The organism is uncultured Amphritea sp. (assembly GCF_937127095.1).
Taxonomy (GTDB): Bacteria; Pseudomonadota; Gammaproteobacteria; order Pseudomonadales; family Balneatricaceae; genus Amphritea.
On the sequence record NZ_CAKZLP010000060.1, the window covers coordinates 115,344 to 173,014 of the forward strand.

General features: G+C 50.8%; 50 protein-coding genes, 1 other RNA gene and 1 riboswitch (2 of these 52 cut by a window edge). Of the genes, 16 read left to right on the forward strand and 35 right to left on the reverse strand.

The window, feature by feature from the left end:
- The 6 genes from Q0499_RS15230 to Q0499_RS15255 form a co-directional block, all read right to left on the reverse strand.
- Window positions 1-89, reverse strand: the 5' end (the start) of a protein-coding gene (locus Q0499_RS15230) for a nitrogenase-stabilizing/protective protein NifW (RefSeq protein ID WP_299200729.1). The gene continues 238 nt to the left of window position 1, outside the view; only the first 89 of its 327 coding nucleotides appear in the window; the start codon lies at window positions 87-89; the stop codon falls past the left edge of the window.
- Between the two features lie 9 nt (window positions 90-98).
- Window positions 99-623 (reverse strand): hypothetical protein, encoded by a 525-nt coding sequence (locus tag Q0499_RS15235; protein WP_299200730.1) that lies wholly within the window; start codon window positions 621-623, stop codon window positions 99-101.
- 2 nt (window positions 624-625) lie between these two features.
- Entirely contained in the window at window positions 626-1,429 is an 804-nt protein-coding gene (cysE, locus tag Q0499_RS15240) for a serine O-acetyltransferase (RefSeq protein WP_363317810.1), read from the reverse strand.
- A gap of 69 nt (window positions 1,430-1,498) precedes the next feature.
- Window positions 1,499-2,665, reverse strand: coding sequence for a homocitrate synthase (gene nifV, locus Q0499_RS15245; RefSeq protein WP_299200732.1), 1,167 nt, complete (start codon window positions 2,663-2,665; stop codon window positions 1,499-1,501).
- 480 nt (window positions 2,666-3,145) lie between these two features.
- Window positions 3,146-4,462, reverse strand: coding sequence for a (Fe-S)-binding protein (locus Q0499_RS15250; protein WP_299200734.1), 1,317 nt, complete (start codon window positions 4,460-4,462; stop codon window positions 3,146-3,148).
- A 201-nt stretch (window positions 4,463-4,663) separates the two neighbouring features.
- On the reverse strand, window positions 4,664-5,593 hold the full coding sequence (locus tag Q0499_RS15255; protein ID WP_299200736.1) for an ADP-ribosylglycohydrolase family protein: 930 nt from the start codon (window positions 5,591-5,593) through the stop codon (window positions 4,664-4,666).
- An 87-nt stretch (window positions 5,594-5,680) separates the two neighbouring features.
- On the opposite strand from Q0499_RS15255, the gene Q0499_RS15260 reads away from it, so the two are divergent.
- A complete protein-coding gene (locus Q0499_RS15260; protein WP_299200738.1) occupies window positions 5,681-6,577 on the forward strand; it encodes an NAD(+)--dinitrogen-reductase ADP-D-ribosyltransferase in 897 nt (298 codons plus the stop codon).
- Window positions 6,578-6,976: 399 nt separating this feature from the next.
- On the forward strand, window positions 6,977-8,536 hold the full coding sequence (locus Q0499_RS15265) for a methyl-accepting chemotaxis protein (protein ID WP_299200739.1): 1,560 nt from the start codon (window positions 6,977-6,979) through the stop codon (window positions 8,534-8,536).
- Window positions 8,537-8,613: 77 nt separating this feature from the next.
- Here Q0499_RS15265 and Q0499_RS15270 read toward each other — a convergent pair whose 3' ends face one another.
- Together Q0499_RS15270 and Q0499_RS15275 are read right to left on the reverse strand one after the other, a co-directional pair.
- Window positions 8,614-9,909: a M18 family aminopeptidase gene (locus Q0499_RS15270; protein ID WP_299200740.1), complete on the reverse strand. Its 1,296-nt coding sequence runs from the start codon at window positions 9,907-9,909 to the stop codon at window positions 8,614-8,616.
- Complete coding sequence (locus Q0499_RS15275) at window positions 9,909-10,424, reverse strand: FKBP-type peptidyl-prolyl cis-trans isomerase (RefSeq protein WP_299200742.1); 516 nt, start codon at window positions 10,422-10,424, stop codon at window positions 9,909-9,911. The genes Q0499_RS15270 and Q0499_RS15275 overlap by 1 nt, the downstream gene beginning before the upstream one ends.
- A gap of 176 nt (window positions 10,425-10,600) precedes the next feature.
- Here Q0499_RS15275 and Q0499_RS15280 point away from each other — a divergent pair, with 176 nt between their 5' ends.
- Both Q0499_RS15280 and Q0499_RS15285 read left to right on the forward strand, forming a co-directional pair.
- Window positions 10,601-12,685 carry a carboxy terminal-processing peptidase gene (locus Q0499_RS15280; RefSeq protein ID WP_299200744.1) on the forward strand — a complete coding sequence of 695 codons (2,085 nt, stop codon included), beginning with the start codon at window positions 10,601-10,603 and terminating at the stop codon, window positions 12,683-12,685.
- Window positions 12,686-12,702: 17 nt separating this feature from the next.
- Window positions 12,703-13,473, forward strand: a complete 771-nt coding sequence (locus Q0499_RS15285) for a hypothetical protein (protein ID WP_299200747.1) — start codon at window positions 12,703-12,705, stop codon at window positions 13,471-13,473.
- A 127-nt stretch (window positions 13,474-13,600) separates the two neighbouring features.
- On the opposite strand, the gene Q0499_RS15290 is transcribed toward Q0499_RS15285, so the two are convergent.
- The 6 genes from Q0499_RS15290 to dnaX form a co-directional block, all read right to left on the reverse strand.
- Window positions 13,601-14,041, reverse strand: a complete 441-nt coding sequence (locus Q0499_RS15290; RefSeq protein WP_299200749.1) for a YcgN family cysteine cluster protein — start codon at window positions 14,039-14,041, stop codon at window positions 13,601-13,603.
- Window positions 14,041-14,331 (reverse strand): YcgL domain-containing protein, encoded by a 291-nt coding sequence (locus Q0499_RS15295; protein WP_299200752.1) that lies wholly within the window; start codon window positions 14,329-14,331, stop codon window positions 14,041-14,043. Before Q0499_RS15295 ends, Q0499_RS15290 begins: the two co-directional genes overlap by 1 nt.
- A complete protein-coding gene (rnd, locus tag Q0499_RS15300) occupies window positions 14,328-15,506 on the reverse strand; it encodes a ribonuclease D (RefSeq protein ID WP_299200754.1) in 1,179 nt (392 codons plus the stop codon). Before rnd ends, Q0499_RS15295 begins: the two co-directional genes overlap by 4 nt.
- Before the next feature lie 7 nt (window positions 15,507-15,513).
- Window positions 15,514-16,113, reverse strand: a complete 600-nt coding sequence (gene recR, locus Q0499_RS15305; protein ID WP_299200756.1) for a recombination mediator RecR — start codon at window positions 16,111-16,113, stop codon at window positions 15,514-15,516.
- Window positions 16,114-16,126: 13 nt separating this feature from the next.
- Entirely contained in the window at window positions 16,127-16,453 is a 327-nt protein-coding gene (locus Q0499_RS15310; protein WP_299200758.1) for a YbaB/EbfC family nucleoid-associated protein, read from the reverse strand.
- A 72-nt stretch (window positions 16,454-16,525) separates the two neighbouring features.
- Window positions 16,526-18,655, reverse strand: a complete 2,130-nt coding sequence (gene dnaX, locus Q0499_RS15315) for a DNA polymerase III subunit gamma/tau (RefSeq protein WP_299200760.1) — start codon at window positions 18,653-18,655, stop codon at window positions 16,526-16,528.
- Between the two features lie 216 nt (window positions 18,656-18,871).
- Here dnaX and Q0499_RS15320 point away from each other — a divergent pair, with 216 nt between their 5' ends.
- Window positions 18,872-19,054: a hypothetical protein gene (locus tag Q0499_RS15320; protein WP_299200763.1), complete on the forward strand. Its 183-nt coding sequence runs from the start codon at window positions 18,872-18,874 to the stop codon at window positions 19,052-19,054.
- Window positions 19,055-19,150: 96 nt separating this feature from the next.
- Here Q0499_RS15320 and Q0499_RS15325 read toward each other — a convergent pair whose 3' ends face one another.
- The 4 genes from Q0499_RS15325 to Q0499_RS15340 all read right to left on the reverse strand — a co-directional run bounded on the left by Q0499_RS15325 (window position 19,151) and on the right by Q0499_RS15340 (window position 23,373).
- Window positions 19,151-20,626: an HDOD domain-containing protein gene (locus Q0499_RS15325; protein ID WP_299200947.1), complete on the reverse strand. Its 1,476-nt coding sequence runs from the start codon at window positions 20,624-20,626 to the stop codon at window positions 19,151-19,153.
- Window positions 20,627-20,890: 264 nt separating this feature from the next.
- Window positions 20,891-21,445, reverse strand: coding sequence for a porin family protein (locus Q0499_RS15330; protein WP_299200765.1), 555 nt, complete (start codon window positions 21,443-21,445; stop codon window positions 20,891-20,893).
- Window positions 21,446-21,866: 421 nt separating this feature from the next.
- Window positions 21,867-21,963, reverse strand: an RNA gene (ffs, locus tag Q0499_RS15335) — signal recognition particle sRNA small type.
- A 144-nt stretch (window positions 21,964-22,107) separates the two neighbouring features.
- Window positions 22,108-23,373, reverse strand: a complete 1,266-nt coding sequence (locus Q0499_RS15340; protein ID WP_299200768.1) for a DUF3422 domain-containing protein — start codon at window positions 23,371-23,373, stop codon at window positions 22,108-22,110.
- A 157-nt stretch (window positions 23,374-23,530) separates the two neighbouring features.
- Here Q0499_RS15340 and Q0499_RS15345 point away from each other — a divergent pair, with 157 nt between their 5' ends.
- From Q0499_RS15345 to Q0499_RS15355, 3 genes are all read left to right on the forward strand, one after another.
- Window positions 23,531-24,046 (forward strand): TIGR02281 family clan AA aspartic protease, encoded by a 516-nt coding sequence (locus tag Q0499_RS15345; RefSeq protein ID WP_299200769.1) that lies wholly within the window; start codon window positions 23,531-23,533, stop codon window positions 24,044-24,046.
- A gap of 72 nt (window positions 24,047-24,118) precedes the next feature.
- Window positions 24,119-24,245: riboswitch (SAM-I-IV-variant riboswitch) on the forward strand.
- Window positions 24,246-24,286: 41 nt separating this feature from the next.
- On the forward strand, window positions 24,287-24,616 hold the full coding sequence (locus tag Q0499_RS15350) for a hypothetical protein (protein WP_299200770.1): 330 nt from the start codon (window positions 24,287-24,289) through the stop codon (window positions 24,614-24,616).
- Window positions 24,617-24,836: 220 nt separating this feature from the next.
- A complete protein-coding gene (locus Q0499_RS15355; RefSeq protein WP_299200771.1) occupies window positions 24,837-25,865 on the forward strand; it encodes an ion transporter in 1,029 nt (342 codons plus the stop codon).
- Window positions 25,866-25,907: 42 nt separating this feature from the next.
- Here the strand turns inward: Q0499_RS15355 and Q0499_RS15360 are convergent, their stop codons facing one another.
- Entirely contained in the window at window positions 25,908-26,453 is a 546-nt protein-coding gene (locus Q0499_RS15360; protein ID WP_299200772.1) for a VOC family protein, read from the reverse strand.
- A 248-nt stretch (window positions 26,454-26,701) separates the two neighbouring features.
- Between Q0499_RS15360 and Q0499_RS15365 the strand changes: the two genes are divergently transcribed.
- The gene (locus Q0499_RS15365) at window positions 26,702-27,184 is read left to right on the forward strand and encodes a winged helix DNA-binding protein (protein WP_299200774.1); all 483 of its coding nucleotides are present in this window, start codon (window positions 26,702-26,704) and stop codon (window positions 27,182-27,184) included.
- A gap of 311 nt (window positions 27,185-27,495) precedes the next feature.
- On the opposite strand, the gene Q0499_RS15370 is transcribed toward Q0499_RS15365, so the two are convergent.
- From Q0499_RS15370 to Q0499_RS15380, 3 genes are all read right to left on the reverse strand, one after another.
- Complete coding sequence (locus Q0499_RS15370; RefSeq protein WP_299200776.1) at window positions 27,496-28,713, reverse strand: bifunctional alpha/beta hydrolase/OsmC family protein; 1,218 nt, start codon at window positions 28,711-28,713, stop codon at window positions 27,496-27,498.
- Window positions 28,714-29,100: 387 nt separating this feature from the next.
- The gene (locus tag Q0499_RS15375) at window positions 29,101-29,583 is read right to left on the reverse strand and encodes a peptidylprolyl isomerase (protein ID WP_299200778.1); all 483 of its coding nucleotides are present in this window, start codon (window positions 29,581-29,583) and stop codon (window positions 29,101-29,103) included.
- 69 nt (window positions 29,584-29,652) lie between these two features.
- Window positions 29,653-30,135, reverse strand: a complete 483-nt coding sequence (locus Q0499_RS15380) for a transcription elongation factor GreAB (protein WP_299200780.1) — start codon at window positions 30,133-30,135, stop codon at window positions 29,653-29,655.
- Between the two features lie 142 nt (window positions 30,136-30,277).
- On the opposite strand from Q0499_RS15380, the gene Q0499_RS15385 reads away from it, so the two are divergent.
- The 3 genes from Q0499_RS15385 to Q0499_RS15395 all read left to right on the forward strand — a co-directional run bounded on the left by Q0499_RS15385 (window position 30,278) and on the right by Q0499_RS15395 (window position 33,610).
- Window positions 30,278-31,873, forward strand: a complete 1,596-nt coding sequence (locus Q0499_RS15385) for an ABC-F family ATPase (RefSeq protein ID WP_299200782.1) — start codon at window positions 30,278-30,280, stop codon at window positions 31,871-31,873.
- A gap of 260 nt (window positions 31,874-32,133) precedes the next feature.
- Window positions 32,134-32,541 carry a PA2779 family protein gene (locus Q0499_RS15390; protein ID WP_299200784.1) on the forward strand — a complete coding sequence of 136 codons (408 nt, stop codon included), beginning with the start codon at window positions 32,134-32,136 and terminating at the stop codon, window positions 32,539-32,541.
- Between the two features lie 82 nt (window positions 32,542-32,623).
- Window positions 32,624-33,610 carry a PA2778 family cysteine peptidase gene (locus tag Q0499_RS15395; protein WP_299200786.1) on the forward strand — a complete coding sequence of 329 codons (987 nt, stop codon included), beginning with the start codon at window positions 32,624-32,626 and terminating at the stop codon, window positions 33,608-33,610.
- A 39-nt stretch (window positions 33,611-33,649) separates the two neighbouring features.
- On the opposite strand, the gene Q0499_RS15400 is transcribed toward Q0499_RS15395, so the two are convergent.
- The 11 genes from Q0499_RS15400 to rapA form a co-directional block, all read right to left on the reverse strand.
- Entirely contained in the window at window positions 33,650-34,165 is a 516-nt protein-coding gene (locus Q0499_RS15400; protein WP_299200789.1) for a nitrous oxide reductase accessory protein NosL, read from the reverse strand.
- Window positions 34,165-34,992, reverse strand: coding sequence for an ABC transporter permease subunit (locus tag Q0499_RS15405; protein WP_299200792.1), 828 nt, complete (start codon window positions 34,990-34,992; stop codon window positions 34,165-34,167). The genes Q0499_RS15400 and Q0499_RS15405 overlap by 1 nt, the downstream gene beginning before the upstream one ends.
- Window positions 34,992-35,927, reverse strand: coding sequence for an ABC transporter ATP-binding protein (locus Q0499_RS15410; RefSeq protein WP_299200797.1), 936 nt, complete (start codon window positions 35,925-35,927; stop codon window positions 34,992-34,994). The genes Q0499_RS15405 and Q0499_RS15410 overlap by 1 nt, the downstream gene beginning before the upstream one ends.
- A gap of 1 nt (window position 35,928) precedes the next feature.
- On the reverse strand, window positions 35,929-37,278 hold the full coding sequence (locus Q0499_RS15415) for a nitrous oxide reductase family maturation protein NosD (RefSeq protein ID WP_299200800.1): 1,350 nt from the start codon (window positions 37,276-37,278) through the stop codon (window positions 35,929-35,931).
- Window positions 37,279-37,456: 178 nt separating this feature from the next.
- Window positions 37,457-39,367, reverse strand: coding sequence for a TAT-dependent nitrous-oxide reductase (nosZ, locus tag Q0499_RS15420; protein WP_299200804.1), 1,911 nt, complete (start codon window positions 39,365-39,367; stop codon window positions 37,457-37,459).
- Window positions 39,368-39,421: 54 nt separating this feature from the next.
- A complete protein-coding gene (gene nosR / locus Q0499_RS15425; RefSeq protein ID WP_299200806.1) occupies window positions 39,422-41,599 on the reverse strand; it encodes a transcriptional regulator NosR in 2,178 nt (725 codons plus the stop codon).
- A gap of 45 nt (window positions 41,600-41,644) precedes the next feature.
- A complete protein-coding gene (locus Q0499_RS15430; RefSeq protein WP_299200809.1) occupies window positions 41,645-42,064 on the reverse strand; it encodes a copper-binding protein in 420 nt (139 codons plus the stop codon).
- Window positions 42,065-42,319: 255 nt separating this feature from the next.
- Window positions 42,320-45,421, reverse strand: coding sequence for an EAL domain-containing protein (locus tag Q0499_RS15435; RefSeq protein ID WP_299200812.1), 3,102 nt, complete (start codon window positions 45,419-45,421; stop codon window positions 42,320-42,322).
- Between the two features lie 292 nt (window positions 45,422-45,713).
- Window positions 45,714-46,019, reverse strand: a complete 306-nt coding sequence (locus Q0499_RS15440) for a c-type cytochrome (protein ID WP_299200815.1) — start codon at window positions 46,017-46,019, stop codon at window positions 45,714-45,716.
- Window positions 46,020-46,205: 186 nt separating this feature from the next.
- Window positions 46,206-47,537, reverse strand: coding sequence for a DEAD/DEAH box helicase (locus Q0499_RS15445; RefSeq protein WP_299200817.1), 1,332 nt, complete (start codon window positions 47,535-47,537; stop codon window positions 46,206-46,208).
- Between the two features lie 56 nt (window positions 47,538-47,593).
- Entirely contained in the window at window positions 47,594-50,467 is a 2,874-nt protein-coding gene (gene rapA, locus Q0499_RS15450; protein ID WP_299200819.1) for an RNA polymerase-associated protein RapA, read from the reverse strand.
- A gap of 265 nt (window positions 50,468-50,732) precedes the next feature.
- On the opposite strand from rapA, the gene Q0499_RS15455 reads away from it, so the two are divergent.
- Window positions 50,733-52,043: a DEAD/DEAH box helicase gene (locus tag Q0499_RS15455; RefSeq protein WP_299200822.1), complete on the forward strand. Its 1,311-nt coding sequence runs from the start codon at window positions 50,733-50,735 to the stop codon at window positions 52,041-52,043.
- A gap of 76 nt (window positions 52,044-52,119) precedes the next feature.
- On the opposite strand, the gene Q0499_RS15460 is transcribed toward Q0499_RS15455, so the two are convergent.
- Complete coding sequence (locus Q0499_RS15460) at window positions 52,120-53,751, reverse strand: MFS transporter (protein ID WP_299200825.1); 1,632 nt, start codon at window positions 53,749-53,751, stop codon at window positions 52,120-52,122.
- A gap of 222 nt (window positions 53,752-53,973) precedes the next feature.
- Window positions 53,974-55,632: a 2-isopropylmalate synthase gene (gene leuA, locus Q0499_RS15465; protein WP_299200829.1), complete on the reverse strand. Its 1,659-nt coding sequence runs from the start codon at window positions 55,630-55,632 to the stop codon at window positions 53,974-53,976.
- Window positions 55,633-56,008: 376 nt separating this feature from the next.
- Between leuA and Q0499_RS15470 the strand changes: the two genes are divergently transcribed.
- The 3 genes from Q0499_RS15470 to Q0499_RS15480 all read left to right on the forward strand — a co-directional run.
- Window positions 56,009-56,500: an Lrp/AsnC family transcriptional regulator gene (locus Q0499_RS15470; protein ID WP_299200832.1), complete on the forward strand. Its 492-nt coding sequence runs from the start codon at window positions 56,009-56,011 to the stop codon at window positions 56,498-56,500.
- Between the two features lie 141 nt (window positions 56,501-56,641).
- Window positions 56,642-57,100: a hypothetical protein gene (locus Q0499_RS15475; RefSeq protein WP_299200835.1), complete on the forward strand. Its 459-nt coding sequence runs from the start codon at window positions 56,642-56,644 to the stop codon at window positions 57,098-57,100.
- Window positions 57,101-57,260: 160 nt separating this feature from the next.
- Window positions 57,261-57,671: the 5' portion of a hypothetical protein gene (locus Q0499_RS15480; RefSeq protein ID WP_299200840.1), read on the forward strand. It continues 60 nt past the right edge of the window; 411 of the gene's 471 nt are visible here — the first part of the coding sequence; it begins with the start codon at window positions 57,261-57,263; the stop codon falls past the right edge of the window.

A 57,671-nucleotide genomic window follows, 5' to 3' on the forward strand; every position in this document is an offset into this window, starting at 1 on the left:
CTCTTATCGAACTCAATGTCGAAATACTCAAGAAAATCTTCAGCTGAACTGAGTTCTTCCAGGTCATCCATAAAAGTCATATCACTCATCGTCTCACCTCATGCACTCATTCGTTGATCTAGCGAATAGATCCCTTTCTGGTTGTAAGCCACTTCTAATAGCGACCGGGCGCCCAGGCGATCAGGGCTATCCAGTTCAACCACTTTTTCCAGCCGGTCGATACCCTCTTCAAGCTCTCCCAGGCGCAGACACAGATAACCGCTGCCTTTCAGCACCAACAGATAAAAACGCACCATGCCAAATGACTCAACCATGCCGTAGGACAGATGCTGCAATGTCATCCGCCGCCAGCCCAGGTCAAAGCCAAACATCCGCCCGGAAACATCCAGCGCTTCCTCAGCAATACCCAGCGCCTCGATATAACGATGCTGGTAGTAATAAAACCGGTACAACGCCACCAGCACCATCAGGTTATCAGGGGCCATAAAGCGCGCTTTCATCAGAAAAGATTCAGCCCCGCCATCGCCATACGCCTCTGCGGCCTGATTCAGTAATGCCATCACCTCTGGCGCTAAAGGCGCTTCAAAATAAAGATCACCGTCTTCAAAACTGTGCAGATCCATAATCATTCTCCATGCGCATGCGCATATTTCTTGCCGTCAGGGCACTCGTTGTCACATATATCGCTGTTGGGCTCACACTGACTGTAAAATTTAAACTGATAACCGACCTCCAGCGCGCCCTGCTTTTCCAGTTGCGCTTCAAGCTTATCGATCCTCTCCAGCATGCAGGCCATCGCCCGGCCGACAGGGTCGGGAATCATATGATGGTTAAGATTGATGCCGCCCGGCCCCGCATTGACTTTTTGGTCGGTGACCACCCGACCCGGAATACCGACGACGGTGCCACCCTCGGGTACATTGCCGACAACCACAGAGTTCGCGCCTACCCTTGCATCTGCACCAACGATGATCGGACCCAGAATTTTTGCGCCAGCACCGACCAGAACCCGATCTCCCAGGGTTGGATGCCGCTTACCTTTATTCCAGCTGGTACCTCCCAGAGTAACGCCGTGATACAACGTCACATCATCACCCAGTTCAGCAGTCTCACCGATAACAACACCCGCACCGTGATCAATAAACAGCCGGGCACCGACACGGGCACCGGGATGAATATCGACGTTGGTCAGCAAGCGCACCAGATAAGCCAGTAAGCGAGCACTGAAAAACCACTTAGCTTTCCATAGCTTATGTGCAAGCCGATGCATCAGAACCGCATGAACGCCGGGATAGGTCAGCAAAATCTCAAAGTAGTTTCGTGCCGCAGGATCACGGTCGAAGACGCAGTTCACATCCTCTTTCCAGGTCGCCCAAAGCCCCTTCGGACTGCTGGTCATCATTGGGATAGCCTCCATTTTCATATTCATCCGCGTCGCCCTGCACTATCCGCTGCAATCATTAATACAGCACACTGCATGCCAGATTTGAGCGCGTGTTCAAAGTGCCACAATAGATGGTTCATAGATCTCTCCCGCAACCGGTAAAAGTTCTTCACTGAGACGAATCAGCTCTATCGCGGAGAGACTTTGTTTATTCAGAGTGACCCGCTGACGGATTTCGGCCAGGAGGATCTCCGCCTGATCGCGGCTGAGTGAGATTCCCAATTCCTGATAGACATGTTTAACCGTGTTCGCTCCGGAATGCTTACCCAGCACCAACTGATGTGAGCGACCCAGCTTAAGCGGGTCAAGCCCCTGATAGTTGCGCTGATCTTTTAGTAAGCCATCGGTATGAATGCCGGACTCATGGGTAAAAACATGGCTGCCAACCACACTTTTCTGACAGTGAACCAGCCGCCCGGATGCCTGTTCAACCCGGGCTGAAAGGCTTGGAAGACTAGTGAAATCAACACCACAATCGATGCCGTAAAGCTGTGATAACCCGATAACAACCTCTTCCAGGGCGGCATTACCGGCCCGTTCGCCCAGACCATTCACGGTGGTGTTCACATGGGTGGCCCCGGCACAGACGGCAGCCATTGAGTTGGCGGTGGCCAGACCCAGATCATCATGGGCGTGCATCTCAATCTCCAGATCGGTCGATGCCCTCAGGTCGCTGATAACACTGAACAGAGAGAAGGGTTCCATCAACCCCAGAGTATCTGCATAGCGAACCCGTTTAGCACCGGCATTGGCTGCCACTTCAAACATGGTTTTCAGAAAATCAGGCTCCGCCCGCGAAGAGTCCTCACAGCCAACACTGACGCTAAAGCCCAGATCAACCACGGTTTTTACGTAGTAATCGATCTGCTGCAACACCCACTCTGGGGTTTTACCCAACTTATACCGGATCTGTTGTGCTGAAGCCGCGATGGAGAGATTGAGGGTATCCACACCGGTCGTTTTAGCCGCCGCAATATCGGTGTCACACATCCGACACCAGACCATCAACTGCGGACGCTGAGGCAGCGCAGCAATCGCACGGATCACCTCGCACTCAGCGCTTCCCATCGCCGGAATACCGATCTCCAGTTCAGGTACACCCGCCTGATGCAGTGCCTGTGCAATCGCGATCTTCTCATCCGCATTGAAAGCAACACCGGCAGTCTGCTCACCGTCACGGAGCGTAGTATCGTTGATTGTCACTATTCTGTTTGCAGACATCAGGAACCTCACTGGACCTTATCGTATGACTGAGCTTACTAACGAAAAATGTGTTAATTCGCGTTCATTGCATAGGGATACTGCAAACTACATTCCAAGTAATAATATCTTTATAAACAATCAGTTATAAAAAACTTACATTCGACAACACACAACAAAGCTGAGTCTTTGTCAGAAATGCTACATAAGCAGGAAGGTGTGCTCCCGGTGAGATGAGCGCTCAACAAACGGGTTTACCCGGGGATGTTGAGAAGAAGAAAAAATATCATGGCATAACAGCATCGATATCATCAGAAGGACTGACTTGAATCGCAGAAAAACAGCGGTGACGCCGGAGAGGAACGCGGTCTTAAACAAAGGCTTTCCAAAACAAAAACTGTGTTTAACATCAGCAACGTCTGGTCGTACGTGATGGCCCTGTTAACGGCCTGCCAGACGTGCGGATGAGGGTGATACAGGTCTCTGTTATAAAGTCCGCAGCTATAACGTCATCTGCAACAGTTCAGCCAGATGCAGCGTCTTGCGCTCGGCATAGTGCAAGATCTGCGAGCGGCAGGAGAAACCATTGGCGATCACCAGCGCGTCCGGCTCGGCTGCCAGCGCCGGTTGCAACGACAGATTAAACATCTTTTCAGAATCCTGCTGATGCTCTTTTTCATAGGCAAAACTACCGCCACCGCCGCAGCAACTGGTATCGATAAACTCAAACTCAAGCTCCGGTATCAGTTTCAAGACTTTGCGCACGGACTTCATCGCGCCAACCGCTTTCTGGTGACAATGACCATGCACCAACACCTTTTTCTCAATTGGTGTACGCTGTGGCAGGTTGAACCGTCCGGCGCTGATCTCCCGGGCGATAAACTCTTCAAACAGGTAAACATTTTTCGCCAGCGCAGTGGCGTTTTCATTCAGACCCAGCTGCAGGTATTCATCCCGCAGCATCAGTGCTGATGAAGGTTCCAGACCGATGATCGGCGTATTACTGGCAATATACGGGCTGAGTTCATCCAGCAACCGGGATGCTTGCTGGCGGGCCTGATCAATATTGCCCGATGAAAACCAGCTGCGTCCTTCAATCACACCACCCCGGGCACCTAGAAAGCGCACATCATAACCCGCCCGGGCCATCACTTCCTGAGCGGCGATAAAGATCTCGGGGGAAAAGCCTCGGGATAAACTGTCTGTCAGCATCAGGACAGTGTTCTCTTTTATACCAACCACGTTGCCCGGTGTTACCTCGGCCAACCGATGGCGACTGGGCAGGGGCAGCGCTACTTTGGCGCTGATACCGATAGCGCGTTCCAGCCAGCCACTAATGAGCGGACTGCGATTGCGTAAAGCAACGCCTGCGCGCAATAGATTGGGGAACCGGAGTAACAAAGGCAGGTTGGCAAATAACCGGTCCCGCAATTGATAGCCGCTACGATTGTCAGGTTGGGCCAGATATTCCGAGCGGATCGTCGCCAGATCCAGGCCACTTTCACACTCCCGTTTACACCCCTTACAGCCGACACAGGCACGCATCGCTTCATCTAACTGCTGCTTCTCTGCAGCGGTAATCTCATCATTCAGCAGCCGTTTTAGCAGCCGACTTCGGCCGCCCGGAGAGAAGGCAGCATCCTGCCGCACCCGAAAGCTGGGGCACATCACGCTTTTTGTCACAGGCCTGAGGCACACCAGGCTGTTGATACAAACGGACACAGCTTTCGCAAAGTTTCCGCCGGTTTTGGGTATATCCGCGTAGGCATCGCCCAGCCCCGCGCTTTCATAATCTGACCAGTCTAAATTCGGTTTCATAAATCGCTTTCTGTCAGGTGTTGATCATTGTCTGGTTGCAAAACATACGCCAGCAACAAAAACACAGCTAACTGATTGATCTGCATAACGTTGTCCGATGTGTAACAAAAATAGACCCCAGCCGGTACGTCAGAGGTTTGTCATGTTTATGACAATCACACTTAGCCCGGCTTCTCTTATCAGCGCTTAACGGCGCATCGCTTAACTGATCAGCGTCGAGCTGAGCTTTGCTTCGGTTGTTTGTAGATAGAGCTGATCCGCCAGCGACAGCAAAAATGTTTTCTGATGTAGCAGGTCAAGCCAGGAGGGTCTGATACCGTTGACACCGTAATAAGCCCCGGCGATCTGACCACATACTGCGGCGGTGGTGTCCGCATCATCCCCCAGATTAGCCGCCATCAATACCGCATCGTCAAAGCTATCTGTGTGAAAAAAGCACCACAACGCCGCCTCAAGACAATCGATCACATAGCCGCTGCCTCTGATCTCAGCAATCGGTTTTTGTAGAAACTCCTCGGTGGCGATCAGCCTGACTTTTTTGCTTTGCGGCAGATATCCCGCTGACGACATCAACATATTTTTATTGGCACCGCGAATGCAGCGGGCAATGATGGCCGCGAAATAACAGCAGGCATCAATGCACTCCGGCGCACCATGGGTCGTGCGGGAAGCATCACTGACATAGCCCATCAAATCCGGATGTTCGCTGTAATACAGCACCACCGGCGCCAGTCTCATCAGTGAACCATTACCGGCGGACATCGGATGGGTATCCCCACTGAAAGGCTCCGCCGATGACTCAAACAGATGCAGCGCATTCGCCACTGTTGCGCCAATATCAAAACAGCGCCCGGTACTGCTGTGCAGCCCCTCTTTCCACCAGCGAGCGTAGCGCTGCATCTGATCCCGGGCGTCAAAACCGTTGCACTCAATCAGTGATTCCGCCAGACAGATCGCCATCGAGGTATCGTCGGTCCACTGCCCCGGTTGCAGATAAAACGGGCCGCCACCGACCATATCGTCAATCGGCGTAAAACTGCCGGGAGGCTTAAACTCCAGCGTGGTACCGATCGCATCGCCTACCGCCAGCCCGAGCAAGCAGCCCTGATAACGCTCATTGAGTGAAACCATTTTCTCTCCTTATTGACGCAGATCACCCGGCAAGTGACCATCACCCATATAATAGTGCGAAACGTGTCGATGAAGATTTAGCAGCGCATGGCAGACTCACCCTTAGAACTGATCCAACATATAGCCCCTGGCGAACCGACACTGCCCGTTTACGCACGCCTGCCCGTTAACCATTGCAATTACCCTGCCATCATATTGGGCAGCCTGACATTTCAGCGCTATCCGGAGGCGATCTTTCTCGACAATATAGCGACGTTCCATCAACCGCTGTTTAACCATTTGGATAGCATAGAAGTGACTGCTGACAGAGCCACTGCGTTTGAGACCTATATGCAGGCGTCGTTTCTGCTTTCTACCCCTGAAGAAGCGGGCTATCAGGCAACTGAACGGGCGTCTGACGCGGTAACCACAGTTCAACAAAACAACAAAAAAGCACGCCACAAGGCTGATTACCGACGATTATTGCGCGGCTGGCTGTTCGACTCCGACAGCCGTGAAGCGGCGGTGATGAAAGGCTGGGTAGAGTCCCGCTTTGGCTTACTGGCCCGCAACCACAAAGGCCCGCTGCGGGATTTCGAATCAGAGATCTACTTCAACTATACCCAGGAACGCAGTGCCGGTCTGTACAACACCAACAGCCTGGAAAGCCAGCTGGATCTGCTGTACAGCTATTGCCAGTATGAACTACACCGACGTTTCCCTGAGCGCCGACACTACCAGCTCTATCGCGCCACCAATCGGTTGGATGAATACGACACCCTGTTTCAGGGGCCAAAAACCCGTTCAGCGGTGATTCTTAACAACCTGACATCCTTCAGCAGCAGCCTGGAACAGTGCGACAGTTTTGGCGACACCTTGCTGCAATGCCAGGTACCCTTCAGTAAAATCCTGTTTTTCCCCGACCTGCTTCCCGGCGCATTCAGATGTGAGAGTGAATATATCGTGCTCGGCGGGCTGTATCAGGTCAGCAAGGTCGCGATTTAAGTTATATCGGGTCTGATCTGACTTGAAAAAAACAAACCGGGAAGGGAGGAACGAGATCTAATCCGCCATGCAATAGATGCAATAAGTCATGAAAAAAGTGCTTAAATACTTTGCCAATGGCCAATTGAAAGGAGTTGCAGCCGCAGGCCCGCATTGAGCAATTTGTTATGTTTTATATATGCATTCCCACGCGGGAGCGTGGGAGCGAGACAAGGTTATATCTACCCAGACCCTGTTCAAAAGAAAGTGCCCCTTGATCAGGGAAGGTTCGCATTCCCGCGAGCTTTATACCCACACTGACAACTAGTTTAGATACTAAACGTTTACCAAACTAAACAGTTATGCTTATATTCATTCTTAAACCACAACAATAATAGAGGTTACCCTCGGGGAATGTATATGTCGAAGAGGCTTCTGACTGCTGCGGCAGCGGTGCTGTTTATCGGTGCATGGTGTTTTCTGGCTTATCGGATTAACGGTGCCACGTCAGACAATAAGGATATAGCAAGCGGGTTTCTGATCAGCTCGGTTGGGTGGGGGGTATCACTGCTGCTTTGCGCAGCGATCTGGTTCAGAGAGCGACACGGCCTTCGGGTCCAGCCTGCCGTGGCGGCTATGGTCGGGCGGCTGGTCAGAAGCGATCTGACACCAGATGCCGAACGCGAGGATCCGGTCGAAGATGAAACCGCGGCCGATCTGAGACAGGCTATCGACACGCTGAAGCATACCCTGACTCAGTTTTCCCATAACAGTGTTCTGCTGGCCCACTCCGCCCAGGGGCTTGACGCCAATCTGAACAATATTGACCGGGCCACGGATGAGATTGTCAATCAGCTGAACACTTCCGCTTCAGCCAGCGAGGAACTCTCGGCCGCGGCGGCCGAAGTGTCGATGAATTGCAAAAACGCAGAAGAAAACTCCTATGAAGCCAATGAAGTGGCGCTGCGGGGACAGACAATCATTCACCACACGATCGACACGATGCACAAAACCACCGAGATCGTTGTGGATTCGGCGGGGGTTATTCGTAGACTGGGCGAGCGTTCCGGCGAGATAGGCCAGATTGTCGATCTCATCAGTAACATCGCCTCCCAGACCAATCTTTTAGCCCTTAACGCCGCGATAGAAGCAGCCAGAGCCGGTGATCAGGGGCGAGGCTTCGCCGTGGTATCCAGTGAAGTCAGGGATTTAGCAGAGAAGACCTCTGAGGCGACCAACAAGATCCGCCTGACGGTTGAAACCATGCAGCAGGAGCTCAATGACGCCGTGACAATGATGGATCAGGGGGTGCTTATCACACAGAGCGGTACCGAGTCTGCGCAACAGTCCGAAACCGCCCTGAGCGATATATTGAGCCATATAGCCTCGCTGGTGAGTAAGATCGAACAGATCACCGAAGCGTCCAGGCAAACCACAGCAACAACGGCAGAGCTGTCCAGTAGCCTGCATCAGGTAGCCAGACTGATGGATGAAACCTCCAGCAACGTCAACCATAACGGCCAGATCGTAGCGAGGCTATCAGGGTCAGCCAAAGAGATGAAACACCTGATCGGTCAGTTTCGACTGGTGAGCAAGGCGGACGCCGAGGCGCTGGTGCATCGGGCTCACGATTACGCCCAGAAACATGGACGGGACAAGGCAATTACCGCCTTCAACGATCACGAAGATGATTTTGTGCAGGGCGAGCTCTACGTGCTGGTCCAGGATTTCAACGGCACTATGCTGGCCCATGGTGGCAATCCCGCGCTGGTCGGCAAGAATTTAGCCGAGGCCAGAGATGCCAGCGGTAAGCCGCTGTGTCCGCCATTGGTAGCGATTGCCCGGGAACAGGGCCAGGGCTGGTATAGCTACGCTTATCTGAATCCACACACCGGCAAAGATGAACCTAAGCACACTTTTGTCCGGCGATTCGGTAACGATTGTTATATCGCCTGTGGCATTTATCAGCCGGAAGCCTGACACTGAGTGGAGGCATATGACAGCGCATATCGCCTCCACATCAGTCATGCCTACTCAGCCAGCAGATATCGCAGGCTTTACACCTTCTCCTGACAATAGAAGCGACTGAGCACCTTCGCCAGACCGACCGGGTCATCGCTGCCTGCCAGTTCCCGAATCGAGTGCATCGCCAGTTGTGGCACCCCGATATCAACGGTTTTCACACCGAGATTGGCTGCGGTAATCGGGCCGATAGTGCTGCCACAGGCCATATCACTGCGCACCACAAAAGATTGCAGCGTCACATCTTCCTGTTGAGCAATATGACGGAACAGCGCAGCGGTTTCGCTATTGGAGGCGTAACGCTGGTTGGCATTAATCTTTATCACCGCACCGGCATTCATCCGCGGGCCATGATTACTATCATGCTTATCAGCGAAGTTTGGATGCACCGCATGAGCGTTATCCACCGATACCATCATTGAATTGGCGATCATCCGGTGACGGGACTCTGGATCAGGCAACAATCGTTCCAGCAGTTGCTTCAGCATCGGCCCCTGCGCTCCTGCAGCACTCATGCTGCCCACCTCTTCATGGTCATTACAGACCAGCAGCGTGTTCTGATCAGCGTTTGAATCGATCAATGCCTGCATGCCAATAAAACAGCTCAGTAGGTTATCCAGTCGGGCTGAGGCGAAAAACTCATTGTTCAGACCGATATAGGACGGTTTCTGCACATCATAGAAAAATAGCTCGTAATCGAGAATCTCAGCGACATCATCGATATGCTTCGCTAACAGCTCATTTTTCAGTATCTCACGCAGTTCCGCTTTGCCATCACCCTGCAGCTGCGCCATCACTGGCGGCATCTCGGTTTGTGGATTAACGTTGCGGCCCTGATTGACTTCGCGGTCCAGGTGAATCGCCAGACTCGGAATGATCGCAACCGGGCGCTCAAAGTTAACCAGTTCACTGCGCATAGCGCCATCGGTACTGACATAACTGACCCGCCCGGCCAGCGACAGATCCCGGTCAAACCAGGGGTTTAACAACGCCCCGCCATACACCTCTACACCGAGACGCAGACAACCCTGACTAACGCTTTCAGGATTCGGCTTAACCTTGAGACAGGGGCTGTCGGTGTGAGCTCCCACCATACGAAAACCGGTATTGGCAAGATTAGCGCTGGAGGCCAGTGTCCAGGCAATAATCGACGACTCATTGCGAACGATAAAGTAGCGCCCACCCGGCCAGACATTCCAGACATTCTGTTCTTCCAGTTCGATAAAACCGGCTTCCTGCAACCGTCCACGCATCTCATACACCGCATGAAACGGAGTCGGTGACGCCGCCAGAAAATCAAATAGTTGCTTATTAAACTCTTGTTTTTGCATTATTGATCAGCCTTTTCCTGAGGCAGGATTTCTAACAACTCAATTTCAAAAATCAGTGCTGAGTTTGCCGGTACCATACCGCCGGGACTTCTCGCACCATAGCCTAATTCGGAAGGCAGATAGATCTTCCAACGTGCCCCCGGAGACATTTGAAGCAGCGCCTCACGCCACCCTTTAATCACATCTCTGATGGGAAAAACGGGATTTTCCTCTGCACCAACAGAGCTTTCAAACTGCTCTCCGTTAACTGTCCAGCCAGTGTAACTTACCCGCACCCGGTTGAGTATACCCGGCTTAGGGCCATCTGCCGCCTGCAAAACCTCATACTGTAAACCAGAGTCGGTCACCTCTACGCCATCGCGTTTGGCATTGTCCTGCAGAAACTGAGCGCCTGCTTTTTTGGTATCATCATTCAGCGCTTTATCCAGCAACTCCTGATGAAACTGTTTCTCCTCCTCTGTTTCCCCACACCCACTGGTTATGGTGACTAACAGCGACAAAACCAAAATTCCCAAAACTCGTATAACCACAGTAGGTTTACCCGCTTCAATTAATAAATATGAGATAAGCCGTTGATTTTACATCAGCACGCGACAAGACTACACTCAGATTTTCTGAGTTACGGAACCAAGCTGGTCATTTGTCTGTCTCAGAGTCTATATGTAGTAGCAAAACAGGAACATACAGCTTGATGTATACACGTAACTTACGTCGATTGGTCGCCGCATCTTCTCTCGCATTAGGCCTGATGACCACACTGCCGGCAAGCGCACTGACACAGACTGTTTTGCAGCCGGATATGATTCACAGTCAGACAATCACCGATATTGTCACATCCCTCAATCAGGATCACTATAACAGTATCGTATTGAATGATGAGTTGTCAGGCAAAGTGCTCGATCAGTATCTGGAAAGCCTTGACCCCTCCAAAGCCTTTTTTTACCAGTCTGATATTGATGAGTTTCAGCAATACCGTTCGCAGATCGATGATGAGATCAGCCGCGGCGATCTCAGCGCTGCCTATGCTATCTTCAACCGCTACCAGCTGCGCACCCAGGAACGTCTGGAAAAGCTGATTGCAACCCTCGAAAGCCCGGACTTTAGCGTTAATTTTGATCGTGATGAAACCATCGAAACTGACCGCAAAGAGAGCGCATGGACCGGCAGTCAGGCGGAGATGGACGATTTCTGGCGCAAACGTCTGAAAAGCGCCCTACTGGGCCTGAAACTGGCTGATAAGCAGGTCGGTGATGCCAAAAAAACGCTCATAAAGCGCTATAAAAGCCAACTGAATCGGGCGTTGCAAACCAATAATGAAGATGTATTCCAGAGTTTTGCCAACGCGCTGACAATGCAGTTTGACCCCCATACGCAGTATTTTTCGCCCCGCCTGTCAGAAAACTTCAATATCAATATGAGCCTGTCGCTGGAAGGTATTGGCGCGGTGTTGCAGAGTGAAAATGACAATACCAAAGTGGTGCGTCTGGTGCCTGCCGGACCTGCAGATAAGGCTGGTCAGCTTAAACCCGCTGATCTGATAATCGGTGTAGGTCAGGGCGAAGATGGCGAGATTGAAGATGTGGTTGGCTGGCGTCTTGATGAAGTGGTTGCGCTGATTCGCGGCCCTAAAGACAGCATCGTCCGCCTTGATGTTGTACCCGCCGACGGCGATGGCACACAACATAAGATTATTAAGATAACCCGCAACAAGGTAAAACTTGAGGAGCAAGCGGCGCAAAGCAAGATCATTCAGGTTGAACACCTGGGCAAACCCTACAAACTGGGTGTGATCAGTATTCCTGCCTTTTATCTCGACTTTGCAGCACTGCAGCGCGGCGACAGCGATTATAAGAGCACCACCCGCGATACTGCAAAACTGATCGAGGGTCTCAAAGCGGAAGATGTCGACGGTCTGATTATCGACCTGCGCAACAACGGCGGCGGTTCACTGCGTGAAGCCAACGAACTGGTGGGCCTGTTTATCAGCCGCGGACCAACCGTTCAGATCAGAGACCCTCAGGGGCGGGTGAATATTCAGGGAGATGCTGACCCCCGGGTAGCCTATGACGGCCCGATGGCGGTGTTGGTTAACCGGCTCAGCGCTTCCGCATCCGAGATATTCGCCGGTGCGATTCAGGATTATCAGCGCGGTCTGATCGTGGGAAGCCAAACCTTCGGGAAAGGCACAGTGCAGACACTCTCACCCCTGCACCACGGCCAGATTAAGCTGACCCACGCTAAGTTCTACCGCATCTCCGGAGAAAGCACCCAACATAAAGGAGTCGTGCCGGATATCATGATGCCAACCCTGTATGACACCGAAGAGATCGGAGAGAGCTCTCTGAAAGGCGCACTCCCCTGGGATATGGTGCATGAGGTTCCGCATCAGCGCTATATCAACTTCAGCGCCATTCTACCGGAACTGAATAGCCGTCACATTGAGCGGACAAAATTCAACCCTGACTTTTTGTTTATGAATGCCCAGATTAAGCGGATGCATGAAAATAAGCAGGATAAAGAGCTGTCATTGAATGAAACCACGCTAAAGGCGGAGCGCGATAGTTCCGAGCAGTGGTTGCTGGATCAGGAGAATCAGCGCCGTACAGCCAAACAACAGCCAACGATTAAAGCATTGTCAGAACTGGAAGACCTGCTGGAAAAAGACGCTCAGGGTAAAATCATCAGCCCGGAACAGGAGGCTATCCTCACCGAAACGGGCAATGTGCTGCTTGATATGATCGAACTGACCCATAATTATATGGCTATCAAGAACTGAGTACAGGGATCGATTTAATGCAGTTAAGCAGACTGAAACTCGCGTTGCTGATTGGCGGGCCGTTATTGCTGATTATCTCCGCGGCGTCTGGTTATTTTATCTATACCACCATCAGCGAACAGCAGGCAGAAAATCGCAAAAAAGTTGAAAACTTTGGCGAACTGGTGATTCCACTAGATTCAACGGTGACAGATGCCGATATCCTGAATAACCTCGCGCCGACGATTGCCAAAGAGGATATGACGCCGACACAGCGGGTTATCACTACGCTGAAGGATGAACGGTTTAAACTGCTGAATGAAGCGGAGGTGATGCGTGAACAGATCACCACCCTGCAGGCACAAGTCACTGAACTGGAGCAGTATAAGCGCACCAACGAGCGCTATTCCCCGCATACCTTCGATGAGGAGGTCTCTACTATTCATACCCGAATGAGACAGCTGTTAGCCAGTCAGGAGGAGTCCAGGCGCTTTTCCAGTACTCAACTGAAAGGGATGGCAGCGGCCGCAACGCAAGAATACCGCCGCTATCTGACGATGCATAAACTGTTACTCGATCAGGATCAGATCGATAAAGTCGTGAACGTTCATCTGCCTGTGTATGCCTACTGTATAGGTGACGGCATGGATATCGCGGCGAATAATCGTACGGAAGAGCTGCTAGTGATTGAATATTTCAAAACCGAAAAAACGGAACTGATGGGCAGCCGGCTAAAGAGTGACCTCAAGGCAATTATTGAACCCTGCCAGGAATTGTTTGCCCAGCGCATGGAAGAGTTTAGCAAGTGATCCTGGTGAAATAAAAATCCTCACTGAAAAACGAAGTTTATATATCAAAGATAAAAAGGAGCGCCAGGCGCTCCTTTTTTGTCTTTATCGTTCTGATACATTAGCTCAGGCAATCGTTAACTGATGATTACTCGATCAGATAATCGAAATAGTCATCATCACTTTTGATCTTATCATCGGTGATCTCATACCAGTCCAACACCGAAGCACCCGCTTCTTTGACAGATTCCCGGCGACCACTGACTAGCGGATGCCATTCCAGCAGCTCTTTACCCTCGTGTATCAGGCGGTAGGCACAGCTGGGCGGCAACCAGTGAAACTCTTTGACATCTTCTGGCCGCAGTTTGACACACTGTGGCACCAGCGAGCAGCGCTCTTCATATTTGGTGCAATACAGCGTTTCCATATCCAGCAGATGACAGACGACACTGGTGTAATAAACCTCACCGGTATCTTCATCTTCCAGCTTGTGCAGACAGCAGAGCGAACAACCGTCACAAAGAGATTCCCATTCCGGTGGTGACATCTCCTGCAGCGACTTAGTGCGCCAGAAAACTTGGTCAGCCACTAGCGCACCCCGGTTTGTGGCCGGTCCTTAAACAGGTCAAGCAGATAATCATCTTTTGGCGGTGGCATCTGCAGGAAGTAGCCTTTTTCGCGGATATCTTCCAGCACCTTCGCCGCATCAACCCGGGATAGCTCTTTCTCCGGGGTCAGCAACATATCAAACACATGCACCGGCGCACCAAACATCTCTTTCAGCGCATCAGGCACCCGCTTCATTTTTTCCGTTTTATCGACGTAAAGGTACATCTCATCTTTCTTCGAACTGCGAAACACACTGCAAATCTTCTTCATAGACACTCTTGTACTTCCAGGCTCTGCAACTTTTCCAACAGCGCATCACCAATCACTGCTTTACGCCAGCCTGAGAGACTGGGCGGTAAGCTGAATTGCCCCTGATTTTCCGTTCTGATCAGGGCATCAAGATCTTTCTTACGTAACAATATCTCCGGCGCGATATTCAGCTCTTCAGCTTTTGTGCGCGCCATCGCTTTCAATACTTTGAGTGGTTTGTTCCACTTAAAACTCAACGGCCGGTGAATCGATGCAGGCGGCTTTGCTGCCGCAGACTGGGGTGCCGTTTTAAGGAAACCCAGTATCACCTCACCATCCTGCTTAACCTGCTGCATGCGGATATCTTCGACCCGGGACAACGCCTGCAGATCTTTTGGCCACTTATTAATGATGTCCAGCAACGCATGATTTCTCAGCACCCGGTTGCGGGGAACATCCCGTTGCCGACAGATCCGTTCGCGCCAGGCGGTCAGATCTCGCAGAGCGGCAATTTTTTCCGGAGACAATTTCCAGGCCTGGCTAAAACGCTGGTAATAGGTGACACCATCCGGATCGCTATCGGGGGTTATCGCCAGCAACAGAGCAGTCTCTTCCCGCGCCCATTCAGTCATGCCCCGCGCGTCAAGCTCGGCCATCTGTTGCTGACACAGCACCGGTAGATAAGCCACATCCAGAGCAGCATAGTGTTCCTGCGAGGGGGTTAGTGGACGCTGCAACCAGTCTGAGGTGGTTTCACCTTTATCCAGTTTAACCTCCAGCGCATGTTCTACCAGCCGCTGATAGCCCATCGAAAAACCCCAGCCGAGAAAACCCGCAGCCACCTGAGTATCAAAAAAGGGTACCGGCAGCTCGCCAAACATATAGAGGAACAGTTCCAGGTCTTCATTGCCCGCATGCAGTACTTTAAGCACCGAAGGGTTACGAAACAATTGCACCATGGGGGCATAGTTTTCGATCTTCAGGGGGTCGATCAGATAGCAACAGCGGTCATCCGCGACCTGAATTAAGCCGGGAACCGGGTAAAACGTATCCACCCGGATAAACTCGGTATCCAGCGCAATCAGCGGCAGTTCCTGCCACTCGCTGCAGTAACGGGCAAGCGTTTCGTCGTCAGTAATCCAGACCGGCTGTTCAGCAGCAGCTTCAAGCAACTGCCAGTTATACGCTTGTGTCATCTGTACCTCAGTTCATCGACCGGCGACCGGCCATTGCATGGGCGAGGGTTCCGCCATCGACATATTCAAGTTCGCCACCCACCGGCACACCGTGGGCAATGCGGGTCACCCGAATATCCAGGTGTTTAATCTGTTCGGCGATAAAGTGGGCAGTCGCCTCGCCTTCAACTGTCGGGTTGGTTGCCAGAATCATCTCTTTTACTGCGCCCGATTCCAGCCGTTTAAACAGTTGATCCAGCCCCAGGTCATCCGGGCCAACACCATCGATGGGCGACAGATGACCCATGAGGACAAAATAACCACCGTTAAACCCGCCGGTCTGCTCAATCGCGAGCATATCCACCGGCGACTCAAGCACACAGATCTGGCTGTCATCACGACTGCTATCAGCGCAGATCGAACAGAGTTCATTCTCTGACAGGGTTCGACAGCTGTTGCAGTGGCCGACCTTATCCGCCGCAACCGTCAGTGCTGCGGCCAGTGTGTTGGCGCCGCTACGATCTCTCTCAAGCATATGAAACGCCATCCGTTGAGCGGTTTTCGGCCCGACACCCGGCAGCACGCGAAACGCATCAATCAGATCCTGAATCAGGGGGCTAAATGACATAGTGTCAAACGCCTCAGAACGGCATATTAAAGCCCGGAGGCATAGCCATGCCGCCGGTTATTTTTGCCATTTTTTCCTGAGTGGTGCTTTCAACCTTACGCACCGCATCATTGATGGCGGCCGCGATCAGATCTTCGAGAATCTCTTTATCTTCCTGCATCAGACTGTCGTCGATAACCACACTGCGAACGTCGTGACGACCATTCATGACAATCTTCACCAGACCCGCACCGGACTCGCCATTAACCTCAGCTTTAGCGATCTCCTCCTGCGCTTTCTGCATATCGGCTTGCATCTTCTGGGCCTGTTTCATCAGGTTACCCATGCCACCTTTCATCATAATCTTTCTCGCCTCTGTTACATTACTGGCTTAGTTTTTTACTTAATACTCTGACGGACCAATCACACCACGCTAATCGATCGGCTGAACCGATTGCAGGTCAATGCTGGCGGAGAATCGCTCAATCACTGACTGCACAACCGGGTCATTCTGGATTGAACTGACAGCCTCGGCCAGACGCTCGGCCCGTTTCCGGTCGCGATACTGGCTGGGGGTCTCACGACCATAACTGCCTAAGGTGAATTCTACCTCAACCGGGGTATTAAAATAATGACCAATCGACTCACGAATACGGTCGATATGAATATCACTCAGCAGCGCTTTCTGCTCTTCGGTGTAATGAAAGCGCCAGCTATCCCCCACCGACTCCAACGAGGTGTTCGATGCGATACTGTAAGTCATACCGGTCAGGCCGATCAGCTCAACCAGCAACACCCACTGATCGGGGCTGAACTGAGCAATCGCGGTGCTGACCTCAGGCTCGGGTTCAACCACATCCGCGGGCTCTGATCCGGGCTGCACCGCCGCTGACACCGGGCTATTGAAAGCGACGGACGTTGCAGGGCTTTGGGGTGCAGAACTAACGATGCCCTCTGAGCTTTTTACTGGCTCAGGGCGGCTTATCGGCTCAGGGCTATATTCCCGCTCAGGGCTGTTTTCTCGCTCAGGGCTGTTTATCGGCTCAGGGCTGTACGCAGCAGCACCGCTCGGTTGGGCCGTGTGTTGTGGCTCAGGAGAGGGACTGTCTTCCCAGGGCAGATCAACGACGGGCCGGGCCGTATGGCTGGTTACAGCAGAGGGCCCCGCAGCGACCGACGGTACAGAATCAGTGTCAGACTTTTTTCCCGGCAGATCCTCATAACCACCCTGCAGATAGGATTCATCATAATCCGGTGGCGACTCCTGCGGTTCCATGTGAGGATCTGAATCGGAAGCCGACGGCATAACAGGCGCTTGTTCAGCGGCATCCTGTTGTATGGGAGTACTGGGAGTACTGGGAGTATCATCGGTACGGTTTGTGACAACCGCTTCAGCAGCACTGCTTGCTGCAACAGACACTGCGGGTGACGTCACGGCTGCGACAGCCGCCGGCTCACTTAATCCCCGCTGACTCATTGATACCGGCCGAAACGCCAGCATCCGCATCAGCGTCATCTCCAACCCTTCCCGGGCATCCGGGACAAAGGGCAGATCTTTACGCCCCATCAGGGCGGTCTGATAAAACAACTGCACATCTTCTGCGGTAAGCTTACCGGCCAGATCCAGCACCAGTTCCCGGTCACCCAGACCGTTATCCACAGCCTCCGGTACAATCTGCGCCAGCGCGATGCGGTGCATCAGGCTGATCAGATCACCGAGCACTGCATTGTAATCGGGTGAGTAGCGTGACAGTTCATCCACCGTTGTCAGCAAGCCTTTGGCATCATGGGCCGCAAGACTGTCCACCAACAGATAAACCAGGCGCTGATCAATCGTTCCCAGCATCGCCCGGACATCGGCCTCAACCACAGACCCGGCACCAAAGGCGATCGCCTGGTCAGTCAGACTCAGCGCATCACGCATCGAACCATCAGCCGAACGGGCTAACAGCCATAATGCAGGTTCTTCGTAAGGGATATTCTCCGCCGTCAGCACCCGACACAGATGCTCAACAATCCGCTCCGGAATCATATTCTTCAGATTAAACTGCAGACAGCGGGACAAAATTGTCACCGGCAGTTTCTGCGGATCAGTGGTCGCCAGCAGAAACTTAACGTGGGGTGGCGGCTCTTCCAGTGTTTTCAGCAGCGCATTGAAGGAGTGCGTAGACAGCATATGCACCTCGTCGATGAGGTACACTTTAAAACGACCATGGGTCGGCGCGTACTGGACATTTTCCATCAGCTCGCGGGTGTCTTCCACCTTGGTCCGGGACGCCGCATCCACTTCGATGAGATCGACAAACCGGCCTTCACTGATCTCCCGACATGCGGAACATTCACCACAGGGATTGGAAGACACGCCAACCTCACAGTTGAGTGACTTGGCAAACAATCGGGCTATAGAGGTTTTACCGACACCCCGGGTGCCGGTAAACAGGTAAGCATGGTGCAGCCGGTCATCATCCAGTGCATTTACCAGAGCCTTGAGCACATGCTCCTGCCCGACCATTTCCTGAAATTTTGCGGGACGCCATTTACGCGCCAGTACCTGATAACTCATCGCTGCAAATCTATATGAGAGGGGTGTTTATTCATGGCTTCCAATGCTAACGGTAACCGTCTGATATCGCCAGCTAAACCGGCTATTAAGTGGCAACTAAATTGCGATTTATCACGTGATTCAGGTTTTGCATGAAAACTGTTCTTTCGCTAACTCTCAATAAATAGTCTAACTTACATGAACAACAACAATCTTCTAACCTGCGAGGAAATGAAGATGCAAAAAGCAAACAGTGCAAACGAGTATGCGATACGACGCCACCGCTTAATCGAACAACAAGAGATTATCCGTTTTCAGGATCCCCACTGCCCGGTCAGCATTATTAGCGAGGAATATCTCTGCTGGATAGCCAGTGAAGAGGTAATTTCTCTCGAAGGTGGTGATTCCGCTTCCCATTAACGTTCGACTCAATCCATCACTTAAATACAAAACGCCGGGATAACTTCAACGTCATAACCCGGCGTTTTTTTTATCAGCAACACGCCTGCTGATATTTTATCGCTCAGTGTTTTTAAGAATCACCGATAAACAGATATTGGTCTGCTGAGCAAACAGGGTAAACGCCATAAAATCATCTTCACTCAGTTGCCGCGGGCAAGCATTACCAGCTGGGTCATTGCGATCGGCATAAAACAGTCCGACACAGTATTTTCCCCAGATAATCGGCGCAATAAAAAAGCCATCGCTGCTGACTAACTGCCGTAATGAGCTATCCAGATAGGCCCGCCACTTTGGCACATTCAGATTATCCACCCAGACCGGCTGGCGGCTATTGAGCACATGGGTAAAAATATTCGCAGAGCCGCCAAGACTAACGACAAACTCTCGCTTAACCTGATTAAAGTCGGGGGCTGATATAAATCGGGGCATCAGGCAGCCACGCTCCCGTGATTTAAGAAAAACGATAGTCCGACGCATCCGAATACCCCGGTGAATCCCCTCCAGAGCGGTCTGCACAATCAAATTAAAATCCGCATGTTCATCGGGCAGGAAAGCCATTTCACGCAGAATTCGCAGTTGCAGTGTCTGATCACTCATCTCCTCGGCCAGCGGATGTTCGGTATTCGCTGCCGGGCTGATCAGATCATGACTAATATAGCGGGTTAATACTCCGGCACCGTAGGAACGCAGCAACTCAACGGTTGCCTCAGAGCACTCTTCAAGGCCACTCAGCAGATCCCACGTATCCCGCTTAGTAATTTCAGCCGCCTCCGCCAGCTCCTTTTCCAGTTCATTACGACTATGCGTTGGGTTTGCCAGCGTTGCACTTAAACGGACGGCAAGATTCACCGAGCGCAGTTCCGGCGTGCGCAGCTCAGGCTCCTCCAGCGAGCTGATCAGCACATTGCCCATATTCCAGGAACTCGCCAGCCCCAGGCTCATATTTTCAAAGGTTGTCCCCAGCGCCTGCCTGACAATAAAATCGACCTCTTCAGCCCGAACCGCCTGCTTTTGCCTTAACTGCTTATCCAGCTCGACGGTGACCGGACCGCCCATACTCCAGAAAGCACTCTCGCCAAAACGATTCAACAAGGCAGCAATAAAAGTCTCTTCCTGCACATCTTCTTCATAATCCCGCATCATCATCTTTGCAATCATCCCCGCATGAAACGACTGCGCCATCAGTTTCAGCAAGCGCTCATACACGGCGGGCGTCAGCTTTCTGTTTTTCAGCAGACTGTTGAGCATTTTAGCGGTGATACAGATATTTTTTATGCGAGTCAGCCCCAGAACCACAGACGCCCGGCTGACGGTCGTAACGGGATTATGCAGCATATAACCAGCGCTGTTCGCTACTTTGAGAATCGCGGTAGTCAGCGCGTGATCATGCAAAACCGCCTGACCCAGCCGGGTCAGTGAGGAGGTATCATCTTTGGAGATCTTCTCGATCTCACGGATAGTCGAACACAAAGCGGGCAATTCATGCTCACTGATTCTTTCAATCCACGCGTGTGTTCCATGAGGCACCATAGTCACTAACCTCTTATCCTGCCTCTGATTTAACTCCACTTAGTTTAAAGCAAGAACGCTCAGAATGGGCTGAGAAGGTGTGATTTTGAGTAATGGGCAACGAGGTAGGTCCAGCAGTTTAAAGTAAATCCGTTAACATAACGCTAGAGTAACAGACCCAAAAAACATTCTATAAAGGCCCGGAAGGGAAAGAGTGACATAAACCATATTAGATTGTAGAAAGCACTCATCATCAGCAGATGAAGAGTGCTTTATTCAATAAACTCAGAAGTTTATCGACAGACCCGCAGAAATCATATCAACATCGGTACCGCCGATATCGAAGCGCTCCATCTCTGCGCGAATCGAAACGGTTTCCATGTTATAGGCAGCACCAATTCCGTAAGTAATATCAGTACCATCATCTCCGCTTGAATAGCCTACATTGGAAGAGAGGTCATTACTCCAATGAAACATACCGACTTTTGCAAACAGATCCACTTGTTCTGACACAGGAAAAAGGCCCACTGCAGATAAACCATAGCCATCGACGGCTGAATTTATGCCAATAGAACCATTCCATAGCTCCAGATCTCCAAGATCAGCATAGAAGGCTTCTACCGCAATGTTTTTGTTATAACGATATCCGCCAAAAACTTTAAAACCCTGATCACTATCATCTTCCACAGAGACACCAATACTACTCAGGTCTGCTCGTTCTGAACTTGATATATTAAATTCAGTGCGCCCAAATGAACCGCCAATATAACCGTCTGCAGCACTGGCAAGAGCAGGCGTCAGAGCTGCAATAATGCCTAAAGATAAAAGTGCTTTTTTCATGTGTCTATTCCCTATAGATGGTTTAAAAAATCCAGCCTACGATACAACGCTGCGACATCTTTGATATAAGAATTTTTCCTATTTTCCTTTTCTGTCAGTAATCACTAACTAATAGTTCTGCCAGGTAAAGCAAAAACAACGCAACACTAGATTATTAAGGTTTTCAGGCGTCAACAATCAACATGCTACACAGGCAAGGTTTAACGGAAACACGAAAGACAATCTGCGAATTGGCAGATAGATAAAATTGGTAAAGATGAGGTGGTATTGGGTGGTAGCCCCACCAGCCACATCCCGGCACACGAATCCACCGGCTTGTAGAGGTAAGTCTGCTCACTTCTGGGACAGAGATCGTTCAGCAAATAAAGACAACCGCCAAAAAATGTGCAGTTAAGTTTAAAATATGGGGATTGGGTGGTAGCTCCACCAGCCACATCCCGGCACACGAATCCACCGCTGTGGCTGCTCCCTTCCAGGCCTGACCAGGTTCACGGTTTATCGTTGCGGGAGGACCAATGGAGCCACCATAACGTGACCAATTAAGGTCGTCTCGAACGAGACAGGCGCGCAGTATAACAGCCTGCCCGGCAGATGCAAACAGGATTGCAGGCCAGACTGAAAACTCCCGCTACTGCCTGAAAAAAATGTATAAAAAACAAACATTAATCATCTGATTTAAACTCTTTGGTGATGCGCCGCACATACCACCAGACCAGCAGCACCACCACCGGCAGTGAGTAACTCAGCCAGTGGATCGCCATATCCTGAGGTTCACCGGAGGTCAGATGACGGATGGTGCGTTCCACCAGGTCAAAGACATAGTAGGTCACAACAATGATTGAGAAGGTTTCCAGTTTGGCCTGCAGGGTCAGCTGTCGCCTAGTACGTTTGTTCATGGAACTGAGCAGACCATGGATCTTCTGTTCAGTGGACAGGTCAACGCGGGAGCGCAGCAGATTACTGGCCCTGGCGATTCGCTGAGACAGCCGTTCGAGTCGCTGTGCTGCCGCACGCCAGGTGCGCATCGCCGGATCTACGCGACGTTCGATGAACTGTTCCAGGGTTTGCAACCCCTCGATACGCACCTCTTCCAGTTCAGAAATGCGCATCCGCACCAATGCGTAATAAGCATCCGATGCGGAAAAACGATTGACGGTATCTGCTGATATCTCTTCCGCCTGGGCTGACAATGCCATCAGGGCATCCAGCGTTTCCGACTCATCACCTTTATCAAGTTCGCTCAACTTAAAGGTGATTGCCGCGAGCTCCCGGTCCAGCTGAGAAACCTGTTTCATCGTTTGTCTGGCGGGCTCTAACGCCAACAACGCCACTGCCCTGTAGGTGTCGATCTCACAGAGTCGCTGTAGCAGTCGCCCACATTGATAACCATGCAGATGGATATTCTTCACCAGAATCCGGTCAAGAAAGAACTCCCCCTCTGCTCGAAAATCAGTCCACACGCGGGCGGCACCCCGCATAACACTTGAACCGATCACCTGATGATTGCGAAATATATCATCAACTGCCACCTCATCAGCCTGATCAGAGGATTGCTGCACCTGAATCTGAACCCCGGTCACCAGTTCACCAGGAAGCTGATCACTCCAGTTTTCCGGCAACCCCGGCAGGGTTTGATGCCAGCCACTATCAAGCTGGTTGTGGTATAGAGTGAGGGTATAAAACTCGGTATGCGCTTCCCAGCGCAGTGCCAGAGAATCAAGTTGCTGGTAACAGAAGCTGGCTTCCGGCTCCATCGCCTGACCGCCACACTGGAGGAAAAACTGTGAAATCTCTTCACGCACCCCGGCGATGCTTTTATCACCCAGCATCAATGCAAAGTGGAGTACTTTTACTGGCGCACTCAGCTGTTGAAACGGCCGGGCATGAACTTCATCAGCAATCATCTGGCGTTGGGAATGAAACTGCACCTATGTACTCTCCATTGTATAATTCTGACCTACCCATACTTGCAGCAATAAGCTACAAAGGGTATTTCTATGATGTCGATGATGCTGAGAGCTAAAAGCTGACAAAACAGCAAGCATAAGACTAAAGTCTATCTTATTTGTAATATACAGGAGCATTATGCAACAGGATAGCAGCCGGCGCTTTATTGCCCGACTCTTTACCCACCTCACCTGGATTATCATCCTGGGCCTGTTTTATCTGCTCTTCCAGGACCGACTGCTACAACAAAATGATCCTAACCACGATCTGAGGGTAACGCAAAACGGTCAATCGGTGGTGTTACAGCGCAATCGTCAGGGCCATTATATTGCCCCCGGTACCATTAACGGCCAGCCGGTGCGTTTTCTCCTCGATACCGGCGCGACTGATATCAGTATTCCTGGCGCACTAGCCAAAGCGCTGGGGCTGACACCTGGCAGAGCGTCTTATGCCAGCACCGCGAATGGCACGATCAAAGTCTATGATACCCGGCTGAACTCGGTGGCACTGGGGGGTTTGTCCCGGGCTGATGTATCGGCGCATATTAACCCTCATATGCAGGGAGACACCGTATTACTGGGCATGAGCTTTCTGCAACACCTGGAACTGATTCAACGAGGCGATACACTGACGCTGAATAGCGGTTCCCGTTAAAGACAGCCCCTAATCCCGTCGCTGGCGGTTGCGTCCCACCTCACGTTATCTTATTATTGCTCCCTGAAGAGTTTTTAACATCAAGAGAAGGGCTGACGTCCTCGCCAACCTGCCTGCCTGGGCAAGGTGGTTGTTTTGCAAACGCTGTAACAAAGGCGGCAAAACGATGTGGTCATTACCGACAAAAATCAGGTAACCCCCACGCACAACGTCAGCTCTCATGAAAATGGGAGCAGATCCATGTTTGAAGCACATATCTATGCAGAATCCAGCCATACTGAAACCGCTCAGGGCAACCGTTCTGTAAAACTCAATACTCCGGCCAGCTGCTGGCATACTCTCTACCAGTGTAATGTTCGTTACTGGGTTACCTCCGGTAAACGTCAGTCCCGGGACCAGCTGTTTCTCTATGTTGAGTTTCGCCACCGGGATAACAGCCACAATTACAAACTGATAGAGCTGCCGGGCACTCATATCAGCATAGATCAGGTTCAGGAGATTATTTGTCGCTCCCCATTAGGTTTGCAGCTCGACCCGTTGAAAACCGAACAGTGGTGTCAATCGTTCTAAGCTCTGTCTTAAACCAACCTTTCGAGCTCTGTCTCAGCATCAATACGACTGCCGTATTGAAACTGAAACAGGGCTATATTTTTCTCCCCCCTATCTAGCGAAAAACCGGCTTAAATCACTAAAAAGCACACAATCTTTTTATCTCGTGGATTAAACACTTTAAAATCAAACCCTTTTGCCGATATTATGGCTCATTAACCTTACAGTCATCAGGTTTTACATGATCTCCAGACGTAAACTGATTTACGAGATTCTCGATATCGGCAATAAGCAGCACAGCCTGGGAAAAGCGATAGATATCTTGCTGATAGTGCTGATATCGCTAAATGTACTGTTTGTGATGCTGGAAACACTGCCATCCATCAACGCCGAGCAACGTCGCTGGTTTTACGGCTTTGAGGTGTTCTCGGTGATCATCTTTACGATAGAGTATGTGGCGCGGGTATGGAGTTGCGTTGAGGACGGGGAAAGTAATCACAAGCACCCATTCTGGGGCAGGCTGCGTTATATGCTTACCCCACTGGCGCTGATCGACCTGATTGTCATTCTGCCATTTTATCTGAGTATGATGCTGGTTGTAGACCTTCGCTTTATGCGGGTTCTGCGACTGCTTCGGGTATTTAAACTAACCCGTTATTCCTCCTCAATGTCATTGTTGTTACAGGTGCTACAACGGGAAGCCCGGTCCATCGGTGCGGCACTTTTTGTACTGTTTATGCTCATCATCATGGCATCCAGTCTGATCTATTATGCTGAACATCGTGCCCAGCCTGAGTTTTTCGGCAGTATACCCGCCTCTATGTGGTGGGCCATAGTCACCATGACAACGGTTGGTTATGGCGATGTCATCCCGGTCACGGTGATGGGTAAGGTAATGGCTTCCATTATCAGCATCATGAGCCTGGGTATTGTCGCCCTGCCCGCCGGTTTACTCGCATCAGGGTTTAGTGAAGCGATCAGAGAGCGCCGCCATACCTATGAGAAGATGGTTAATATGGCTATCCAGGATGGAGAGCTCGATGCAATAGAACAAAAAGCGCTGAATCACATGCGTGAAGCGCTGGGCATTAGCAAAGAGGATGCCGCACATATTCTGCATGCGAATCTTGACCGGAAGATGGAACAGGAGGTCGAACAGGATCTGAGCCAGTTACGCCAGGAGATCGATGCGGTACTACATGACCGCTGCCCCCACTGCAATCACAACATTAAATGGCTCGAACGACGCAGTAACAGAGATGATGGATAACGGAGGCCACGCCTCCGTTTTTGCCAGCGGTTCGACTGACCATCAGTCCAGCCCGTTAAACTCCTCTTCATGCAGCCAGGCCGCATGTTTTGGCGCTTTTTTAGTCTGCGACCACTCTTCTAGCATCAGCGGAGCCACCCGCTTCAATTCGGCCATCTGTTCATCAGATCCTTTGGTGTAGGTCAGTTCAAGGCGGTGACCATTAGGATCAAAAAAGTAGATAGAACGGATAATGCCGTGCTCCGTAGGGCCAATCACGGCAACGCCTTTCGCTTCGATTTCGGCTTTCGCTGCCAGTAACGCCGCCTCATCCTTAACCCGGAATGCAATATGCTGCACCCATGCAGGGGTGTTCTGGTCTCTATCCATTTTTGGCTTAGTAGGTAATTCAAAGAACGCCAGAATATTGCCATTTCCCGCATCCAGAAACAGGTGCATATACGGGTCAGGTTCTTTTGTTGAGGGGACACGGTCTTCCGCAATAGCCACCAAAAAATCCATATTCAACACATCTTTATAAAACTCAACGGTTTCTTTGGCATCATTACAACGGTAAGCAACGTGATGGATCTGCTCAATCTGGATCATGGGTCAACCTCTGACTCTTATCTTTATTATGACGGTTTTAGTTATCTCCAAAGTAGCATCTCAATTATGATCAGGCTATACGGGTAACAGCCGTGACTATTATCCAACAGTTCATTTAATGAATTAAGTAACTGTTTTCATGATATAAATTAAAAAAAACCAGATTATTCGATAACTGGAAATTGTCTTTTTCTATAATAACCATATAGAATAAAGGTTATTTTTTGGCCCATCAGAGACTAACCTAAGTGAACGATAAACATGCCACTCAGGATAATGCAGAGCAACAACTGGAGCTTAGCCAATACTTTCCCTACCAGTTATCCACACTGGACACTGCCGTCAGCCGCTCGATGTCGCAACTGTATTCAGGCCGCTTTAATCTGAACCGACAGGAGTGGCGGGTGATGGCCGCCCTCGGGAATAACAAAGCGATGACGGCGAAAGAGATCGCTATCAATTGCAACCTGGAAAAGATGCAGGTCAGCCGCACGGTCTCCCGCCTTAAAGACTCAGACCTGATACTCCAGCAGGAAGATAATGATGACCGCCGCTATACCCGGCTTAGCCTGACGGAAAAGGGCAAAATGATATATCGGAAACTGGTGCCGCTAATTCTTGCACGGGAAGCGTTTATTCTCTCGGCACTATCGGAGGATGAGTTGTATCAACTGCTAACCCTGATGAATAAGATTCGTCAAAAAGCTCAGGAACTACAACAATGGGGCTAATGGCTAAGCCGCAAAAACCGCCCTGCTGTCAACTTAGAAAATAAAGTTTAAATCTGAGACTTACTAAAGCAGAAGGTCATGACTTCTGCCGGAGTTATCCGTAGTCGCGAAGTGTGCGTCACCCGCCTCTGGCATATCACCCCAAAGCTTATAGTCCAAAACAACTATTCCATAACATATAGCCCAAAAAGCACAACAGTCTACCTAAATCCCTCCAAATACTCCGACCCCGCAAAATTCCAGGATATTCATACGTGTAGCTCAATACCGGACGATAGCGTTGCCAAGACGGTCTCCCAGGCAGACTACCGCTAATCGGTCAGGCGGGTGACAATTCTGATATCCCCCTCCAGCGTTTTATGCACCGGACAACGATCAGCAATCTCAAGCAAACGTTGACGCTGCTCCCCGGACAGATCTCCCGTCAGGGTAATCTGTCGTTCAAACTGATCGACTTTGCCACTGTTTTTGTCACAGGAAGCACAGTCTTGAGCATGAATTTTTGCATGCGATACATCCACCTGAACATGTTCCAGAGGAATCTTCTTTTGCCGCGCATACATTCTGATAGTCATTGAAGTACAGGCACCCAGACCCGCAGCCACCAATTGATAGGGGGTCGGCCCCAGATAGCTACCACCATAGCTGACAGGTTCATCCGCCATCAGATGATGTCCGGCCGCGCTGATATCCTGGGTAAAACCGTTCGGATCCGCCTCGCACACCCGGGTGATACCTTCCGGTGCATTGAGATACCTGGGTAAAACCTGAATATCAATATAGCGTTGCGCCCAGGTCGATATCACCTCGGCAGCATAATCAGCATCCTCCTGCTGACTCAGCAGGTGATCGGCAGAGTCCAGTGTGACAAAGCTTTTAGGATGCTTTGCCATCTGGAAGATCCGCGCAGCATTGTCCAGTCCAACCACGGTATCCAGCGGCGCATGCATCACCAGCAGCGCCTTACGCAAACTTTTAACCGCCTGTTCCAGCGAAACAGCGGCGATATCATCGACAAACTGTCGTTTGATCGTGAAGTCCCGCCCAGCCAGGCTGACCCGGGCTTCACCTTCGACACAGATCGTTTCTAACTGTTCACCCAGATTGTGCAACACATGTTGCGGATCGGCTGGTGCGCCGATAGTAACGACCGCTTTGGCCTCAGGCACTTCAGCCGCAATGGCCAGAATGGCCGCACCGCCCAGGGAGTGCCCAATAAGTAACTGGGGCGCAGCATAGTGCTCACGGAGAAAACCAACCGCCTGCAACAGGTCCTGCATATTTGAGCTAAAGCCGGTATTGGCAAACTCCCCCTGAGAGTGCCCCAGCCCGGTGAAATCAAACCGCAGCACCGCAATGCCTAAAGAAGCCAGCCGCTGAGCGATGCGCCGCGAAGCCTGTAAGTCCTTTGAGCAGGTAAAACAGTGCGCAAACAACGCATACGCCGCGGGTTTACCAACGGGTAGATCAAGACTTGCGGCCAATAAAGAGCCGTCATGGCCGGTAAATTCTAAACGTTCAGTTTTCATAGATCCCCCTGATCTGATTTACCAACGAGTATCAAGCAGATTTCAGAAGGGAGCCATTAGAATTTCTCTATCGGGGGGATTGTGCGGGTAAATCAAAACACAGACGCGACTTTGTCGCTTGCCAGAACGCAGCTGCGCTGCTTGCTAGTGGCAATGAGATCAAGCGTCTTTAACCAGCAAGTTAGCGCCCTAACTACCTGACAATCCATCGCCTCTGATACCCAGAGGGCATGCTAAAGGAGCTCCTACAAAAACCTAAAAACCGCCTCGCGGCGGTTTTATATTTTGTTCTGGCTTTTTCTAGCAGGAAACGCAGTTTCCGTTCTAACCACTAGCAAGCGTAGCGTCTAACTAACGGCGAAGCCGCGATCTGCTCTTAACGGCGTTTTAGTGATGATGCCCGCCATCACCGTGGGCGTGTCCGTGGGAGACCTCTTCTGCAGAGGCATCGCGAATGTCAACGATCTCGATATCAAACGTTAACACTTTACCCGCCAATGGATGGTTGTTATCTACCGTTACCATGAATTTACCGACTTTAACCACTTTAACCTGACGCAGCCCCTGCTCTGTATGCACGGTGCCGACCATACCCGGACGCCATTTCTTCGCGCCTTGCAGGTGTTTTACCGGAATACGCTGTTCACAATCTGGCAGAAACTCACCATAGGCATCTTTTGGCTCCAGAGTGACCGAAAAAGTATCGCCTACCGCTTTCCCTTCCATCGCCTGTTCGAGACCACTGATCATATTATCGTGGCCGTGCAGGTATGCCATGGGAGAACCTCCCCGGGTGGTTTCTTCAACACTGTTATCAGCATCGGTCAGGTTGTAATGAAATTGCACAACTTTATCTTTGGTAACACTCATGGTTATTCCTTAATGTACTTTAGGGCTGCTGTTGAGCCCGCGTAAACGGTTGCCGGCGATTATACGTCATCAGCGGATAGCCGTAATCTCAAATTCACCCTGGGGCAGTTTAACGAAATCACCCAGATAGCGCCCCATCAGCGCCCGGCCAATCGGTGCTTCCGGAGTAATAACAACCACCGTATAAACGCCATCGTTAATCTGAATACCGCCCCCTGCAGGACCGATGAACAGGTGTTTCACTATGCTGACGCTGTTTTCTTGAATACCTTCAAGGGTAATCAGTGCCCCCAGGCCAGCAGCGGAGTCTCCAGTGAAGTCTCGCAACGGCATAGCACGGTAATCCGCCAGATTAATCTCCAGTGCCTGCACCCGCTTCGATTGCCCATGGGCCAGATAAGAAGCCTCAAGGCCGAGGGTATCATATTGGTTTTCCGCCACACTCTCTTCATGAGTCGCCGCGTCACGGGCCTCTTTTGCCGCGGCTATATTAGTATCGAGATCTGCCTGAAGCCTGCAGATGATCTGTGCTATAAGCTGTTTCTTATCCATATACCCGACCTGTTGCAGAACAGGTGAAGTATCACCATTAAATTATCAAAAAGAAACACTCTATTCACACACTTTAAGGCTGATCTGTGGGACAATACCGCGCATATTTCCACCTCAACGCTTAGACTGATGGGTTCCTGTTTTGCTGACTACCGCTAATATCACTATGCAGTTTGGCGCCAAGCCACTGTTCGAAAATATCTCTGTTAAATTTGGTGAGGGCAACCGCTACGGCCTGATCGGCGCGAACGGCTGCGGTAAATCCACTCTGATGAAGATTCTGGGTAATGATCTGGAAGCCTCTGCCGGTAACGTCAGCAAAGACCCCAATGAGCGCATCGGTAAGCTGCGCCAGGATCAGTTTGCCTTTGAGGAGTTCACCGTTATTGACACGGTAATCATGGGCCATGCCGAGTTATGGGAGATTAAACAGGAACGTGATCGCATCTACTCCCTGGCCGATATGACCGAAGAGGAAGGGATTAAAGTCGCCGAACTGGAAGTCGAGTTCGCCGAACTGGATGGCTATACCGCCGAGTCCCGTGCCGGTGAACTGTTGTTGGGGCTGGACATCCCCACAGAACAGCATTTTGGCCCGATGAGTGAGGTCGCGCCCGGCTGGAAACTGCGGGTATTGCTGGCACAGGCACTGTTTGCCGATCCCGATATTTTGCTGCTGGACGAGCCTACCAACAACCTGGATATCAACACTATCCGTTGGCTTGAAGGTGTTTTGAACGACCGTAACAGCACCATGATCATCATCTCTCACGACCGTCACTTTCTCAACTCGGTCTGCACCCATATGGCCGATCTGGACTACGGTGAACTGCGGGTTTATCCGGGCAACTATGACGATTATATGATCGCCTCCACCGCCCTGCAGGAACGTCTGCAATCAGACAATGCGAAGAAGAAAGCCCAGATCGCTGAACTGCGCAGCTTCGTCAGCCGCTTCTCAGCCAACGCATCAAAGGCGAAGCAGGCCACCTCTCGGGCACGTCAGATTGAGAAGATCGAACTCAACGATATCAAACCCTCCAGCCGTCAAAGCCCCTATATCCGCTTTGACCAGGAGAAGAAGCTGCACCGTCTGGCTCTGGAAGTCGAAGGCCTGACCAAAGGCTATGGTGGCGAGCCGCTGATTAAAGACCTCGATATGATGGTTGAAGTAGGCGAGCGGATCGCGATTATCGGCCCCAACGGTATCGGTAAAACCACCCTGCTGAAAAGCCTGTTTGGTGAACTGGAGCTGGATAGCGGCCTGGTAAAATGGTCTGAAAATAGCAATATCGGTTATTACGCACAGGATCACGCCCACGACTTCGCAGAAGAGAGCAACCTGTTTGACTGGATGGCCCAGTGGACAAAATCAGGGTCTGATGAACAGGTTATTCGTGCATCGCTCGGTCGGATGCTATTTTCACAAAATGAGATTAAGAAATCAGTTAAGGTTCTCTCCGGGGGTGAAAAAGGCCGGATGCTGCTGGGTAAACTTATCCTGCAACAACCTAACATCCTGCTGATGGATGAACCGACCAACCATATGGATATGGAATCGATAGAAGCCCTCAACCTGGCGCTGGAAAACTTTGACGGCACGCTGATTTTTGTCAGCCATGACCGTGAGTTTGTATCATCCCTGGCGACCCGCATCATCGACATGAAAGAGGATGGTCTGACCGACTTCCGCGGCGGCTACGAAGAGTATCTGAAGAAACAAGGCATTTCCGGCTGATAACAGCCTGCAACCTTACCCTTCTAAACAAAGCCAGCGGTTATACCTGCTGGCTTTTTTGTTTTCGTCTCCAGCATTAACTAACAGTACAGCCGGACATAAACACTCGCTTCACAACCACTGCTGTAATTTATAAAACTAAGCTACACTGGTAGGGTCAACTGTTTGTAAATGCAGGTAGTTTGCACTAACTGTTAATCAGTTCATTTAAAAATGCTGTTATCCTGGGGGGGAGTAGCAGCTATCAGAGGGTATACATCATGATGCTACACAACGTTCTCAGACACACCTGGATAGGTCGGATAGTGATCGCAATGCTGTTGATGATGAGTTTTCAGAGTGTCACCGTGAATGCCGCAATGATCTCCACAGACACCATCATCCAGACAGAAAACCAGCAGTACACTAAAAGCGATCTGCTGCAAAAACTTGAATCCACCGAACTGCAACAGCAACTGGCAGACATGGGCGTTGATCCGCAGGAACTGCAACAGCGGGTCGCCAGCCTGACCCCGGATGAAATCAGCCAGCTGAATGCCAATCTGGCAGCTCAACCCGCCGGTGAAGGGATACTGGGCCTGGTCGGTTTAGTGTTTGTTATTTTCGTCATCACCGATATGCTCTGCGCAACTGACCTGTTCAGCTTTGTTCACTGTATTAACCGCTAGCAGGATCACTAACCTGACCGGCTTCCGGTGTAACGGTTTGCCTGCACAGCGATTACCCTCAGCAACGCGTATGGCGGTGCTGATGGTTATACTGCTGCTGGTCACCGGTTGTAGCAGTAATCAGCGTCTGATCAACACGCTGACCACCGATCCCGCTATTTCCGGTGCCACAGAGATTAGTGACTTAGCCTATTTTCCCCAGCAGGATGATCAGTGCGGCCCCGCCGCACTGGCCACCATGCTCGACTATAACCACATTGTCACCACCCCCGAACAGCTGCGCCCCTATCTCTATATTCCAGGCAAAGGCGGAACCCTGGCGATCGAACTGGAAGCCAGCGCCCGGCAATATAATCTGCTTGTCTATCCACTGAAACCTGACCTGAGCGACATATTGCGGGAGCTGGATGCCGGACACCCGGTACTAGTAATGCAAAACCTCGGCTTCAACTGGTTTCCCCAGTGGCATTTTGCTGTCGCCATCGGCTATGACCTGAGTGCACAACAGATCTACCTGCGTTCAGGCCCGGATAAACGTTACCCTGCCGACCTGTCACTTTTCGAGAAAACCTGGTCGAGAGCGGACCATTGGGCCAGAGTGATACTGCCACCCGACCGATTACCCGCCACAGCTACGCTGCAACGTTACATTGAAGCGGCAAATAAGCTGGAACAGCTGGGTATACAGAATGAAGAATTGATGAGCGCCGCCGCTCAGGCGTACCAGACAGCCTTAGAACAATGGCCTGACAGTTCCGCCGCGCTGATGGGCCTGGGCAACATCCGCTACGCGCAGCAACGCTACGACAGTGCTTCAGACTACTTCATTCGCTATATTGAAAAAGACCCTGCCGCTGCGGCAGGGTGGAATAACCTGGCTTACTCATTAATGAAAACAGGCTGTACACCGGCGGCGATGGAATCAATCAATTGCGCGGTTTCAATCGAGCCGGATCTGCCAATCTATCGGGACAGCCGGAATGAGATAAGCAACTCCATCGCTGAATCCGTATCAACTAAGCACTGCTCGCTACCCACCTGCATCGTTCCTAAGCAACAAAAAAATTAATCCTGGGAAAGCGATGTTAGCCTGGAATTATAAGCGCAGTTAGTTGGCTCCCATATTGTTCATGCTAATCAGCAGATCTAGGGTAATCTGTTCGAAACGATAGACCTTGCCACCTTCAGAATCCGCAAACGCTTCGGCATCGGTCTGTTTGGAAAAGCTGGCAAGTGTTGGCCCCATCGCGCCTTTTTTTTGGTGACCTATCACGAAGAACGCCTGGCGGGCATCGATATAGGTTTCATCATCCGGATGATCCCAGGGAGTCACCGCCATATCGTGGACAAAGACCTCTTGAATGTTCTGCTGATTTTCAGGATCAACAATAAAAGCAAACAGATCCCGGGTAGAACAGAACTGCATATTGCCCCGGCCCCCTTTTGCATACAGCTGTCCCTTAGGGCCGGGAAAGTTGCTGATAATCATACCGCACAGATGGCACTCTGCCCCGCTTTCTATCGTGATCGCCTGTCGTACCATCGTTTCCTTTTCATCTTCACCACAACCCGCCAGCATTGCCAGCGACAACAGGATAGTAAAGAGTTTTAACCAGTGCTTCATTACAATCCCCGCTTATTAAAGATCGCCATCGCCAGCGAGGCCGGCAGTACCAGCCAGAGCAGTAAACCCACAAACAATGACAGGGTTGAAAACTGAGACTGCTGCGCGATTGCCATGAGTCCGGTGAGATTCTGATCGGCAAAATACGTTATATTTACCAACCGGAAGATATCTGTAGGGTTGAGTAGTAACAGATACGGAAACAATGTTTCATCAACATTGCCCTGGGTCGCAACCAGCATCCCCAGCAACCCCAGATCAAACACCAAAACGAAGATAAACCAGGTGATCAGAGCGATCCCCGCTGCTTTCGACTTCTCCGAAACCGATGCACTAATCACATAAGCAATGGCGATAAAGATCCACCCCAACAGCATGGCTGAAAAGATAAATATACTATAAGCACCAAATAACTCTCCCCAGGTGGTCGTGCCGGAGAAAACCCCCATCATAATGGCGGATGAACCAAAACCAATCAGGGTGGAAAACGCCATTACCGCTCCCTGCCCGACCATTTTCCCCAGCAATAACTGCCAACGTGACAGTGGATAGGTCATCAACAGCAACAGCGTACCATTTTCATCTTCACCCACCAGCCCGTCATAGGCCAGCATCAGCGCAATCAGTGGAATAATAAACACCGCCAGGCTTGCCAGGCTGACGATAGTGGTCGACAGCGATGTAAAACCGACCTTACCCGCTGCGGCGGCACCGAAATACGCCAGGCCAATCGCCAATACCGCAAAGATCACACAGATCGACAGCACCCAGCGGTTTCGCAAACCATCATGAAACTCTTTATTAGCAACCGTCAGAACCGCATTCATTAGCGAACCTCCTGCGCCGCAGCGACTGTTTCGCCGGCACTGGTTGCAATAAAATGCGTGTACAGGTCTTCTAAAGAGGGTAGCTGAACATCCAGGTTTTCCAGTCCCGCCAACCCCATTATCTGTTGCATGGCTGCCATCTTCCCCGGAAGAGGAATATCCAGTTTCAATCCTGTTTCGTTGCGATCTATCAGGGCTGACAGGTTGTCCGGCAACACCATTCCACTCCCTTGCAGATGAAAAATCGCCGGCAAATCAGCCTGCTGGCGCAGATCATGAATGCTGCCTTCAGCGAGCAAACGTCCCTGCCCAAGAATCAACGCCCGGTCGATATATTTTTCCACCCCCGGTAACACATGGGAACAGAGTATGACGGTACAGCCTCGCTGCTTCAGCTCTTCAATACGATGATAAAAATCCTGGGTGGCGATAGGATCCAGCCCCACGGTAGGTTCATCCAGCAATAACAGTTTTGGTTCACCTAACAGTGCCTGAGCAAGGCCAAGACGCTGCCGCATCCCCTTGGAATAGGTTTTTACCCGACGCATTCCGGCCTGCGCCAGTCCCACCTGCTCCAGCAAAGCAGGACAGTGTTTCTCCGGGACGCCTTTCAAACGGGCAAAATACTGCAGTACCTCCAGCCCGCTCAGCTGGTCGTAGAAGCTAACGTTCTCCTGCAAAAAACCCAGTTTACGTCGCAGGTGACGAGCCTCAGGCTGAGTCGGGTCTTCGCCAAATACTCTGACCTCACCCGCCGTTGCATTGATCAGGCCGAGAATCAGTTTAATCGTCGTCGTCTTACCCGCACCGTTATGACCAAACAACCCCAGCACTTCGCCCTGACGCACCTCCAGATCAAGTTGCTGAAGCGCATTAACGCCCTGATATTTTTTCTCAACCTGCTGTAATTCAACAATATTATTCGAACTTCTCATATCAATTCCCAACCCACTGCGCGCCTGCTGACCCGGGTACCAGACCTGAATCAGTAATAGACTGTGGTACCGCCATTAACGGATGGCTATCCACGACCCCCGGAGATTTCAACACGGGAAATTGACGCTGTACCCAGCGCAGCGTCTCTACCGCCGGACTGTTCAGCAGCAACTTGGCAGAAGGAAACTTCCACAGCAGCTGATCAACACTGTCATTTGGCTCATACACCACATCACCAATACCATCACTATCCATATCCCAGCCCAGATAATCACTCCAGAAATTACCCACACCGGCATCGGACCAATCCTGAGTGCGGGTGGCGACATACTTGACCTGCTCTTTATTGCTGATAAATGCGTTGCCGCTTAGCACATTGTCTTCCGAACCCGCTGTCAGGTGGATCCCCATATCGCTCTCGGCAAACAGGTTGTCTCTGATCTCGTTAAACAGGGAGTTATAGATAAACAGCGCCTTACCCTCCAGGCCTGCCAGATTGGTTTGCTGCTGCATATGGGGATTACGACTGTTTTGCACCCCGGTTACCCGGTTATCCCGAATAACGGAATCAGTAATGTAGTTCATTAATATGCCGTAGTTAGAATCATTTTCAGATCGGTTACCGACAACGGTCAGGTACTTAGATTGCATCAGCGCATAGCCGGTACGGGTATTCCGGGTGACATTATTCGCTATCCGATTATGGTAGGAGTACATGTAGTGCACCCCGTAACGCAGGTCATGAAGATAATTGCCGACCAGTTCATTTTTATTACTGGTATCAATATAAATACCATCCCGGGTATGCCATACCTCATTATTCTCAGCTAAGGCACCTGTCACATTGTAAAGGTGGATACCGTTACCCCGATCGGATGATCGCATACTCAGATCGCCTTCAATCTTATTCGCAACAATTTTGACGTCCGGGGAGGCATCCACCCAGATACCAAAACCACCACCCTGCAGATAATTATGCTCAATACGTGTATTCGCTGCGGAACGGGAAACAAAAATACCGGAATCCAGATCGGTGAGATTGATACCCCAGTTCTGAATTCTTAAATTATGGATATAGGCACCCGCTGAATTAATGTGCAGCGCATGACCTTTATTCTGTCCATCAAGCACAGCACCCGCTTCACCGGATAGCTCGATGGCGTGCGCAATGACAAAATTGCCTTGATAGACCCCCTCACTCAGTACCACCTGATCTCCGGACTGAACACTATCCAGTACCGATTGCAGGTTATCTGTCGGGGTAACATTAATGGTTGCAGCCTGAGCAGAAAGCATAGTGCTCATGTACAGCAGAAGCAGACAACCGAACCGAGCAAACAGCAGACTCATAGAAGCACCCTGGACAAAGAGGAGACCCGGTCCTGGTCAGTATTAAACGTTGCAGGACCGGTTTGATAAGGTATCACAGCAGTTTATCAATATAAGCTCTGCGGCTTACTTAAGCATACTTTTCCGACAAACTCTGTAATACCCCGTTGCACTCAGCTTTTCAGCCAAAACCGGATATTTAAGCCGGCTCAACCAGCATACGACCACGCATCTCCATGTGAAGCGCATGGCAGAACCAGTTACAGTAGTACCAATGTACGCCCACCTGGTCAGCTTTGAAGGTTACAGAAGCCGTCTGCTGAGGACTGATCTCCATCTGGACACCGTGGTTTACCATACAGAAACCGTGGCTTACGTCTTCGATCTGATCCAGGTTTGTGATAACAACCGTTACCTCATCTCCCTGCTTGACTCTAAACTCATTCAGACCGTAATTAGGCGCAACCGAGGTCATGTAAACCCGCACCTTATTACCGTCACGGATCACCTTGCTATCAGTTTCAAGCGTAATACCGTCTTTCTTCGCCATCGCAACAGTCGTGGCGAATGTAGGATCTTTACGATCATACAGCTTACGGGTCTTAACCTTAGAACGATGGACCATCATACAATCATGTGGTTCAGCGAACGCAGGACCATCGTGAATCAGCTTCATTTCATCACCGGAAATGTCGATCAGCTGATCGTTTTCAGGGTGCAGTGGGCCACACTTCAGGAACCGGTCTTTCGAGAACTTCTGCAGAGATACCAGATACTTACCATCCGCGTCGCGGGTTTCACCCATCGTGGTATGGTTGTGTCCTGGCTGGTAGTGAACATCCAGCTTCTGCAGAATGTAATCTACTTTCTCGCCGTTGTAGAAACGGATCGCTTTCTCGACGTCCCATTTACATACCTGACTATCGATAAACAGCGTGGTGAAAGCATGACCGCGCCCATCGAAAGCGGTATGCAGAGGTCCAAGACCCAGTTCAACTTCGGCAACGACGGTGTCTCGCGGCTGAATTTTATCGGCAAACAAATCATCAAACTTAGCCAGTTCAAATACCGTTACCGTCGGCGACAGCTTGCCATTGGCAACCGCATACTTACCGCCAGGCGCGGTATTAATACCGTGCGGGTTCTTAGGTACGGGGACATAACGGGTCAGCTCTGAACCTTTACGCCCGTCAACGACAGGCACATCAGACCCCGGCAGGGTAATAAACTTACCGGCTTTAATTGCCGCTTCGATACGCTCAATATTGAAGATAACCAGGTGGTCACGTTCATTACGCATAGAACCCGGCAGATCAATAGCACCTTCAGAGTTATAGCAGGTAGAAAACGCATACTTACCAGTGTAATCAGCGTCAGTATTATCCAGGTTACCATCGACAATGACCTGCCACGCCACGTCCATGGACTCCGCATCCAGGCCATTAAACAGCGTATAATAACCTTCGATGTCATCCATATTCAGGCCGTTGTTAGGGTGCGGCATACGGAATTCGGCGTTAGCAAATATGTATTTGGTATAAGGTACTTTCTGAACCCGCAGACCGTGAATCGCCTGACAATTTGGAATAGTCGTAATCTTATCAGTCTTCATGATATCACCGCGGATACGGGCAACACGGGTGTTGGCCTTATCGTTGATGAAAATATACTTACCGTCATAGTGACCATCGGTCATAGACATATGCGGATGGTGGCAGTCACCGTTCAACGGCGCATTCTCACCCAGTACTTCCTTACTTTCGTTGGTGATACCCCAACCGGTTGCACTATCAACGTTGAAAACCGGGATGCGCATCAGTTCGCGCATGGAAGGCAGGCCTAATACGCGCACCTCGCCCTGATGGCCACCACTCCAGAATCCGTAGTATTCATCCAGCTCACCGGGTCCTACCGTGTGTTTGGCATCAGTCGATGCATGCGCTACCGAGGGCATCAGCGCACCACCCATCGTTGCGCCCATTGCAGCAGCGCCACCAACCAGTGCAGCAGAACCACCCAGGAACAATCGACGGCTTAGTTTCACATGTTCACTTGCGTGTGAGTCTTCAGTATCAATCACAGGAAGGCTCTTATCCTTAGGATCTATCATGATGTTGATCTCCATAATAATGACACCCGGTCTTATGACGAGGTGGTCTTTTATTCAGGCGCCTGACTGGATGGTCAGGTCGTCAATTTGCACTACTGGAATACTATTCAATGCAGCTTCTTGTTTAGCTTTCTTACGTTTTTTCTGTACCAGAGGAGGACATTTGTCATCACGGTAATAGGTCACCTGACAGTCCAGACACTGATGGCATTCATTGGCATTAATTCGGCCATCCGGGTGGATCGCCTGAATCTCGCACTCGTTGGCGCAGATCTTACAGGGCTGACCACACTCCTTGCGGCGCTTGAGCCAGTCAAACAGGCGTAAGCGGGCCGGTATCGCCAGCGCCGCACCCAGCGGGCAGACATATCGGCAATACACTTTTCGAGTGAATAAATTGATCCCTAACAGGAATACGGCATAGAACACATACCCCCAGTCACGCTGAAACTTCAGCAGAAACGTGGTTTTAAATGGCTCAATCTCGGCATAACGCTCAGCTTCAGCCAGTGACTCCAGCGAGATGGCAAATAAACCCAACAGAATTACATATTTCAGCGCCCACAGACGTTCATGTACCGCAAATGGCAGGTCGAATTGCTTAATTTTAAGTTTGCGGGCCAGTTCATTGATCAGCTCCTGAGCCGCACCAAACGGACATAGCCAGCCGCAGAAAATACCTCGCCCCCATAACAGCATGGTCATGGCGGTAAATCCCCAGAGGATAAAGAGCATTGGATCAAGCAGGAACAGGCTCCACTGAAAGTCCCCTTTAAGCGCATGAACAAATGTAAAAACATTCACCACAGAAAGCTGGCCTAAGGTATACCAGCCGATAAAGAACACCGTAAAGACCAGATAAACTCGACGAATACCGTGCATCAGCCGTGGATAACGCACCAGCACATCCTGGATAAAGATGACGATAAACAACACGATCAGCGCCACAGTTAGCACCCCAATCTGAAATGCTCGCTCCTTCCAAATAGACACCCATAGCGCTTCAGGCTCTGGTTCAGCTACCGGTTCAGGACGATCAAGGTATTTTTCAGGTGTCAGATAGTCACCGTAAAAACTGGTAAAGACACTCTCCAGCGCACCTTTCTGCCGCCGCACCAGCAGCTCAAGCTGCCATGGCGTGCCCAGATCAAAGTCATACTGATCCCGGACAATGAAAATCGCCATCTCACGAAAGCCGGGGAAACCCTCAATATAAACATCATCCAGACGATAGTAATCGGTATCATGGAAGCTAATCGACTTACCGGACTGCTGTAACTGAGTCCGGTCAAAAATACCGCCCCGCACATAACCATTTCCTTTGAACGAGTACTGCCCTTCCCCCATCACGGCCAGCGCCTGGTCCCCCTCACCAAGCTCCCCCATCAGCCAGCGATACTGTTCATCGCCTAACAGATTCCGGCCGATAACGGGGATATTTAACGGGGCATAATACATCTCAATAAATGTTCGCTTCTGACGCCCCTCCCCATTCTTGCCTCGGGTTTCAACAGAGGTTCCGACAAAGGCCTTATCCACATCCGCTTCAGTCAGCACCAGATGACGTATAGAACCGTCACCGGTGAGGGTGATCCAGTCAGACTTAACAAACTGATCAGCTTTTATAGTTGCCTTGGGTATGGCCGCTTGCTCCGTCAAGCCCGCAATTCCCATAATCTGAGCGAATTTACGGGCTGAACGCATGATCCCTTCGTTCACAACCATGACGGTAACGGTCGCGCCAGCGACCACATCAACATTCAGAATATCTTTGTTGTTGCCCGCGCCAACCCGCACTTTATCGGTCACACTCAGCCCTTCGTAGGCAGCAACAAAATCAAACAGTTTCTGTTCTGGAATACCCACCAGCAATATAGGCTCATGATGTTCCAATACCCGGGTAGCAAGAATCCTTCCGTTGAGATTCATCACCACAAGGGTATTAACAGGTTTACCAGAGTAAGCAGGAATTTTGGTGACATCATTGGTTTCAAAGCCATAACCCAGAACCTCCTCCCCCTTGTAAACGCTCCAGGCGAGCACTTTGCCTTCAACTATCGGTTGTTTCTCACTCACAGATGTCGCCTCAGGAAAGGCCCGACGGATAGTATCCAGTTTTTGGGCATCAGAAACCGGCACCATCGCATTGGCAACGGAACAGACAAAACAGACCGCTATTAGCAGGAACAGCATAAACGGAGAGTTTCGGTTGAGAGGGGATGATGAATTCATTATAGCTACCACACTTTCATACGAAGCTCACTGAACCGGGCGATGCTATGGCAGCAGCTCGACAATCGTAAACTTCATCATATTGCTCTGTTGCAGACGAAAACGGATCTGCCGACCTTCGGTAAAATCAGTAGTCGACAGACCACTCGTCAGATCAAATTTCATCTGCATCGCAGACATATTCCAGTCAGGAATCGGTTGATGCTGCACAATAACTTGCCCTGTGTCGGCGAGTAATCGCTTTACCACGCCGGTGACAATCACTGTTTCCGCCATCATCTGTATCGTTGAATCACCGACCATCCGATGCTGCATTGATGTCCCCCCCTCACTGCTCTGCATAGCCGATTGGGACGGCATATCAGCCGCTGAAACCGTCGAGCCAAGCAATCCAACAACCATGAAGACCATCGCTGTACATACAGCAGTAACGGACGAGGTCCTTTTTTTAATCAATGAGTTCACACATAACTCCCTGGCCTGACTCGGTGCGACGATTTGTCGCACCTTGAAGTTAGGAAGTATAGTAACAACTGTTAACAATGCATCACTTGATAATTATCAATCGGGAAAATAAACAGAAGACAACTATGAAGGGTTACCCGTAGCGATTGGGATATTAGACGGTAGCGCTTGTACTAATGATTTACAGAAACTGATACTTGCGTGATTTAACGAGGTAGCAGACCTGAACGGGGACCACAATGAATCTCATTCCCCTCACTCCAGCGTATCGCTGACCGGAGTCTGAAGCCATTGCTCGGCAAACTCCCGTGCAGGCACAGGGCGGCCAAACAGATACCCCTGACCAAAATCACAGCCAATATCCAGCAACATCTGCTTGTGCTGCTCGGTTTCAACGCCCTCAGCAATGACCCGGATACCCAAGGTATGCGCCATCACAATGATCGCTTCACAGAGCACCAGATCCTGAGACCCGGGTGTCAGATTAGAGACAAAGCTCTGGTCTATTTTAAGATAGTCAATATGAAACTGTTTCAGATACGCCAGTGATGAATAACCGGTGCCAAAGTCGTCCAACGCCACCTCTATACCCTGATCCCGAAACTGTAACAGCTTGTCAGTAACACCCTTACCCGCCTCCATCAGCAGGCTTTCGGTAATTTCAATGCAAAGACTTGCAGCATTCAGATTATGATTCAGGATATTGCCAAACCAGCCAGGTTTATTACTGTTCTCATTCTGATACTGAACCGGTGACGTATTTACGCTCACCTGCAGGTCGCTATTAAAGTGCGCTTGCCAGATTGATGTTTGCCGCACAACCTCAGCAAACACCCAGTTGCCGATATCGACAATCAAGCCGGTTTCCTCAGCCAGCGGTATAAAGTCCAGTGGCGAAACCTGTCCTCGCGGATGGTTCCAGCGTAACAACGCCTCTGCCTTAACGACACTGCCATCCTTCATATTGATGATCGGCTGATAATAGACCTCAAACTGCTGCAGGCTTATCGCTTCACGCAGCTCGTTCAACATACGCCGACGCTGTTGAGCCACGGCTTCCATTTCGGGGGTAAAGTAATGAAACCGGTTACGCCCCTGTTCCTTTGCCGCATACATTGCCTGATCAGCATTTTTCATCAATGCCTCCAGCGTCATCGCATCAGAGGGATAGAGCGTGATACCGATACTGGCAGACACAAATGCACGATTATCCCTCAGCAGAAAGGGCTCGGTCAGCTGTTGCAGAATGTTTCTGGCGACTCGCTCAATCACAGAATGGTCGCCAATACTTCCCAGGATAACCAAAAATTCATCACCGCCTAACCGGGCTACCGTATCGGTTTCCCGCACGCAGGAGATCAGCCGCTCGGCAGCATCTTGCAGAAGCATGTCACCATAATCGTGTCCGAGAGAATCATTCACCTCTTTGAAACGGTCCAGATCGATCATCATTACGGCGACCTGCTCGCCCTCCCGGTCCGACCTTTTCATCATCTGCCGCAGACGATCAGTAAACGTTCTTCGGTTAGGTAGCTGAGTTAAGGGATCAAAATGAGCCATTTGGGTCAGCTCAGCATGGGCCCGTTTCTGCTCAATCAGGTTGACGTCGATACAGTACATCTCCTGTCCACCCTCGGCAGACTTGAGCATGACATGGCTGGAGAATACCGGCACCAGGCTGCCATCTTTATGCTGTAAATCTAACTCAGCAGCGGGTATCTCCACCCCCTTTTCCAGCCAGCGGAGGTGATGCTCAACCACGATATCGCGCATAGGCTCTGGAATAATCAGCCTTTCCAGTGGCTGGCCTAACGCCTCCTCACGGCGATAACCATAAAGCGCCTCACTGGCATCATTCCAGTAGATCACCCTGCGCTTCTCATCATATCCCTGCACCGCGATGGCGGGCAGACTCTCAATTAACTCGCGGAACCGGGATTCACTTTTATGCATCAGAATCTCAGCCATTTTCTGGTCAGTGATATCCAGCATCAATCCGCGAAGCCAGCGCGGCTTTCCGTTTTCAGCCACCACCCTGACCATATCGCGAATCCAGACAGTGGCGCCGCTGGCCGTTAAAAAGCGATATTCAAGCTGATGGTTATGGATATTGAATATCTCTTTCCCAGAGCACCTGAGCGTCTGCTCACGATCATCAGGATGGATATGATTTATCCAGAAATCTGGCGTTAACCAGGTATCCAGTGAATAGCCTAAAATTCTGACGACGTTTTCACTCATGTAAGTGTAGGTGTGGGATTCATACTCAGATTCCCACACGATGCCATCGGATGTATCCACAAGATTTTTGAAGCGCTGTTCACTCAGCCGATGGGCTTCTTCAGATCGACGTAAACGGAAGTTCCAGTAGATAAAAAACAGAAAAACAAGCAACACGACAGCACTGATTTTCAGTATCTTTTCCAATGCCACTCCGTTCTGGGGAATTGCCAGGCCGGTCCAGTGGTCAAATATCTGGTTACGTTCAGCCTCAGTGATACTGTTGAGCGCTTTCCCGATGATTCCCAATAGCATCGGATTGCCCTGATAAACAGCGATACGAAAATCACTCTGATAGTCGGTGTGTCCGGAAAAGCTCAGATTGAGAATCCCCTCCTGCTTCATCACAAAACTGGCAGCGGTCGCATCGCCAACAAAAGCATCAGCACCGCCATCAGCCACCATTCTCAGGGCTTCCTGAATAGTGGTCGGGTTGATGATGTTTATCCCGGGATAGTCACGGCGCAACAGTTCATTGGTGAAATGGCCCTTGTGGATAGCCACCCGTTTACCGTCCAGCTTATCCAGCGTACCGATATAACCTTTGGATTGTTCACTAATAATCACTGCTATGCTGGAAAGATAGGGTTCAGTAAAGTCGAGATACGCAGCACGATCAGCGGTTTCAACCAAACAGGACAATAGATCAAGCTCGCCTGCTTTGGCAGCCTTTAAAACGTCATTCCAGGAGCCCTTATCGATAACAGGCACAAATGAGACCTGCAGTCGCTGTTCCAATAAACGGAAATAATCAGCAGCAATACCGATATAATTCCCCTCTTCATCGACCCACTCATAGGGTAAGAATTGACGATCAATACCCAATTTTAATCGGGGGTGTTGCTCCAGCCAGGCGATCTCATCAGCGCTCAGATTCTGCTCTCGCCAAGAACCATCGGGACTGGTTAAGGTATCGGATTTAACTGAAGTGCCTGAATTTACCAGGGCATTTGAATTGATTGAGCTATCGACACTAAGGCCGTCTGAGCTAACCGGCTGGTCTGCCCCATATACAGAGATAAGCGAACTGCATGTCAAACTAATTATTAGTACTAGCCACGGGGCAACTCTTAACATCCATATCTCCAACAGCTAAAGGCTTTCCAGCCCGCAACCTGACACAACTTAATTAATCAGGCCTATAAAAATATGACCTAGCTCTATTTTACTTAGCTTTAGCATAGATCTATTTTGTTAAGAATGACTAATTTCAGATGCTAATACAGATAAAAAAAGCCAGCTATAACGGCTGACTTTCAGGTTTTACACTTACAGAAGCAGATGAGTTAGCAACGCTGTGATTTAAGAGCTCTTATGTAAGTGCTCTTATGTAAGTGCTCTCATGTAAGCGCTGACCTAAGCGGTTAACTTAAAGCCCGGAGATATACTCAGCCACTGCCTGTATTGATGCATCATCCAGTTTATCGCCCTGCACCTTCATCAACGCTTTCAACGGTCCACCATAGGTTCCAGCCTTATAACCATTAATCGCTTCAACGATCTGTGTTGCAGGCCATCCCTGTATTATCTGAGACTTTCCCATAGCGGAAAGTTCAGCATTCGCACCATGACACTCAACACAGGTCTGATACACCTCGGCACCTCCGGCATGAACTACCGGCGCAGAAATAGCTAATGCGCTAACAGCAAAGAAAATACAGCTCAACTTTTTCATTTCGATCCCCCCATAAGTTTCATATCTCTATTATTAAGGGGGAACCAGCGTATTACAAAGCTATCTGTCATCACTTTGAGAGGTGAATTGAGAGGTGTATTGAGAGATGTATTGAAAGACGTGTTGAGCAGCTTGGCCAGAAGAAAAAAACCAGCACTCAGGCTGGTTTATTTATGACGGCAGACACTAATCGGCTTTCTTCTTTTTCAGCGGTGCCATACCGTCATCAGAGACAATCTGCAGATTAGCGGTTCGTCGGTTTTTGCGATCCTGCGGCGCTTTGATCACCCGTTTAGGGCGAGCAACTGCTGCACTGACCTCGGACTTCGGCACTTTAGCAACAGGCGCATCTTTAACCCCCTTAAACTTCGCCTTTAAGCCGTCCAGTTCACCGAAGTTCACCGATTGCTGCAGAAAGCTCTCGACACGTTTAAAGGCATCCCAGTCTTTAGGGCCGACTAACGATATCGCAACCCCTTTAGCCCCGGCCCGACCGGTACGACCGATCCGGTGAACATACTCTTCAGCCTGTTTAGGCATATCAAAGTTCACCACCAGCGACACCTGCAGCAGGTCCAGCCCCCGGGAAGCAACATCAGTGGTGATCAGCACCTGCTGCTGACCACGGCTGAAGCTGTCCATAATTTTATTGCGGTCGGTCTGACTCATCTCGCCACTCAGCGCAGCGGTTTTCAGCCCCTTACCCGACAGCAGCTGTGACAAGCGCTCAGTATCGGCACGGGTGGCGGTAAAGATAATCACCTGCTGGTAGGTCTCGGTGTCCAGAATACGTTCCAGCAACGCCTGTTTATGATCCAGGTGATCGGCGAAGTAAAAACGTTTCTCAATATCAGCGTGTTCAGCATTAGCGGCGCCGATGGCGATCCGCTTCGGTGATTTCAGCAAGGTTTTGGCCATACTGTTCACTTCAGCATGTTCCAGTGTTGCCGAAAACATCAGTGTCTGCCGTAAACGGTGACTGGCGATCTGATTGATCCGGTTAAGCTGCTCAGCGAATCCCAGATCCAGCATCCGGTCTGCTTCATCGAGAATCAGCAATTCCAGCCCATCCAGAAACAGTGAGCGTTCATCCAGATGGTTGACCAGCCGTCCCGGGGTCGCCACCACCACGTGCGGATCTTTACCCAGAGCTTTGGCCTGATCATTGAAGTTTTCACCGCCCAGCACCAGCACCGCTCTCAACTGAGTGCCGCTCACCAGGCTGCGCAACTGCGCATAAACCTGTTTAGCCAGCTCCCGGGTCGGTGTCAGAATCAGCACCCGTGGGTCTTTTTTGCTCAAGGCTTTCTGGCGCATCAGCCGCTGCATGGTTGGCAGCAGATAGGCCAGGGTTTTACCAGAACCGGTTTTCGATGATGCGATCAGGTCATGGCCGACTATCGCCGTCGGCACCGCCAGAGCCTGAATCTCAGTCGGCCTGGAAATCCCCTGATGATCAAGGATAGTGCTAAGCCGGGGATCAAGCCCCAGATCGGTAAAGTTTTCCGCGTTGGACAAAGTCTGCTCCGGTTATACTGAATTCATCTGAATATAGCTGGCCATAATAACAGAGATCAGGTCGCAACAATCACCCGAATCGCATCCAGTTTGAGGGATGCGCTTTCCAGATGATGATCCAGCGCGGCACGGTTCTGCGCCAGATAGTCGATCTCTTCCTGACGAATGTTCGGATTCACTGCGGCCAGCGCACTGAGACGCTCCTGCTCTGCCCCCAGAAGGTCGGCCACATTCTGTTTGGCTTCAACCAGCATCGCCGGGAACTGAGTTGCGGCAATCGCTTCAACCCGGTCCACCATCTTACCCACCTCACTGCGGGTGTGTTTGACAATCTCCACCGACTGACGCCGTCCCACTCGTTCCGCCAGCTTGTTGATATGGACTTCGGTGAGAATAGCGCTGAGATCGGTGCCATTAGCATCCACCACAATACGGCTCAGCGTCTGTGGCAGATAGCGCTGCACCTGTAGCTGTTTAGGCGCTGCACAGTGCAGGGTGAAGATAGCTTCCAACAACAGGGTTCCGGGCTTCAGCGGCGGTAATGTAATGGTACAGACTGCGGTATTACCGAAGTCACCATTGACCACGATATCCATAGTGCCCAGCACCAGCGGGTGCTCCCAGGTGAGGAACTGAATATCTTCACGGCCCAGCGCCAGTGCACGACTATAGGTTGCGGTCATACCATCGGCGGGCAGACCCGGCAGGCTTTCATGATGCATATGATCGCCCGGACTGAGAATAATACTCTGGCTACTGTGAGTCTGCTGTTCGACACCAAACTGGTCGAACATGCGTTCCATATAACTACTCAGTTCGATACTGTTACCGGTGACTTCCATGCTTTCAGCAATGGCAGCCGCTTTCTCCGGGTGACAGGAGTTCAGTTCCAGCAGTTGATCGCGCCCCTGCTGCAGCTGTTCCAGAAGACGATCTGCTTCGAGGCGGGTACTGCTCATCAGCGTTTCAATATTCGCTTCGTCATACTCTTCAAACAGCGCCGGAATCAGTTGTTCCAGGAACTGATCGAACAATACCTGCCCCACCGGACAAGCACGTTCAAAACAGTTCAGGCCGCGATGGAACCAGTCCAGCAGCACCGCCTGAGCACTGAATTCATAATGAGGCACATGGATCTGCACATCGTTACGCTGGCCAATCCGGTCAAGCCGGCCGATACGCTGTTCCAGCAGATCAGGATTAAGGGGCAGATCGAACAGTACCAGGTGGCTGGCAAATTGAAAGTTGCGTCCCTCACTGCCGATTTCAGAGCAGATCAGTACCTGAGCACTCTCATCTTCATCGGCGAAATAAGCAGCAGCACGATCACGATTAACCAGCGTCATCCCTTCATGGAACACCGAGGAGCGAATACCCTCATAGAGGCGCAGATGTTCTTCCAGGGACTTTGCGGTTTCCGCGTAGGCACAGATCACCAGCGCTTTCTGATCGCGATTCTGTTTCAGCCAGTCCACCAGCCATTCAACCCGCGGATCGGCTTCCAGCCAGCGGTCCGCCAGAATAAGTTCCGGGTGCAGTCGCTCTTCCAAATCTGCCTGGGCCAGCAGTTGCTGTTCGCTTTCGAGATAAAACTCAGGCTCCGGCAGTGGATAACTGTGTAACACCCGCTTAGGAAATCCGCTCACCCCATCACGGGTATTACGGAACAGCACCCGACCGGTACCATGGTGATCCAGCAACGTGGCCACCGCATCCTGAATCGCCTGGTCAAGCGAATCGTTCTCAAGTTCATCCTGCAGCTGCTGAGCGACCTCGTGCCCCAGATAACTGCCCAATTGAGTAAATACCTCGGGGGCATCTTTAAGCTGCTCGCGGGCATCTTCATCCAACAGTCGGGCCACCAGCTTACTGACCGGTTGATAGCCCTCCTCCTCGGCACGGAACTGTTCCAGACTGTAATAACGATCCGGGTCCAGCAAACGCAACCGGGCAAAGTGGCTATCGACTCCCAACTGTTCCGGGGTCGCGGTTAACAGCAATAGCCCTTTCACTTCACGGGCCAGTGCTTCAATACAGATATATTCCGGGCTGGATTCCTCTTCGGACCAGACCAGATGGTGCGCTTCATCCACCACCAGCATATCCCAGCCGGCATCCAGTGCCTGCACCAGACGGTCAGGGCTGGACTTAAGGAATGAAAGATTACATAACACCAGCTGCGCAGTCTCGAACGGGTTAACCCCCTCATCAGACAGCTCCAGCGCTTCGCAGCGCAGCTCATCGAGAATGGTAAAACGCAGGTTAAAGCGCCGCAGCATCTCCACCAGCCACTGATGTACCAGACTGTCCGGCACCACAATCAGCGCCCGGGACGCTTTGCCACTGATCAGTTGCTGATGCAGAATCAAACCCGCTTCAATGGTTTTACCCAGACCCACTTCATCCGCCAGCAGTACCCGTGGAGCAAAGCGGCGCGACACCTGATGGGCGATATATAGCTGATGGGGCAACAACTGCACCCGGGGACCCAGCAAGCCGTAACTTTCGGACTGCAGATGAGCAAACTGATTTTTCAGGGTTTCAACCCGCAGTTTAAACTGACTCAGCTTATCCACCTGACCGGCAAATAAGCGGTCATGGGGCTTACTGAAGTGAACCGCGCTGTCCAGATCCCGCTCTTCCAGCACCAGTACTTCGCCCTCAGCATCTTCCGCCTGATAGACCATATAGCCATTCAGTTCCTGCTGCGCGGTAATGGTAACCTTCAGGCCTGAGGCATTGCGCACCTGCTCACCCACCGGATAGACCACACGGCTGAGCGGTGCGTTATCGATAGCGTAGGTACGTTCCTCTTCAACAGCAGGAAATAGAATGTCAACGCGACGGTTTGATACGCTGGTCACCAACCCCAGCCCCAGATTTGATTCGGTATTACTGATCCAGCGTTGGCCGGGAATAAATTCAGACAAAAGACAGCTCTCAAAACAGAAAACGATAGAAACAACACCGTGAAACACTATAGACGATAATCTGAACCATCGCCGATACTAAACGGCCAGCGCGGAATGATAGGCGTTGTGACCGAGTACCTCAAGGCGCAATCACAATCCCGGGCAAATATAGGATAATTTTCATGTATTCCCCCCGATAAACAGGCCAATCCCCGCTAGCCGAAATATCCGCGCTGGCAAAAATAAGGTATGCTTGCGCCTTTAAACCTGCGAGTACCCATCGATGTTCTTTATCGACCTAAATCTGGATCTGGAAATTCTGGGCCCATTGGCTGACAACAACTTTCTCAGCCCCCGCCCGATCCAGCAACAGGCGATCCCTGTCGCCATGGAGGGCTTCGATCTGCTGGCATCAGCCCCCACCGGTACCGGTAAAACCCTGGCCTTTGTCTTGCCTGCGCTGCAAAAAGTATTCGACAGAGACCAGGACCATAGCAGTGCACCGCAGATTCTGATTCTCGCCCCGACCCGTGAGCTGGCAAAACAGATTTATCAGGTCATTGAACTGCAGACGCAACACAACCGTATTAAAAGCTGCCTGATCGTCGGTGGCGTCCCCTTCGGTATGCAGAAGGGCATGCTGGCGGAACAGATCGATATCATGGTGGCAACACCCGGCCGGTTGTTGGAACTGAACGCGCAGGAGTGGCTCGACCTGTCACTGGTGGATATGCTGATTATCGATGAAGCCGACCGGATGCTCGATCTGGGCTTTATCAATGAGATTAAACAGATCGCCGATGTGCTGCCGTTGCAGCGCCAGACGCTGATGTTTTCCGCCACCCTCGAGGGTGAAAAGATCCAGCAGTTTGCCGCTGACCTGCTGAATGAAGATTCGCAGGTAATCGCAGTCGATCAGCCCCGTCATATTCCTGAAAACATTGAGCAGTTCGTCTACCGGGCAGACAACGAACAACACAAAGAGTACCTGTTGAAAGCACTGATCCATCAGCCACAGCTAAAACAAGGGATCATCTTTGTTAACAGCCGCAAGCAGGTAGAACAGTGGGTTACCATCATCCGTAATGCGGGTATTCTCTGTTACGGCCTGCATGGCGATATGCGCCAGAGTGAGCGGACTCAGCGGATCAAAGAGATGCGTCGTGGCCGAATTAAAATCATTATCGCCACCGACGTGGTGGGTCGCGGACTGGACCTGCCGGACCTGACCCACGTGATCAACCTCTATCTGCCGATGAAAGCTGACAGTTACGTCCACCGCTGTGGTCGCTCAGGGCGTGATGGCGCTAAAGGCACCGTCTGGTCCATTGTAGAGCCGTTAGACTGGGCAACCCTGGGCAAGATCGAACGTTTTATCGGCGACAAACTGCCCCGCATCACTTTCCCGGGTCTCGCTCCGAAAAAACCGGAACCGGGCAAAGGCGGCGGCAAAGCCAAACCGAAGAAACCGAAAATCAAAAACAAGAAAGCGGTGGCTAAAGCAGCCGCTAAAAAAGCCTCTTCACAGAAAAAATCACCGAAGAAGCGCGTTGGTCGCGGACCGAAAGCGGGCCCCAGCCCTAAAGCAAGTTAATCAATAGCTTTTCAAACGACTGCATCACCAGAAAGCCACCGCCAGGTGGCTTTTGTGTTACTGGCTGATTTTTTACTCAGGCAGAATTAGACGCTGACTGGCTATCCTCCTCATCCAACTCCCGGGCAATATGCTCCAGCATCAAATCGATCTCGCTACGTTCCGCATCATCAGCCCCTGCTATTAACGCTTCCTGCAGCATCGCGTTGATCCGTTCCTTGCGCAGAATAAACAGATCACGCAGTGAATAAGCGATCGCCAGGCGTTGCTCAGGGAACAAGGTTACCAGCATTTTTATCAGCTCACCGGAACGCTTAGGCAACGCCAGTACCATATGAATCGCCACATCCCGTGCGGTCAGAGAGGAGCCCTCCAGTGCAGTACTAATCAAGATAGCCGGGTCTTTTGGCTGCTGTGCCAGAGCGACCAGCAGCAACTTAAGTTCAGGATCCCGAATTTCAGCAAGATTGTAGTCAAGCTGAGGTCCCAGCACAGAGGAACCCACCGATGTGCCTTGCAGGCTAACCTGATATTTCGAGTGACTCTCTAAGGTTTCGGTACGCACAAACAGTTTACGTACCACCAAAAATACCGCGACAAACAGATGCACCGCCACCAGATAATAGTAAAGCCAGATAGTCTCAAACTGAGTCATCAGAAAACCGGCAATGATCGGCCCCAATACACCGCCGCAACCCAGCAGAATCTGCATCATACTGGTTGCCGACATCGCCTCTTTCAGATCGATATGATCGAACACCTGAGTCACTGCCAGCGGGAACAACGCCACCCCGGAACCACCGGAGATCAGAAACAGCACCACCAGCATCTCCACCGGCATCGGAATAAAGTACTCGGTGACGATCAGTAAGTTACTACAGATTCCCATCATCATCAGGCCCGCAGCGACAAGACGTTTATCATAACGATCGGCCAGCCAGCCAACCGGGTATTGCGTCAGCAATCCCCCCAACTGATAGGACCCCAATACCAGCGATAACCAGATACCCGTAATGCCATGATCGTAGGCATAAAGCGATATCAGCGAGACACTGGCGGCACTTATCAGACCGGCACAAAAACAGGACAACGTGCCCGAGGGCGAATAATTCCACAGCCTTTTCGGCGACATTGGACGAGGCCGACTGGGCAGCTCCGGCAAGGGTAAACGACTCATCGACATAATAATCAAAGAGATACAGAGAAACACACCGATAAGACCAAACAAGCGAGGATCATGCTCACTGGACAGGCTGAACAAAAACGGCGCAGAGCCAAAGCCGATGGCAAAACAGATCTGATAGGTGCTGAATACCTTTCCCCGGTTGCGCTTATCACTGAGCACATTCAACCAGCTTTCAAGGGTAATAAAGCTGGTGACAAAACAGAATCCGGCCACCATTCTTAACGCACCGGTGACCCAGATATTGATGAAATAACTGTGACATACCGAGACGATTGCCAGTGTCGCGGCCATCGAGGAAAACGCCCGGATATGACCGGCGCGAAGCACCGCACGGGAGCCAAACAGTCCCGCCATAATCGCCCCGACGGCAAACATACTCATCGCCATGCCGATATCAGAAGAAGCGAAGCCCCCTTCCCGCAGACGTATTGGCAGCATCACAAAAAACAGGTTATGACTCACCGCCACCGCGAAGATAGAGAACAAAATCGGTTGAATGCGAAGTAAAATATTGGACTCCATTGTGTTCCCTGATCCAATAATCAAAACTGAAACAATACCTGCTCCAGGTGATGAGAAAAAGTTACATTTTGGCTTACTGATACTATTTGCCCACACCCTTCGGGCCGGCAGATCGCTCTTTAAACAATACCTGCATTAAAGTGTTACAGCAAAAAAAAACCGGCATCAGGTACCGGTCTTCCCTCTTTAATCGATCACATTAATCGATCTCATCAATCAATCTCAGGCCGCCTTAACTGTTTCAATACCGGTCCGGCTGAATGCGGTCAGCATCGCTTGTAAAGCCGCGGCAGAGGTATCTTCAGCGACCGCTACAGCACAATATTCCTCTCCGTTGATCTGCACGGCGATCGATGCCTGAGCATTAGCATCAGTACCACCACCAATCGCATGCTGGTCGAAGTGGATGACTTCAATGCCGCAATCAAATGTCCTTGTCAGTGCTGCGCACAGGGCTTCAAGTGCACCAGCCCCCTCTCCGGTCAACTGTTGTTCGCCAATTTTAAAACGGGCGCTGACCCGGTGACCTTCTGTGTGCAGGTCATAATCATGCAACTGCCATTGAGCGTCGACCGAGATAAAGTGTTCATCAAACAAACGCTTGATGTTAGTCGGCGAGACCTCTACACCACTCCGCTCTGCGGCTCCCTGAACCACCCGACTCAATGGGAAATGCATCCATTTTGGTAAAGAGATGTCGTAATCCCGCTCCAATACCAGCGCTACACCGCCTTTACCACTCTGGGAGTTAATACGCACCACCGCTTCATATTCACGACCAATATCCCGTGGATCAATCGGCAGATAGGCCACATCCCAGTGAGGTTTCTTATGCTCGGTGTGATAGTTCACCGACTTACGAATCGCATCCTGATGGCTGCCGGAGAATGCGGTATACACCAACTCTCCGGCCCAGGGATGGCGTACACCCACCGGAATGCCTGTGCAGCTTTCAACCACTTCGTTGATCTCCATGATGTCGGAGAAATCCAGCTGCGGGTCAACACCCTGGGAGTAAAGGTTCATGCCCATGGTAATCACATCCATATTACCGGTACGCTCACCGTTGCCCATCAGTGTACCCTCTATCCGGTCAGCACCGGCCAGCATACCCAGCTCTGCAGCGGCCACCGCACAGCCCCGGTCATTATGGGTGTGCAGACTGATACGCACATACTGACGGTTTACCAGATGACGGCAGAAATACTCGACCTGATCCGCAAAGCGATTAGGGGTGGACATCTCCACGGTTGCTGGCAAGTTGATAATGATGTCGCGACCACTTTCAGGCTGCCACTGATCAATCACCGCATCACAGACTTCAATTGCATAATCCATCTCAGTGCCGCTGAAACTTTCCGGCGAATACTGGAACGACCACTGGGTGTCGGGATGCTGCTGAGCGTACTGTTGCACCCATTGCGCCCCTTGCACGGCAATCGCCTTAATCCCCTCACGGGACTGGCCAAATACCTGTTCCCGTTGCACCGTTGAAGTAGAGTTATACACATGGATAACCGCTTTTTTTACCCCGGACATCGCTTCATAGGTGCGTTTGATCAGATCTTCACGCGCCTGGGTCAGCACCTGAATGGTGACGTCGTCAGGGATACGGTTTTCATCCACCAGCTTACGCACAAAATCATAATCGGGCTGAGAAGCGGAAGGAAAACCGACCTCAATCTCTTTAAAACCAATCTTAACCAGCAGGTCGAACAAACGGGTCTTCTGCTCAACATTCATCGGATTCACCAGCGCCTGATTACCGTCCCGAAGGTCTACACTGCACCAGTCAGGCGCCTGTGTCAGGGTCTTGTCTGGCCAGCTACGGTCGGTCAAACTAATCGGTTCAAATGCACTGTATTTACGATGGTCAAACATAGTGTTGTCCTGCTCGTCATCTGCCTCTGTATGGCAGTTTTTTGGATTTATAAACGGTTATTGTGTTGAAATCCCGCGCGGGAGAGCGCGGGACCAAATCTGTCTGTCGCATACTTGTGGTACACACTGATCAGTCCGGTAGACTGGCGCTTAAACCTGATTAGACACTTCTGGTGTTGTCATCCACATCCGCTGATAACGGTATGCTTTGGTGGCTCCCGGCAAATATTTATCGCTGCAGCAATCAATAGAGCAAAGTTTAAAGCCTTTGTTGCGCAATAACCGATCTAAAAACAGGAAAAACCATAAATTTGCGCAATAAATAATAACTAAATATACTTTAACGATAGATATAATTGCGCAGAGTAATAAAACCATGAAATCAAAATACCCTTTCGACCGTTTTGACTTAAAAATATTGCGCGAACTACAGCATGATGGCGGCGTGTCAAATCAGGACCTTGCCGAGAAAGTGGGTCTGACCGCTGCGCCCTGTTCCCGACGGGTAAAAGCACTGGAAGAGGCGGGGGTAATAAAAGACCGGGTTGTGAGAATCGATGAACGCGCAGTCGATCTGAACCTGATCGCTATACTGCATATAAGCATGGATAAGCATATCCCGGAACGGTTCGAAACGTTTGAAACGACTATCAGCAGTTTTCCTGAAGTGATGGAATGCTATCTGATTACCGGCCACGATGCGGATTATCAGCTAAAAGTTGCAGTACCGGATATGGACCGTTATCACGACATTCTACTCGGCAAGATCACCCGTATACAGGGGGTCACCGGGGTAAAGTCAGCGTTTATTATGCGTAAAATCGTCGATACGACAGCCTTACCGCTTAACTATCTGGGCCGTCAATAAAGACGATACATCGGAAAGTAGAGAAAAATATAAACAGGACGACCGATCAAACGAGCGTTTAAACAGTGCATTGCAATCAGAAACTGTAACCGTATAATCGTGCCAGTTTTTCAAGAATCACTCACTCAGGGATGGGTACTCATGCCACGATCAACTCTCGTTCTTTGTCTTCTATTACTCACCGGTTGCAGCGGTATTAATCAGCCTGGTCAGTTTTCCAATAGCAGCACCGCCCAAACATCCGTTTGTGTTGGCCAGGGCATCTGTACTGCCGCACTTGCAGTCGAGCAGGATGGCGGGGATTTTAACATTATTGTCAGTGGTACTTATCACCCCATTAAAGCGGCCAGCATCTGGGTCGATGGCACAACTTACCCACTCCAATCCCTTCAGCCTGAAACCGGCTACCGCAAGACCGCCACTGGCCAGCGAGTCTCTATCCACCGATTCAGCTCAGAGTTGGCTATCAGAGAAAAGCTGGAACAAGGCGTACGGGTAAGAATCGGCGCCGACCTGCAAAGCTATTCGCTGACACGCACCCTGAAGCGGCCGGGATATACTGATGAAGCATGGCACACTATCCTCGCAGTACTGGATTGAGCTGACTTAAAAGAAACGATAGACCGGCCCGAAGGCGCCTGTTATCACCGTTATCTTACATTAAATAGGGAAACAGTTGCCTGGTGACATTGCAGCCTGAACTTTCGCCGTTATAATCAGCAGTTAACACTATCCAGTATCTTTCTGAAGAGACGCACACATGAAGTACTCGCTGATATTTGTCCTGGCCTTACTGGCCGGCTGCAGTAGCTTAATGAACCAGCCAGAATACAAACTGCCAGGCAACCTCACTGATCAGGAGATTCATCCGCTCAGCTGTAATCAATTTGATCTCTGCAGCGCGTTGTATGTTAACTATGATCGCCCAAAAACCCTGAAAGTTGCTGTCAGCGGAGCCTATCATCAAATTAGCGGTGCAACGCTGTGGATTGACAATAAAGCCTATCCGCTTACACCAGCCATCAGCTACACCCGTAATGGTTTAACTGAATCCGCCAAGCGTATCTCCATGCGCCCATTCATCTCCGAAACACCACTGAAAGCGGTGTTAAATGGGGCGATGAAAGTCAGTCTGGAAACCAATCAGCAAAGCTTTAGCTTCAACACCATC

What these genes read in the sequence shown, in the direction of transcription:
- dnaX (WP_299200760.1), bottom strand. Translation starts at nt 18,655, where the DNA reads ATGAGTTATCAGGTACTGGCGCGTAAATGGCGTCCCGCAAAATTTCAG.
- Q0499_RS15410 (WP_299200797.1), bottom strand. Translation starts at nt 35,927, where the DNA reads ATGAGAAGTTCGAATAATATTGTTGAATTACAGCAGGTTGAGAAAAAA.
- recR (WP_299200756.1), bottom strand. Translation starts at nt 16,113, where the DNA reads ATGTCATTTAGCCCCCTGATTCAGGATCTGATTGATGCGTTTCGCGTG.
- Q0499_RS15405 (WP_299200792.1), bottom strand. Translation starts at nt 34,992, where the DNA reads ATGAATGCGGTTCTGACGGTTGCTAATAAAGAGTTTCATGATGGTTTG.
- Q0499_RS15455 (WP_299200822.1), top strand. Translation starts at nt 50,733, where the DNA reads ATGTTCTTTATCGACCTAAATCTGGATCTGGAAATTCTGGGCCCATTG.
- leuA (WP_299200829.1), bottom strand. Translation starts at nt 55,632, where the DNA reads ATGTTTGACCATCGTAAATACAGTGCATTTGAACCGATTAGTTTGACC.
- Q0499_RS15260 (WP_299200738.1), top strand. Translation starts at nt 5,681, where the DNA reads ATGGCAGACTCACCCTTAGAACTGATCCAACATATAGCCCCTGGCGAA.
- Q0499_RS15360 (WP_299200772.1), bottom strand. Translation starts at nt 26,453, where the DNA reads ATGATCCAGATTGAGCAGATCCATCACGTTGCTTACCGTTGTAATGAT.
- Q0499_RS15330 (WP_299200765.1), bottom strand. Translation starts at nt 21,445, where the DNA reads ATGAAAAAAGCACTTTTATCTTTAGGCATTATTGCAGCTCTGACGCCT.
- rnd (WP_299200754.1), bottom strand. Translation starts at nt 15,506, where the DNA reads ATGACACAAGCGTATAACTGGCAGTTGCTTGAAGCTGCTGCTGAACAG.
- Q0499_RS15395 (WP_299200786.1), top strand. Translation starts at nt 32,624, where the DNA reads ATGGTTATACTGCTGCTGGTCACCGGTTGTAGCAGTAATCAGCGTCTG.
- nifV (WP_299200732.1), bottom strand. Translation starts at nt 2,665, where the DNA reads ATGTCTGCAAACAGAATAGTGACAATCAACGATACTACGCTCCGTGAC.
- Q0499_RS15325 (WP_299200947.1), bottom strand. Translation starts at nt 20,626, where the DNA reads ATGGTGCCTCATGGAACACACGCGTGGATTGAAAGAATCAGTGAGCAT.
- Q0499_RS15320 (WP_299200763.1), top strand. Translation starts at nt 18,872, where the DNA reads ATGCAAAAAGCAAACAGTGCAAACGAGTATGCGATACGACGCCACCGC.
- Q0499_RS15295 (WP_299200752.1), bottom strand. Translation starts at nt 14,331, where the DNA reads ATGAAGAAGATTTGCAGTGTGTTTCGCAGTTCGAAGAAAGATGAGATG.
- nosR (WP_299200806.1), bottom strand. Translation starts at nt 41,599, where the DNA reads ATGAATTCATCATCCCCTCTCAACCGAAACTCTCCGTTTATGCTGTTC.
- Q0499_RS15280 (WP_299200744.1), top strand. Translation starts at nt 10,601, where the DNA reads ATGTATACACGTAACTTACGTCGATTGGTCGCCGCATCTTCTCTCGCA.
- Q0499_RS15415 (WP_299200800.1), bottom strand. Translation starts at nt 37,278, where the DNA reads ATGAGTCTGCTGTTTGCTCGGTTCGGTTGTCTGCTTCTGCTGTACATG.
- Q0499_RS15265 (WP_299200739.1), top strand. Translation starts at nt 6,977, where the DNA reads ATGTCGAAGAGGCTTCTGACTGCTGCGGCAGCGGTGCTGTTTATCGGT.
- Q0499_RS15380 (WP_299200780.1), bottom strand. Translation starts at nt 30,135, where the DNA reads ATGGATAAGAAACAGCTTATAGCACAGATCATCTGCAGGCTTCAGGCA.
- Q0499_RS15470 (WP_299200832.1), top strand. Translation starts at nt 56,009, where the DNA reads ATGAAATCAAAATACCCTTTCGACCGTTTTGACTTAAAAATATTGCGC.
- Q0499_RS15460 (WP_299200825.1), bottom strand. Translation starts at nt 53,751, where the DNA reads ATGGAGTCCAATATTTTACTTCGCATTCAACCGATTTTGTTCTCTATC.
- Q0499_RS15255 (WP_299200736.1), bottom strand. Translation starts at nt 5,593, where the DNA reads ATGGTTTCACTCAATGAGCGTTATCAGGGCTGCTTGCTCGGGCTGGCG.
- Q0499_RS15375 (WP_299200778.1), bottom strand. Translation starts at nt 29,583, where the DNA reads ATGAGTGTTACCAAAGATAAAGTTGTGCAATTTCATTACAACCTGACC.
- Q0499_RS15370 (WP_299200776.1), bottom strand. Translation starts at nt 28,713, where the DNA reads ATGAAAACTGAACGTTTAGAATTTACCGGCCATGACGGCTCTTTATTG.
- Q0499_RS15235 (WP_299200730.1), bottom strand. Translation starts at nt 623, where the DNA reads ATGGATCTGCACAGTTTTGAAGACGGTGATCTTTATTTTGAAGCGCCT.
- Q0499_RS15475 (WP_299200835.1), top strand. Translation starts at nt 56,642, where the DNA reads ATGCCACGATCAACTCTCGTTCTTTGTCTTCTATTACTCACCGGTTGC.
- Q0499_RS15350 (WP_299200770.1), top strand. Translation starts at nt 24,287, where the DNA reads ATGTTTGAAGCACATATCTATGCAGAATCCAGCCATACTGAAACCGCT.
- Q0499_RS15310 (WP_299200758.1), bottom strand. Translation starts at nt 16,453, where the DNA reads ATGATGAAAGGTGGCATGGGTAACCTGATGAAACAGGCCCAGAAGATG.
- nosZ (WP_299200804.1), bottom strand. Translation starts at nt 39,367, where the DNA reads ATGATAGATCCTAAGGATAAGAGCCTTCCTGTGATTGATACTGAAGAC.
- Q0499_RS15355 (WP_299200771.1), top strand. Translation starts at nt 24,837, where the DNA reads ATGATCTCCAGACGTAAACTGATTTACGAGATTCTCGATATCGGCAAT.
- Q0499_RS15400 (WP_299200789.1), bottom strand. Translation starts at nt 34,165, where the DNA reads ATGAAGCACTGGTTAAAACTCTTTACTATCCTGTTGTCGCTGGCAATG.
- Q0499_RS15345 (WP_299200769.1), top strand. Translation starts at nt 23,531, where the DNA reads ATGCAACAGGATAGCAGCCGGCGCTTTATTGCCCGACTCTTTACCCAC.
- Q0499_RS15250 (WP_299200734.1), bottom strand. Translation starts at nt 4,462, where the DNA reads ATGAAACCGAATTTAGACTGGTCAGATTATGAAAGCGCGGGGCTGGGC.
- Q0499_RS15285 (WP_299200747.1), top strand. Translation starts at nt 12,703, where the DNA reads ATGCAGTTAAGCAGACTGAAACTCGCGTTGCTGATTGGCGGGCCGTTA.
- cysE (WP_363317810.1), bottom strand. Translation starts at nt 1,429, where the DNA reads ATGAATATGAAAATGGAGGCTATCCCAATGATGACCAGCAGTCCGAAG.
- Q0499_RS15440 (WP_299200815.1), bottom strand. Translation starts at nt 46,019, where the DNA reads ATGAAAAAGTTGAGCTGTATTTTCTTTGCTGTTAGCGCATTAGCTATT.
- Q0499_RS15390 (WP_299200784.1), top strand. Translation starts at nt 32,134, where the DNA reads ATGATGCTACACAACGTTCTCAGACACACCTGGATAGGTCGGATAGTG.
- Q0499_RS15270 (WP_299200740.1), bottom strand. Translation starts at nt 9,909, where the DNA reads ATGCAAAAACAAGAGTTTAATAAGCAACTATTTGATTTTCTGGCGGCG.
- Q0499_RS15435 (WP_299200812.1), bottom strand. Translation starts at nt 45,421, where the DNA reads ATGTTAAGAGTTGCCCCGTGGCTAGTACTAATAATTAGTTTGACATGC.